We start from the raw sequence: 48,662 nt of genomic DNA on the forward strand, positions 1-48,662 counted from the left end.
GCGATGTCGATCCCAATGCGCGTAAGCTTCATGAGTGGACTCCTCCTCACTGTGACTGGTTGTCTCGCAACTCCAGTCTGGCACTCTTAGATGCCGAGGGTGGGGAGGAGTCCATCCCATTGCTTTCGACTGCGACTTCAGCCGGTCGTTGCAACACATTGCTGGAATCGTCTGGCGGTTCTGAAGAAAAGTAACTCGAGCCCTTTTTCTAGAAAAATGGGGGATGCAATGATCGGATACGTGCTTGCTTCGCTGCTGGTTGCATCAGGCGGGAGCCAATGTAATTGGTCGTCAATTGCAGCGGTGCTTGATGCCCGAGCCGAAGCAGACCAGGCAGCTCGCAATGTGCTTGTGCGCGATTCTCATGATGCAGGGGCAATAGACCTCGCACTCCAGATCGATCTGGAGAACCGGCAGTGGTTTCGGCCGGTTTTGCAAGCCTGCGGCTGGCCGGAAGTCAGCGTGGTTGGCAAACAGTCCGCCATGTCTGCATGGCTGATCGCCCAACATGCCGACATGGATCCGGATTTTCAGCTATTTGCTGCCAGATTGATGAAGGTAGCCGTACTACGGCACCAGGCGGACGGTGAGCTTCTGGCGCTGCTGGTCGACAGGAATGCGCGCATGCAGAAGCAGCCTCAAACATATGGCATGCAGTATCGCCTGGATGATGGCGTTATTCGATTCTTGCCGATCAAGGATCCTGCCCATCTCGACGACGGCCGGAAAGAAATCGGGCTCAAGCCGTTCGCCTGCTACTTTGATGAAGTGAAAAGCAAGAACCAGGGTGAAGTTCAATGGCCGGACGGCGTGCCCCGCAGCGCGAGTCCGTGCAAGGCATGAGCGCGGGGACGTAAATGAAAAAGAGGGCGGACGAGGTACGTGCGGATTCCGAGCGGAATGCGGCGCGAGGCTGGCTGACGATAAGGTCCGCTTCCGACCCGAAGCGCACAGGCCTGAAGATTGGGGTGCGATAGGGGCGGACTTTTGAAAGGGGGATTAGTGCGCGAGACCATCGAGGATGCAGTAGGAGCGACCGCCAGATTCATATTCAAGGTGATCATCTGGGACTTCGTGCTTTTCCAACTGGGTCGCGCCGTGATGATGATAGCCGCGATGGGGCGTTATCCAACACGCAAGGGTTGCGAACAATTTCGCCGCCGAATCCAATGGGTGGGTATCGCCACGCTTGTCGTCCTGTGGTTGGCGATTGCAGCGTTCAACAATCTGCGTCACTAGGTATTCTCTTTAGGTTAGCTTTCGATCCATGGCGGACATTCAGCGAACCATCAAGAAGGACGGTCATGAGTCGACGGATTCCCGCGGTATGCATGCTCTTAGTGTCAGCTCTGACTATAGGTCCCGCCTTCGCAGGACCTCCCGGATGCGGTCTGCCGGAATTATCCAACTCAGGTGAACTGCAGCGGTTCTTGAGTCTTCGAGCTGTTGAAGTAGTCAAGCTGGCGGCGGGCACGGGCGAGGGGCTTGCGGCATGGGTGGACCCCTCCGCGAGTTTCAACCTTGGTACAGGCGATGTAGGCCGCTCGATGGGAACGGGAGTCGATGGTGCCCGGACGCTTGCGCACGCGATGCAGGCGGACAGCTATCGCTTTCTTGGCTGGGATTACATGAACATGCCGGCGGACCCTTGCTCAAGGCAGAAGGTTGAAGTTGAGTTCGTTGACAGCCAAGCAAAAATTGTGTCCCGAGTGGAATTCACGTTTGAAGCGGGTCGCGTGGTGAACGCCGAGGGCTGGCTGAGGTCGTTCGAGACCGGTCGGTTATAGGGCCGGGTGCAGCCGGGTCGTTGATGCTCGCTTTCGATCCCAAGCGGACATCCGACGGGAAGATTTTCATCAGGTAGCGGTTGCCTTGTATGCAGAAGTCGGGCTATCTCATTATTGGCTGTGTCGCCATTTCGATCGTGGCGTTCTGGTCGTCCGTGAGCAATTTCCGGGCGCGCCCCACGGATTTGGTCGAAGTGCGTGGTGCCATCACGGGCAAACGGTGCGTGGAAGGAAGGCACGGAAACATAGCCGTCGTTGAACTGGAGGTCGCAGGGTCGACGGAGGTGTATCCCTATCCCGACATTCTTCCCCGCGCACGGGAACTGTGCGAAAGAATGAACGTAGGTACCGATGTTGAGTTGCGCTACTCAAGGCCGGGACGCCCCGAAATTTGGAGCGTCGCCATCGAAGGGAAGTCATTCATCGACGCTCAGGAAGCCGAATCGGCGCGGCGTTCGAACGGTTGGTGGGGACTGGCCGTGGGCATGTTTTTGCTGTTGGGCGGTTTGGTGACCTGGAGCCGCTACGGGTTTGACCGGCGCTTCTGAGAGCCACTTACCTCACCCCAGCTGCGATCTTCTTGCTGGCAGTGATGGCATGTTCGCTTTCGACCCACAGCCGGCGCTTGGGTAGGCGGACGTTGCATCGCACGCCGATGTTTGAAGCGCGTATCAACTCCAGCGACTTCGAGTACCGGCATCCGCGACATTGGCTGGTGGGTGATCAGGGAAAACTCCGACAGGCGGTGTTGCTGGCTTTTGTTACCGTCCGCTGGTCGCCCGTCATTTCGCAGGTGACCTCGGCAGCCATGCCGAGTAGCGCGGGTCGAGTGAGTAGACGCTCAAACGACCCGCTGACCATCACCAACTAATTCGGAGTTGATCATGGCTGTCCACGATCATACGGGACGCGTTCGTCCGTCCATTCCCTTCGATGGAACCCTCACTCACGTTTCCGGCAGCTCGCGCCCAGCGGGCTTGGTCGTTCGTCATCGACCATGTCGGTGCAAGCCGACGGCCGCAGTCGGCTACGCCTAAATCCCGGCATCCCCGTCGAAGGGCTTGAGAGCAAGCCCGGCGTGAGTCGTTCCCGCGTTTGGTGGTCGTTTCCACGACGCATCGGCCTGTCGGTCGGTGCGCCGTCCTAAGCGATCGCCTACATCAGTTCCCGGCGTGTGCCGACACGGATGCCTGTAGGGCTTGATCCGTCATTGGGCCGTGCCTGACAGGAAAGGAAGCCTTATGAGCAAGATTCATATCGATCCGCTGATGGACTTTGATCCGTCCATGCGTTTGCAGTGTCCCGGCAAGGTGCTGTTGACCGAGCATCTCCGGCCTCGGGCCATCCCGCTTGCACGGCTGGCGCGTCGCACCGGCATCTCATTGACGACGTTGCGGCAGATCACGCTCGGACAGCGGCGCATCAATGCGGAGCATGCGTTGCGTCTTTCCTGTGTGTTCGACCCCACGCCGGTCTACTGGCTGGTGATGCAGGCGCGCTATGACCTGGCGATGGCATCGCGTGCATGGCCGGCAGGGTGGGTCCGCGGCCATCCCGCCGTTCACGCTACGCGGCTTGAGCCATCTGAAGCGACGTGACACGATCGTCCAGGTGACCAACCGAACTGCCGACGAATCGTATCTAGGTGATCTCGTGCGATTGCGCCGCGTGCGCGACCGCATGGACCGCGAGTATGCGCAACCACTGGACGTGGAGGCGTTGGCGCGTGGCGCGGGCATGTCGGCGGGGCATCTAAGCCGGCAGTTTCGCGCCGCCTACGGTGAATCGCCGTATGCGTATCTGATGACGCGCCGCATCGAACGCGCGATGGCGTTGCTGCGCAGCGGCGAGCTCAGCGTCACCGAGGTGTGCTTCGAGGTGGGTTGTTCATCGCTGGGCACGTTCAGCACGCGCTTCGCCGAACTGGTCGGCATGCCGCCCAGCGTCTACAAGGCCCAGCAGTCGCAGGCGACCGTGGGCATCCCGTCCTGCGTGGCGAGGCAGGTCACGCGGCCGATCAGGAATCGAGAAGCGCCAGTCGGGGAGCCGGAACTAGACTGATCGCCATGGACCCCACCACCCACTGAGAGAGCAACCGCCATGGACATCAGCATTCATTCCAGCTTCCTGCCGCAGAACGATCCGGAAGCCGCCATCGCGTTCTATCGCGACACGCTCGGCTTCGAAGTGCGCAACGACGTCGGCTACGGCGGCAAGCGCTGGATCACGATCGGACCGGCAGGCCAGGGCGGCCCTTCCATCGTCCTGTATCCGCCCGAAGCCAGCCCGGGTATCACCGACGACGAGCGCCGCACCATCGCCGAGATGATGGCCAAGGGCACCTTCGGCATCGTCCTGCTGGCGACACACGACCTCGCCGGCACCTTCGAACGCCTGCAGGCGCGCGATGCGGATATCGTGCAGGAACCCACCGACCAGCCTTACGGCGTGCGCGACTGTGCCGTGCGTGACCCCGCCGGCAACATGATCCGCATCCAGCAGCTGCGCTGAACGGCTCGATCCATCAAGGGACGATGAACATGGCCACGAAGAAGGGCACGCGCACGGACGCGGGCAAGCCGAAGCATTCATCGGCCCACCATGGCGCCGACAGCCATGAGGTGATCCGCGTGCATGGCGCGCGGGTCAACAACCTCAAGGATGTCAGCGTCGATATCCCCAAGCGCCGGTTGACCGTGTTCACCGGCGTGTCCGGATCCGGCAAGAGCTCGCTGGTGTTCGACACCATTGCCGCCGAATCGCAGCGGCTGATCAACGAGACCTACAGCGCCTTCGTGCAGGGCTTCATGCCGACGCTGGCGCGGCCCGAGGTCGACGTGCTGCAGGGGCTGACCACGGCGATCATCGTCGACCAGCAGCGCATGGGCGGCGACGTGCGCTCCACCGTCGGCACCGCCACCGACGCCAACGCGATGCTGCGCATCCTGTTCAGCCGGCTGGGCAAGCCGCATATCGGCTCGCCCAACGCGTTTGCCTTCAACGTTCCGTCGGTGCACGCGGTCGGAGCGCTGACTGTCGAGCGCGGCAACAAGAAGACCGTGAAGAAGACCTTCTCCCGCACCGGCGGCATGTGTCCGCGTTGCGAGGGCAGGGGATCGGTCACCGACATCGACCTCACCCAGGTCTACGACGAGAGCAAGTCGCTCAACGAGGGCGCGCTGATTCTTCCCGGCTACAGCATGGACGGCTGGTTCGGGCGCATCTTCACCGGCTGCGGCTACTTCGACCCGGACAAGCCGATCCGCAAGTACACCAAGAAGGAACTGCACGACCTGCTCTACAAGGAGCCGACCCGGATCAAGGTCGACGGCGTCAACCTCACCTACGAGGGCGTGATTTCGCGGATGCAGAAGTCGATGCTCGGCAAGGACGTCGACGCGCTGCAGCCGCACGTGCGCGCGTTCGTGGAACGGGCGATGACCTTCACCACCTGCCCCGACTGCGGCGGCACGCGGCTCAGCGAGGCGGCACGCTCGTCCAAGATCAAGGGCATCAACATCGCCGATGCCTGCGCGATGCAGATCACCGACCTCGCCGACTGGGTGCGCGGGCTCAAGATGCCGGCCGTGGCGCCGCTGCTCGCCACGCTGTTGCAGACGCTCGATTCGTTCGTGGAGATCGGCCTGGGCTATCTCTCGCTGGACCGTTCCTCCGGCACGCTGTCGGGCGGCGAGGGGCAGCGCGTGAAGATGATCCGTCACCTCGGATCATCGCTCACCGACATCACCTATGTGTTCGACGAGCCGACCACCGGCCTGCACCCGCACGATATCCAGCGCATGAACGAGCTGCTGCTGCGACTGCGTGACAAGGGCAACACGGTGCTGGTGGTGGAGCACAAGCCGGAGACGATCGTGATCGGCGATCACGTGGTCGATCTTGGCCCCGGTGCCGGCGCGGCGGGCGGCAACATCTGTTTCGAAGGCACGGTGGCGCGGCTGCGCAGCAGCGGCACCGTGACCGGTCGCCATCTCGATGACCGCGCGTCGCTGAAGAAGTCGCTGCGCAAGCCATCGGGTGCGTTGAAGGTGCGTGGTGCCAACACCCACAACCTCCAGAACGTCGACGTGGACATTCCGCTCGGTGAACTGGTGGTGATCACCGGCGTGGCGGGCTCGGGCAAGAGTTCGCTGATCCACGGCTCGGTGGCCGGCCGCGATGGCGTGGTGGCGGTGGACCAGACGCCGATACGCGGTTCGCGGCGCAGCAACCCTGCCACTTACACTGATCTGCTCGAACCGATCCGCAAGGCCTTTGCGAAGGCCAACAACGTGAAGCCCGCGCTGTTCAGCGCCAACTCCGAGGGTGCGTGCCCGGCCTGCAACGGCGCGGGTGTCATCTATACGGACCTGGCGATGATGGCCGGTGTCGCGACGCCCTGCGAGGAATGCGAGGGCAAGCGCTTCCAGCCCGACGTGCTCAAGTACAAGTTTGGCGGCAAGGACATCAGCGAAGTGCTCGCGATGTCGGTGAGCGAGGCGCTGGCGTTCTTCGGCAGTGGCAAGTCACACACGCCTGCGGCACAGGCCATCCTCGAGCGGCTGTCAGACGTGGGTCTCGGCTATCTGAGCCTGGGCCAGCCGCTCACCACGCTGTCCGGCGGCGAACGCCAGCGACTCAAGCTGGCCACGTACATGGGCGAGAAGGGCGGCATCGTCGTCCTCGACGAACCGACAGCCGGCCTGCATCTCGCCGATGTCGCGCAGTTGCTCGGCCTGCTGGACCGGCTCGTCGATGCGGGCAAGTCGGTGATCGTGATCGAGCATCACCAGGCAGTGATGGCGCATGCCGACTGGATCATCGACCTCGGTCCCGGCGCCGGTCATGACGGTGGGCGCATCGTGTTCGAGGGCACGCCCGCCGATCTGGTCGCTGGTCGCTCCACGCTTACCGGCAAGCACCTCGCGACATACGTGGGTGCACGCGCGAAGAAGTGACCGCTGGAGGGTCTGCGCTCAGGCCTTCTTGAGGAAGCACACCTTCAGCACGAGACCCTTGATCTTGTCGGAGTTGCCTTCGATGTGTTCCGCATCACCGTCCACCAGGCGGATGTTGCGGATCACGGTGCCCTGCTTGAGCGGGATGGAGGAGCCCTTGACCTTGAGGTCCTTGATCACCACCACCGAGTCGCCGCTGTTGAGCACATTGCCGTTGACGTCGCGCACGACGAGTTCCGCATCGTCCGAGGACGCGGCCACCTGCGTCCATTCATGGCTGCAGTCCGGGCAGATGTAGTGATCGCCGTCCGGATAGGTGTTTTCCATGCCGCAGAGCGGGCAAGCGGGAATCTGGGACATGGGCATGGCGCATCCATCGGGTTCTGAAGAGGGGAAATTATAAGGACCCGACGGGAATTTCGTTTTCGCGTGGGTGTTCGTTGATGTCGCAGTGCGGAGCGGCGATTTCCGACAACGGCAGCAGGCGCGAATCTTCCAGCGCCGCCACGCGATGCCCCATGCCCGCGAGATAGTCCTGGTGGTTGGCGAAGGCCAGGAACGATTCGACGCTGTGCTGCCGCACCAGCATCACCAGGTCCCAGCGTTCGTCGGTTGGTCCGATCAGGAAGTCGCCGCCGTTTCCAAGGAAGCTCACGTCGCCACCGGATTCACGCAGGTAGGGCAGAGTGTGCTCGATGTAACGCTGGAAGGCGGCCGCACCCGTGATCGGCACCGGCGGCGCGAGTTCCGGATGGGCCGCGTAGTCGGCCGTATCGCGGAAGCGCAGCAGGTTGAGCATCACGACGGGGCCCTGCAGCTGGCGCATCACGAAGGCGCGGCCGGATGCCTGGGTCGGCTCGAGATAGCGGGTGGGTTCGGGGTGGGTCATCGCTTGGGTTCTCCGGATCAGCGTCTGGGTTGCTCGCGCCAAACCCTTGGGACGGCCAAATATATCCGGGTAATAAATGGAGAGGCAATAAAATCCGGGCAAAATAAGAACACTCGCGCATTGCACCAAGCCGAAGCATTGTCCATGATGGTGCAATGACCGACAGGACCGACCGTAGCTGGGCGGAGCCGCTGACCACCGGGGTGGCCTTGGCGGATGCGCAGCTACGCCTGCGTTGGATCAACCCGTCGCTGGCGGAGTTGCTGGATATCGGGCCGCGCAGTGCGGTGGGTCAGTCGCTGGCAGTGTTGCTGCACCAGCCGGAGTGGATGGCGTTGGCGAAGCGCGCCCTGCTCGAACCGTCGGCCTTGCAGCTGCGCGGTATCGACGTGCCTTCGGCACGTGGCGACGCCGGCCGCATGGATGTATCGATGCAGCCGCTGCCAAGTGGTGAGCTGCTGCTGGAAGTCCACGCACTCGCGCCACCGGTCGTTGCCGATACGCCGCTGTCGGCGACGCTGCGTGGCTTCGCCCACGAAGTGAAGAATCCACTCGCGGGTTTGCGCGGCGCGGCGCAGTTGCTGCAGCGTCGCGTCGACGACGAGCAGTTGCGTTCGCTGGCCGGCCTCGTGATCGCGGAAGCCGACCGCCTTGCCACGCTGGCCAATCGCCTGCTGCGCAACGACGGCGTGGCTTCGCGGCCGCAACCGGTGAATATCCACGAGTTGCTGGAACGGTTGGGCGAGTTGTTGCGCGCCGAGCCCTCCGCCCCCGTGATCCGGCACGACTACGACCCCAGCCTGCCCGACGTCCTGGGCGATGCCGACCGCCTGTTGCAGCTGCTGCTGAACCTTGCGCGCAATGCGCTGGAGGCGGGTGCGCACACACTGGTGCTGCGTACCCGCGCCGAGCCCGCCCCGCGGCTGGGTGACCGCGTGGCACGCATGGCCTTGCGTGTGGATGTGATCGACGACGGTCCGGGTGTGCCGTCTTCGCTGCGCGATACCTTGTTCGAACCGCTGGTATCCGGCCGCAGCGATGGCAGCGGCCTGGGCCTGGCGCTGGCCCGCGAGATCGCACGCGAGCACGGTGGCGAATTGCGTTACACGAGCCGTCCCGGGGAGACGGCGTTCTCCCTCTATCTGCCGATGGGGCACGCCCATGACTGAGCCACGTTCGGAAATCTGGATTGCCGACGACGATCGCGGCGTGCGTTTCGTGCTCGCCGAAGCCCTGCGCGACGCTGGTTTGCTGGTGCGCGAATTCGGGAGCGGCGAGGACGTGCGCGCTGCGCTGCGCGATGCGCGCCCTGCATTGTTGCTCACCGACGTACGCATGCCGGGCGAGGGCGGGCTGGCGCTGGTGGCGACGCTGAAGGCGCAGGACATCGGGCCGGTGATCGTGATGAGTGCGTTCACCGATGTGGCGACCACCGCCGCGGCATATCGCGCGGGTGCGGTGGACTACCTCGCCAAGCCGTTCGACCTGGATCAGGCCGTAGCCGCGGTGCAACGCGCGCTCGCCGATGTACCGATTGCCCAGGCGCCGGCACCGGAGCCGACCACCACGCATGCGCTGCTTGGCGAAAGTCCGGCGATGCGCGAGGTGTTCCGCTTGATCGGGCGTGTAGCGGCGAGCGATCTCAACGTGCTGATCACCGGTGAAACCGGCACCGGCAAGGAGCTGGTGGCACGTGCGCTGCACGATGAAAGCGCGCGTCGCGACAAGGCCTTCGTCGCACTGAACACGGCGGCCATTCCCAGCGAGCTGCTGGAGAGCGAATTGTTTGGCCACGAAGCGGGTGCGTTCACCGGCGCCACGCGTCGCCATGCGGGCCGCTTTGAACAGGCCGAAGGTGGCACGCTGTTTCTCGACGAAATCGGCGACATGCCGCTCGCCCTGCAGACGCGCCTGCTGCGCGTGCTGGCCGGCGGCGAGTTCTATCGCGTCGGCGGACGCGAATTGATTCGTGGCAACGTGCGCATCATCGCCGCCACCCACCAGGATCTCGACACGCGTGTGGCGGCGGGCCAGTTCCGTGCCGACCTCAAGCATCGCCTGGATGTGGTGCGCATCGAGTTGCCGCCGTTGCGCGAGCGCCGCAGCGACATCACCCTGCTGGCGCAGCACTTCCTCGCCTCGGCGGCGAAGGAGCTGAAGCTGCCGCCGAAGCGCTTTTCGCGGGCGGCGCTCAAGGCCATCGCGCAGCGCGATTTCCCCGGCAACGTCCGCGAGCTGGAAAACCTCTGCCGACGACTCGCGGTGATTGCGCCGGGCGTGGAGATCCTTCCCGCCGACCTCGGCGCCACTACCAGTACTTCCACCGCCAGTGGCTGGACCGAGGCGCTGCGCGAGTGGGCCGTGCAGGCGCTGGCCGATGGCGAAGTGGATATCCACAACCGGGCTCGCGAAGCGCTGGACCAGACCCTGTTGCAGGTCGCGCTCGAGACCCATGAAGGTCATCGGCAGCATGCCGCAGCCGCGCTCGGCGTGGGACGCAACACGCTGACCCGAAAACTAGGGGCTTCGCGCACGCGACGCCCGTCCAAACCCTGAGTTCATACGATATGACGATCACCACCCGCCTCGCCGTTCGCTCCGACGTTTCCTCCATTGCGCAATGGAACGTCGCGATGGCCTGGGAAACCGAACACAAGGCATTGGACCCGGCCGTGCTCGAGCGCGGCGTCACCGCCGTGTTCGACGAGCCGCGCCGCGGTTTCTATCTCGTGGCCGAACGTGACGGCGATGCCGTGGGCTGCCTGCTGGTGACCTACGAATGGAGCGACTGGCGCGCGGGCGATTTCTGGTGGATCCAGAGTGTCTACGTGGTGGAGTCGGCGCGTCGCGAAGGCGTCTTCCGAGGGTTGTATGAAGCAGTGAAGCAGCGCGCGCAGGATGCCGGCGCCGTGGGCCTGCGCCTGTACGTGGAAACAGAGAACGAGCGCGCGCAGCGCACCTATGCCGGACTGGGCATGGAGCGCTGCCACTACTACATGTACGAAGCCGAATTCACCCGATAGCCCTCGTAGGAGCGCACCCAGTGCGCGATGGGCGTTGAGCGAAGCCGGTTATGCACTCGATCCCGATAGCTGCCCGTCCAGAGACACTCGGCTGCACCGCTCCGTAGGCTGATCGCGCACTGGGTGCGCTCCTACAGGGAGTGTTTCAGGCGGCGGTGAGTTGTCGTTCGAACTCGCTCGCTGGCATCGCCGGGCCGAACAGGAAGCCCTGCAGCAACGAACAACCCGCGCGACGCAGATGTTCGGCCTGCGCCGGAGTTTCCACGCCCTCGGCCACCACGATCATGTCCAGGCCGTGCGCCATCGTGATGATGGCGTCGGTGATGGCGGCATTGTCCGCATCGGCGGCGATGTCGCGCACGAAGGTGCGGTCGATCTTCAGCGCGTCGATGGGGAAATACTTGAGATAGGAAAGGCTGCAATAGCCGGTACCGAAATCGTCCAGCGCCATGCTGACGCCCAGGTCCTTGATGCGCTGCATGAGCGCGCGGCTCTGGTCGCCGGCGGACATCACCATGCGCTCGGTCAGCTCCAGCTCGATCAGCGACGGCGGTAGATCCGCCTCGGCCAGCGCGGCCTGCAGGGTCGCGTGGAAGTCCGGGTGCTGGAACTGCGGCGCGGACACGTTGACGGCCACCACGATCGGTCGCCCGGCCCGGTACCACTCGCCGGCCTGGCGGCAGGCTTCGCGCAACACCCATTCGCCGATGGGCACGATCAGGCCTGATTCCTCGGCGACCGGGATGAATTCGTCGGGGACGTAGACCTCGCGGCCATCGACCTGCCAGCGCAACAAGGCTTCGGCGCCCACGATGCTGTCGTCGCGGGCGTCGACCTTGGGTTGGTAGTAGAGCTGGAGGTCGCCGCGACGCAGTGCCTTGCGCAGCTCCTGCTCGATGCGCAGGCGCGCGGCGGGGCGTTCGCTCATCGAGGGCGTGAAGAAGCGATAACCGTTGCGCCCGTGCACCTTCACTTCATAGGCGGCAATGTCGGCGTTGCGCAGCATCGTCTCGGCATCCGACGCGTCGTCGGGATACACGCTGATGCCGACGCTGAAGCCGATGTTGAACTCGGCCATGCGACTGGCCGACGAGGCCTGCCACGTGCGCATCAGCTTCTCGCAGAGCTGGCTGGCGCCGGTGCGGCCGTCCACATGCGACAGCAGCACCACGAATTCGTCGCCGCCGACGCGGCTCACGGTGTCCTCGTTGCGCAGGTGCTCGCGCAGGTGCGCCGCGAACGCGCGCAGCAGGTCGTCGCCGGCGGCGTGGCCCAGGGTGTCGTTGATGAGCTTGAAGTGGTCGAGATCGATATGCAGCAGCGCCGCCTGGTCGTGGCGGCGCACGGTGGCGACCAGCACCTGCTCCAGGCGCGACTGCAACAGGCTGCGATTGGGCAGGCCGGTGAGCGTGTCGTGCTGTGCCAGGTGCGCCATCTTCAGCGCGAGCGCGCGCGTTTCGCTGACGTCGTGGAATACCAGTACGCCGCCGATCACGCTGCCGGCGTGATCGTGGATGGAGGCGGCCGAATCCTCGATCGGCGTCTCGAAGCCGTTGCGGTGCAGCAGCACCGCGTTGCCCTTCAACTCGACGATGGCGTCGCGCGCGATCGCGTCCAGCAGCGGGTTGTGCAGCGGCTGGCGCGTGCGGCTGTCCATCAGGCGGAACACTTCGCTCATGGGCCTGCCGACGGCTTCGGCATGGCTCCAGCCGGTCATCGCCTCGGCGATGGGGTTGAGCGAGGTGATGCGGTGGTTCAGGTCGGTGGTGATCACTGCGTCGCCGATCGAGCGCAGCGTCACCTCGGCCAGTTCGCGTTCGCGGAACAGCGCCTCCTCGTAGGCTTTGCGCTGGCTGATATCCATGATCTGCGCAATCGCCTGGAAGGGCTCGCCCCCCACGCCGCGCACCACCGAGACGCTCAGCAGCACGTGGACCGAACGGCCATCGCGATGGATGTAGCGTTTTTCCAGCTGATAGGTCTCGCGGTCGCCCTCGCGCAGCGAGCGCGACAGCTCGCGGGAGGTGGCAAGGTCGTCGGGATGCGTCAGGTCGATGAGGGACATCGACAGCAGTTCCTGCTCGTCGTAGCCCAGCATCTGGCACAGTGCATCGTTGACCCGCAGCATGAAGCCCCCCGGCGTGACCAGGGCCATGCCGATCGGCGCGTGCTGGAACGCGCCGTTCATGCGCTGCTCGCTTTCACGCAAGCGGGTTTCGAGCGCGTGTCGCTCGGTGATATCGACGAACACGGTGAAGACGCCGCGCACCTGGCCGTCGTCATCGAAGTCGGGTTGGAAATTGCCGTGTACGTAGCGGCGGGCCGGTTCGGCGAACAACTCGCCCTCGTAGACGGCCGCCTCGCCCGCCAGCGCCTGGTCGAGGCAGGCGCCGGCCTGGCGCAGGCTCCAGGCGTCCATGACTTCGTCCACCGTGCGACCCACGATGCGCTTCGGATCGAGCTTGACCCAGCTGCCGTGTGCGGCGCTGGCAAAGCGGAAGCGTCGCTGGCGGTCGATATAGGTGATGAGCGCGGGCGCACCCTGCAGCACGTGAGCGGGCCACTGGCCCTCTCCACCGGCTGGGACGAACTCGCGATCGGATGGTTGCACTGCGTGTCGCCCGCCGGCGCTCCCCTGCGCCCGTCGCAGCATCATGCGCCAAGTGAGGACAGATGTGCAGATGGCGCGAAGCGTTTGCGATGAACGGCCGTCGCCGGGGCGACGGCCGGACGGACGGGTCAGTGCAGCAGTTCGGAAGGCGCGCCGAGCAGGCCGTCGTCGTCGAGCAGGATGCGGCCCAGTGCGTGCAGGTCGGGGGCAATACCGTATTGATCCGCCAGGGTGGCCGCCAACGGTCCCAATGCCCTGGGGTGCAGCGGATAACCATGGGCGAGCACGCGGGCGCGACCACCTTCGCCGCGCTGGGCCACGGTCACTGCAATCACGCCCAGGCCGGGAGCCTCGTGCGCATACAGCGCGGGTGCGTCATAACCCGCATCGGCTGTGTCCCGTGCTTCCACCAGATAGCCACTGGTGGGTGCGGTTCCCGACAGCACCAGCGGCAGGTGATGGGCATCGAGCAGAGCCGCGTACTGGCGCAATTCAAAAACGATGCCGGCGAGGTCGTGGGCGCGTTGCACGCGATCGTCGCCCTGCGCACGCAGCCACTCGGTAGGCGACTGCGCCTCCACCGCACCATCGTGGTAACGCAGCGCCAGGCCGCGCGCGCTCAGCGTGGTCTCGTCGCGATAGGGCGTGAGCAGCGCGGCTTCCAGCAGGGTCCACAGCGGCGCGAGGTTCACGTGCTCGTACTGCACACAGGTCAGTGCAAGCAGGTCGTTGCGGCTGAGGTAGCGGGCATGTTCCAGGCGCACGCCGAGCGTGCGCATCAGCCAGTCGGACGTGCGCTCGCCGGCTTCGCCGCGACCGACCAGTTCCACTTCGAGCTTCTCGGACAGAGTCTCGGCCAACGCTTCCGGTGCGAGCAGCGAGATCGGCAGCAGGCGCATCGGGCCATCCGCGAAAGCCGCTTCCGGTTCCAGCGGCTGAGCGGGCATGTGGCCTTCATGGGTACCGAAGGCCACCACGTTCTCCAGATGGCCTCGCGGCACGCGGCGCGCCAGCTCATCCAGCGTGCCCCACACCGGGAAGCCCGGGCGCAGCAGTTCCACCGCGTCGAACAACGCACCGGCCAGGGCGAGGCGCGCCTCGTCCACCTGCGGCACCAGCGTATGGAGGTCGGCGGCCACCAGGGCTGCGAGTTCCGCGGCTTCGTCGCGGCTCAGCGTGCGGTGGGAGGGCGTGTCGCCGGCCGACAATTCCAGGGCCAGGACCACGGGCAGGGCGACGAGCGTTTGTGCTTCCACGGATGACAAACCCGAACAGCGAAAGAACCGAATTCTAGCATTCGGGACTTTTGGGCTTCCGCGGGGCGGCAGGGCGGGTTAGCCTTGACGACTCGGCTTTTCTGGATCTGGTCCACCATGGAAAACACGCTCAAGCGCGTCGGTGTGATTGGCGGCGTACGCATTCCTTTCTGCCGCAACAACACCGCTTACGCCGATGTCGGCAATTTCGGCATGTCGGTGAAGGTGCTTGGGTCGCTGGTGGAACGCTACGGGCTGCACGGCCAGGAGCTGGGCGAAGTGGCCATGGGTGCGGTGATCAAGCACTCCTCCGAATGGAACCTGGCCCGCGAAGCCGTGTTGTCCTCGGGCCTGGCCCCGACCACGCCGGCCATCACCACGGCACGCGCCTGCGGCACCTCGCTGGACAACGCCATCATCGTCGCCAACAAGATCGCCACCGGGCAGATCGAGGCGGGCATCGCCGGCGGTTCGGACACCACCAGCGACGTGCCGATCGTGCTCGGCGAGCGGCTACGCAAGCGCCTGCTCGCGGTCAATCGTGGCAAGACCTGGCAGGACAAGCTGCGCGCCGCCACCCAGGGTTTCTCGTTCCGGGAATTCAAGCCGGCGTTCCCGGGCGTGGCCGAGCCGCGCACGGGCATGTCGATGGGCGATCATTGCGAGAAGATGGCCAAGGAGTGGCATATCAACCGCCAGTCCCAGGATCAGCTCGCGCTGGACAGCCATCACAAGCTGGCCGCGGCGTATGACGCGGGTTTCTTCGAGGACCTGGTGGTGTCGTTCCGCGGTTTGAAACGCGACGGTTTCCTGCGTCCCGATTCGACCATGGAGAAGCTGGGCTCGCTCAAGCCGGCCTTCGACAAGAGCTCCGGCCACGGCACGCTCACCGCGGGCAATTCCACCGGCTTATCCGATGGCGCAGCGGCGGTGTTGCTGGGCACGGAGGAATGGGCGGCCAAACGTGGGCTCACCGTGCAGGCGTGGTTCCGCGATGCCGAAGTGGCCGCGGTCGACTTTGTGCACGGCGAGGGCCTGCTGATGGCGCCGACCGTGGCGGTGCCGCGCATGCTGGCGCGCAACGGCCTCACCCTGCAGGACTTCGACTTCTACGAAATCCACGAAGCCTTCGCCGCGCAGGTGCTGTGCACGCTGCGCGCGTGGGAAAGCGCGGACTACTGCAAGAACCGCCTGGGCCTCGACCAGCCGCTCGGCGCGATCGATCCGGCCAAGCTCAACGTGCATGGTTCCAGCCTCGCGGTGGGCCATCCGTTCGCAGCCACCGGCGCGCGCATCGTCGCCACGCTGGCGAAGATGCTGGAACAGAAGGGTTCGGGCCGTGGCCTGATCTCCATCTGCACGGCCGGCGGCATGGGCGTCACCGCCATCCTCGAGCGCTGAGCGCTTCCGCGCGATCCCTCCTGTTTGCATGTTGCGATTGCGCACCACCACCGGCCTCAGTCTGCTCGCCCTGATGGTGGGCATCGCGGGCACGGCCTGGTTGAGCACGTTCACCGATCAGTGGAAGGGTCCTGCAGGCGTGGTGGTCACCAACGTCGACAAGGTGCGCACCGTGTTGCGCCGCCACTCGCGCCCCGCGCATTCGACAGCACCACCCATGCATGAATCGGCAACCGCCATGGCCGCCGTACCGCGCGCGGAAGCCGCACCGGCATTGCCCTCGCTGACACCCATCGACATGCCGTCGTTGCCCGGTTCCTTGTTCGGGCACGCAGCCTCGGGCCAGGGGCGCGTGGTGCTGCGGCTGACGGTGGATGGCGAAGGCCACGCGGAGTCCGCCTCGGTGGCGCAATCCAGCGGCAATGCTGAATTGGACGATCGCGCGGTGCGCATGGCGCTGGGCTGGCGCTTTGCTGTGCCGTCGGATCACCCGTCGGGTCTCACTGGTCAATTGGTGATGCGCTTCGACCAGTAGAGCGCGCACGCTCCCTCTGTAATGTAGGAGCGCACCCTGTGCGCGATCGCCTTTCGCCTCGGACTTTATGTTCGTCATTCCTGCGAACGCAGGAATCCAGTGACTTTGGCCTTCGGTAGCTGCGCTATCGCCAGAGTGCCGCTTACGACGCAAAGCTAGTCCCTGTGGGACGCAGCGGGCGTTTCGATCTCCTGCCGGGGAAGCGCAGCTAGTCCCGTGGGAAGCTCGAGTCACTTTTCTTTTGCTGGCCCACGCACGCGCTCTTTGCGTGCGAACGGCGAAGCCGGCCCGAAGGGCGGAGGGCGAATGCCCGGAGTCAAAGTCCCACGGGATTAGCTTCGCGTCAAAAGTAACCCAAAGAAAACGACCTTCAGAGCCAGAGCTGGCAGCGGGACGAAGGGAAAAGCTATTGGGGGTTCCGGAGCCCTGATTGCGACCGCCTCCACCTACAGCGCGCGGCTACACCGCAACGCGCCAATGCGTTGAGGACTTAAAGCCGCGCCCGCTTCGCTCCCTCTCCCCGCCGGGGAGAGGGCTGGGGTGAGGGGTCAATCTTGCGAGAACTCCCAAAGCTACCCAACACAGGCTTTAAGCCCTCAACGCCACGGCGCGTTGCGGTGTAGCGGCGCCCTTCGAGGTAGCACGTCCCTGATTCGGCTTGCCCCGGCCTTCCGACGCTTATATCCCCATAACGCTATGAGCCTTGGCTCTTAAGGCCATTTTCTTTGGGTTACTTTTCTTTGACTCCGGGCATTCGCCCTCCGCCCTTCGGGCCGGCTTCGCCGTTCGCACGCAAAGAACGCGTGCGTGGGCCAGCAAAAGAAAAGTGACTCGAGCTTCCCACAGGGACTAGCTGCGCGTCGCCGGCAGGGGATCGAAACGCCCGCCGCGTCCCACAGGGACTAGCTTTGCGTCGTAAGCGGCACTCTGGCAGTGGCGCGGCTACCGGAGGCCAAGGCCCGCTCTCGTAAAGACGACAATTATGAAAACCGAGGCGTAAGGCGATCGCGCACTGGGTGCGCTCCTACAAAAAAGTGAAACGTAAGCGCGAGATCAGAAAACATAGGCGCCAGATCAGAGAATCCCCTTCACCCCAGATCCAAACGCCGTAATCAACCGCGTATAGATCAACTTCGACGAGATCGCCACGTCCGGGAAATCACCCACCGGCGTGTAGCAGCTGGCAAACGCCGGATCACTGGGCCGCATCGGCGTGCAGCCCGCCTTGAGGTCGTAGCTGGTCGCGTAGCGATACGGCCACAGGTCGAATACCGGCAGGCTGGCCGATACATCGCCGATGGCCATGCTGAGGCTGTTCTGCTCACGCGGAGCGATCACCCACGCATTCTCCGGCTGCGTGTCGCGTAGGATGCTGTCGCGCAGCTCGCTGGCGAAGCGCGCGTCGTACACGATCACGCCGGCCTCGGTGTTGTAGTGGTCCGAGCGCGGATCGAAGTTGTGCGAACCCACCATCGCGAAGTCGTCGTCCACCACGATGGACTTCGCATGCAGGCCGAAACGCTTGCCGGAGGTGGTCAGCGGCGCGGGGCGGTTGCGGCGAGCGTCGCCGTGGCTGCCCAGCAGGCCGCGCTCGGTACCGATGCGGCGGCGCGCCTTCGTGCCGTCCCGCGTGGTCTCCGACGGACCTTCATCGGCGGCGGCTTCCTCGTTGTCTTCGGCCGGCCCGGCGGCATGCGGCTTCAGTTCGTAAATCTCGAAGCCGTAATCCTTGAGGTAGTGCTTGCGGTGCTTGTACGAGATCGCATACACCGCGAACGCATCGGTGGAGGCCAGCGAGTTGGTCGACACGATGATGCGTGGCGGCGACGGGTTCTGCCGCAAGCCGGCGAAGATCGCCTGCGCGCGTTCGCTCAACACGAGATACGGCGTCTGCAGTATTACTTCGTGTTGCGCGGCGCCGATCATGCGCATCACGTGTGCGGTGAATTCCTGGGCGCTGTGCTTGTCCGGTTGCGTGGTCTTGGCGGGCAGGTCGCTGAAGTAGTCCACGCGGCCGGTGCGCAGGGTCTGGCTGACCAGGGCCTCTTCCAGCCACTCCGGATCTTCCGCTTCGGACTGCACGCGCGCCACGCGTTGCGGGTGTGCGTAATGGGGGGCGGGCCAGGGTTTGGAGCCCTGCATGACGAGGATGTCGTGGTTCACGTCGCGAAGGTGAGTCAGCGGCGTGGCGCGCTTGTGGCGCCAGAACGTCTCGAAGCTGGTGGCCATGGCGGTCGCCGCCGGGCCGCCCACCATCACGTCGCGGTCCACGTAGTCGAACTCGTCGTCCCAGTCGAAATAGCGGTCCTGGTAATTGCGCCCGCCCGTGATGCCGATGGCGTCGTCCACCAGCAGCAGCTTGTTGTGCATGCGCTGGTTGAAGTGGTGGAAGCAGCACACGATGCTGGCGCCGAACTCCACCGCCGAGGTCTGCGCTGCGTGGAAGGTGGGGTTGTACAGGCGCACTTCGAGATCGGCGTGCACGTTGGCGAGACGCTGCAGCAGCGCGGCGTCGTTGAAGGAGAACAGCTGGTCCGCAAGGATGCGTACCTTCACGCCGCGCTGAGCGGCCTTGATCAGCTCATCCAGCACCAGCTGACCGGCATCGTCCTGGTCCCAGATGTAGGTCTGCACGTCGATGGAGCGCTGCGCCGCTCGGATCAGGTTGAGCCGCGCCACCATCGCCGCTTCGCTGTCGTTGAGCAGGGTGACCACGTTTACCGGCGTCGCCTCGGTGGAATCGGCCAGCGCCTGGCGGGCGGCGGCAAGCAGTGGCGAATCGATGCCGCAGTGGTCGATGCGCTCGCAGTCCAGCTCGCGGTGGACGTCGGCGGCGACCACGGCGTCCGCGCGGTGGATGCGCGACGGCGACACGCTGCATCCCGGCAGGACCAGGATCGCAGCGAGCAGAGCGGCAAGGGCGATCCAGCGCGGGTGCATGCAGCGATGATACGTGGGGCGGTCAGCGGCTGATGTAATCAAGGCTGATCGACATGCCCAGTTCGACCTTGTCCGACAGCGCGGCGCGGTGTCCGGTCATCCCGAAATCGCTGCGCTGGATGGTGCCGCGCACCGCGATCACGCATTCGCGGGGAGCGTTGGGCGTGCAGCTCGAGGGCAGCAATTCGAAATGGGCGGGTTGCGTGACGCCGCGCAGGGTCAGCGTGCCGTCGAGGTCGCCACCCTTCTCCAGCATGTCCAGCGCGACCGGCTCGGACACGAAGTGGATGGTGGGATAGCGCTCAACGTCGAAGAACTCCGGTGCCAGCACCCAGCGACGGATGCGCTCCGAGCCCATCTGGATGCTGTCGACGGTGATGCTCGCATCGACCACGGCGCTGTCGTGCAATGCACTCAGCGTGACGTCGCCGTTGATCTGCTGGAAGCGCCCGCTGATCTGGCTCAGCCAGAACAGACGTACGCCGAAGTCGGCGTAGGAGCGCGTGGAGTCGATGCGGTAATCAGCAGCCTGGGCTGGCAGGGTGGCCAGCAGAAGCAAGGCCAGCCCGCCGATGAATCGCCGCATCAGGGAGACCAGAAGGCGTCCAGGCGGGCGTTGCCGGGTTCCAGCGATCCGTTGAGGTGCAGTACCGCCAGGCCCGCCGGCGGCATGCCGCGGAACTCGTCCGAGCGACCCTCGACCAGCAGTGCCACCAGCCGTTCGATACCTGGGTTGTGGCCTACCAGGATCACCGTGCCGGCGTCGCCGTGCTGATCCAGCAGGGCCAGCAGTTCGCCCGGCGTCGCCTCGTAGATGTCCTCGGCCAGCACCGGTTCCGGCGCGTGCTTCATCGAGGCCAGTGCCAGCGAGGCGGTGTTGACGGTGCGCTCGGACGGGGAGCACAGCACCCGGTCGGGCTTTACTCCGTGCGAGGCCAGCCATTTGCCCGCGGCACGGGCCTCCTGCTCGCCACGCCCACTCAGGCGCCGGCCCCGGTCGTCGCCACCGGAAGACGCCGGCTGGGCTTCGGCATGTCGCAAAAGGATCAGTTCGTGCATGTGCAGGGCTCCAAAATCGGGCCGCGCCGGCGCGGCCGCGCGGTTCAGTGCTGGCGCTTGATCCAGCGCAGGAGGTGTTTCCAGTCCTCCTGGTGGCTTCGGACGTTTTCCGAAGCGTAGTCAAAGATACCCTTGCCAAGTGCGGCCAGCAGCACATACGCCTGACTGTCTCTCAACTGCGCCACGATAGGGAACGGCGCCTGTTCCGCCAATCGCGTCATCGCGTCCTGGCTTGCATGGGTCCAGGGCTTCAGGCGGTTGCCCACCAGGCCCACGGGTAGCTTGCCACGCTTGATGCGACTGATCTGTTTCAGGTGCTCGAGAAAGTCGAACGTCGCGTCGAGGTCGAAGGTTGACGGCAACACGGGTACCAGCACCACGTCGGCCTTTTCCAGGTAGGGCTCGAGATCGCGCTCCTGCGAACCGGCGGGCGTGTCGATCAGCACCCGTTGGGTATCGGAAGGAAGCTTTTCGAGGGATTTGCGGCCGCCTTCGATGGCCAGCACGCCAGGCACGTTGTCGGGTCGGTTGGCCGCCCAGCGAAACCCGGACTTCTGCCGGTCGGCATCGACGATGGCCGTGTGCTTGCCGTCCTGCGCCCAATGGGAAGCCAGCTGGGTCACCAGCGTGCTCTTGCCGCAACCGCCTTTGCTGCTTGCTACCAGAACCGTCAGCATGATGCTGCACCTGTGTCCAAGCTTGGCCCAAGCCTACACGAAGGCCGGGGCGGTTAGGGCAACACTGGACACGTATTGCCCTTAGCAAGCACCGAGATCACGCTTGCGGCTTCGACGGCTCCCAGTCAGCGGGCGCATCGACGTTGATGTTGTAGTCGTGCAGCGCGGTGAGCATCAGGCTCATCTCGGTGCCGCCCGATCGCGCCAGCGACAACAGATGCTGGGCGAGCGCGGTGTCGCCCTGGGCGCGGGCCGACAGCTGGGAGAAGTTCTGTACCTGCCACACCAGGTTGCGCCGGGCGCGCCGGGCGTCGTCCTGCTGGCTCTGGTCGTCGGACAGCGTTTCGCGCAGATGCAGCCCCAGCGAGCGACCCAACGGGCTCGAACCCCATTCCAGCAGCTTGGCCAGCTTGAGGCAGTCGTCCTTCATGCCGGCGTTGTCCTTGTTGGCCTCGCACAGGCGCGAGGTGGCCTGCAGGCCCGGCTGCGGCTGCGTTTCGGCGAGCCCGAACACCATCATCACCTGCACGCCCACCGCGCCTGTGGGCGACAGCGGGTTGATCACCGCCGGGGGCGGCGGCAACAGGGTCACGGTGGTGGCCAGCGCCTTGAGGCTGATGCCGGTGTAGTCGTCATAGACCTTCGCCGAGGCGGCCTTGCCCAGGTCTTCGCGGGCGGCGTCCAGTTTGTCGTTGCGCACGTCCTGGCCCAGCTTGAGCAGCCACACCGCCGCATTGTCCGGGGCCTGCGTCACCAGCTGCTCCAGCGCTTCGGGGTTGGGGCAGGCGTCGGCCTTGGCGTCGCAGTCGCTCAGTCGCACCCAGTTGATCTCGGGGCCGGCGCCCGGTGCCGAGGTGGCACGTCCGATCAGGGTATGGAAGCTGTTGAACTCGGGCAGGTCGGTCAGCGGGCGGGCCAGCAGGGCGCCGCCGAGCAGCGGGACCGGCATGGCCTGGGGCGCGATGACGCTGACCAGGTCCTTCTGGAAGGCCAGCAGGGCCTGGCGGCGCGCGGCGACCTGCTGGTCGTTGGCGACAGCCGACTTGGGCTTTGCCGGGGGCGGGGCGGCGAACGCCGGGCCGGTCAATGGGGCCAAAACGAGTCCGAGCACGAGCAGGTGCCGTCCAAGCATCGGTGTCTTCCCTACAGAACGAAGCGGCCAGCATACCGATGAAGCATTAAGCTCGCCTGATCCACGGGACGGAGCGGCCGGGAGAACGGTGCTGGGCTTGCTAGCATGGCCGCTTCGCGACGCCCCGGGATGGTCCGCCCCATCCTGCGCAACAGGAGACCTGCAGTGAACGACATTTCCTTTTTGGCCGACGGTCGGGCGGCTCCCTGGTTCGTGGGCTGGGGCACCCTGGCCCTGATCAATGCCGGCCTGGCCCAGGGCAAGAACCGCAGTGGCCTGGTGTGGTTCCTGCTGTCGCTGGTGTTCGGCCCCTTCGCCACGCTGGCGCTGGTGCTGCTGCCCAAGATGCGACAGACCCTGTTCTGACCGCCCGCCTCTTTCTGTAGGAGCGCACCCAGTGCGCGATAAGCCTACAAAGCAACGACGCCGGATTCCCATCGCTGGGAATCCGGCGTCGTATGCAACCAGCGCCTGCGATCGCGCACTGGGTGCGCTCCTGCAGGCGGCGAATGTCGGGCTTATTCGCCCAAGGCTTCGCGCATGAATTCCGGCTGGGCCAGCGCGCCCTTGTGCACGTCGGCGTTGTAGTAGCGGGTCGGGAAGTTCTTGCTGATCGCGCCGCGCTCGCGGAAGCCGGCCAGGTCGCCACCCTTGCGCACCATGGTGCAGCTCCACCACCCGGTCGGGTAGCACGGCTGCGGGAACGGCAGCGTCTTCACCGCGCTGAAGCCGGCGGTACGCATGGCCGAACGCATGGACTTGATCAGCTCCAGGTGCGCGATCGGCGATTCCGACTGCTGCACCAGGATGCCGCCATGGCGCAGGGCCTTGTAGCAACTGGCGTAGAAGGCCGCGTTGAACAGGCCTTCGGCCGGGCCGACCGGGTCGGTCGAGTCGACGATGATCAGGTCCACGGACTCCGGCTCGGCCTCGGCCATGTACTTGATGCCGTCGATGAACAGCAGCTCGGCGCGCGGGTCGTTGTTGGCGTCGCACAGCTCCGGGAAATACTGCTCGGCCAGGCGGGTCACGCGCTCGTCGATCTCCACCTGCACCGCGTGCTCCACTTCCTCGTGCTTGAGCACTTCACGCAGCGTGCCGCAGTCGCCGCCGCCGATGATCACGACGCGCTTGGCGCGCGCATGGGTGAACAGCGCCGGGTGGGTCATCATCTCGTGATAGAGGAAGTTGTCGCGGCTGGTCAGCATCACGCAGCCGTCGATCACCATCAGGTTGCCCCAATCGGTGGTCTGGTAGATCTCGATGGTCTGGAACGGCGTTTTCTCGGCGTGCAGCAGCTTCTCAACGCGGTAGCCGATGGAGGAGCCGGAGGCCTGGTGGGCTTCGGTGAACCAGCTGGGGTGCTGCGACATGGGGGCGTTCCTGACGATCGATGGGTTCAAAGAGCGGGAATTGTAGCCGAACCGGCGCCATCTTCCCGTTTTCCTTAGGGAACGCCGCCGGCACATTGTCACAAGACGCCGTTACAATAGCCGTCCGGACCGCCGCGCTTAGCCGCCAGCGGACCGTCAGGTCAGTCCGGCCCCGCGGCGTGCGAGGCTTCCGGCCGGCTGACTTTGTTTCGTCAAGGCTCGCCGCTGCGACGACATGTAAAGGGTGTGTCACGCCCGTTATTCAAGGAACCCTCCATGTCGAAGCACTGGAACATCGACGCTGCCCGCCATACCTATGCCGTCCCGCACTGGGGCGACGGCTACGTCGACGTGAACGCGGCCGGCCATATCGTGATGCGCCCCAAGGGCGCCACCGGCCCGGCGCTGTCGCTGCCGACCATCGTGGACCGCGCCCGCGCCGAAGGCTTGCGCCTGCCCTTGCTGGTGCGCTTTCCGGACATCCTCGCCGATCGCCTCAAGCGCCTGCAGCAGGCGTTCGCCAAGGCCATTGGCGAGTGGAGCTATGCGGGCGGCTATACCGCCGTCTATCCGATCAAGGTGAACCAGCAGCGCGGCGTCGCCGGTGAGCTGGTGGCCGCGGGTGAGCATGGTTTCGGCCTCGAGGCCGGCTCCAAGCCCGAACTGATGGCCGTGCTGGCGATGGCTCGCCCGGGCAGCATCGTGATCTGCAATGGCTACAAGGACCGCGAATACATTCGTCTCGCGCTGATCGGCCGCAAGCTTGGCCTGCGCGTGCACATCGTGATCGAGAAGCTGTCCGAGCTTGATCATGTGTTTTCCGAAGCCAAGGCGCTGAACGTCGAGCCGCTGCTCGGCGTGCGCGTGCGCCTGGCCTCGATCGGCGCCGGCAAGTGGCAGAACACCGGTGGCGACAAGGGCAAGTTCGGCCTCTCGCCCAGCCAGGTGCTCACCCTGGTGGAACGACTGGAGCAGGCGGGCCTGAAGCACACGCTGAAGCTGCAACACTTCCACATGGGCTCGCAGATCTCCAACGTGCGCGACATCGCCAACGGCATGCGCGAAGCCACGCGTTACTTCGTGGAACTGAAGCGCATGGGCGTGCCGCTGGACATCGTCGACGTCGGCGGTGGCCTGGGCGTGGACTACGAAGGCTCGCGCTCGCGCAGCCACAACTCGATCAACTACTCGATCGAGCAGTACGCCTCGACCATCGTGCAGTCGCTGGCCGAGGCCGTCGCCGAGGAAAACCTGCCCGCACCGCACATCATCACCGAGGCCGGCCGCGCGATGACCGCGCACCACGCTGTCATGGTGGTGAACGTGACGGAAGTGGAACCGGTGCCCGACGGCAACATCCCGGCGCCGCATGAACACGAACCGGCCGTGCTGCGTCGCCTGCGCGAAACCTGGGCCGAGCTCGACCAGCGTCCGGCGCTGGAGCTGTTCCACGAGGCCCAGCATCACGCGGCCGAAGGCCAGGCGCTGTACGCGCTGGGCCAGCTCAACCTGGAAGACCGCGCGCGCCTGGACGACATGTACTACGCGATCGCCAACGCGGTGCGCACGCGCCTGCTTCCGGCCGAGCGCTCGCATCGCCAGGCGCTGGACGAGCTGGACGAGAAGCTGGTGGACAAGTACTTCGTCAACTTCTCGGTGTTCGAGTCGGTGCCGGACATCTGGGCGATCGACCAGATCTTCCCGATCGCACCGATCGCGCGCCTGGACGAGGAGCCGACCCGCCGTGGCGTGATCGTCGACCTCACCTGCGACTCCGACGGCCGCATCGACGACTACGTCGACGCCGAGGGTGTGGACGTGAGCCTGCCGCTGCACGCGCTGAAGGAGGACGAGAGCTATCGCCTCGGCATCTTCATGGTCGGCGCGTACCAGGAAACCCTGGGCGACATCCACAACCTGTTCGGCGACACCGACGCGGTGAACGTGCGCGTGGACGGAGATTCGTATGTTTTCGCGCACAAGCGCCGCGGCGACACCACGGACCTGATGCTCGACTACGTCGGCTACGACCTCGAAGTCCTGCGTCGCAGCTACCGCGATCGCATCGCGGCGGCCGGCGTGGAAGGCGAGGCGGCGGAGCAGCTGTTCGTCACGTTGAACGAAGGACTGACTGGCTATACGTACCTGTCAGAAGGCGCGCACTGAGGTTCTTTGCTCGTCATTCCGGCGCAGGCCGGAATCCAGTAGCAGGATGGTTCGGTTTTCGCCCAAGCCCATCATCAACGTCGCGAAAACCTGCCGCCATGACCACTGGATTCCGGCCTGCGCCGGAATGACGACATAGGAAAGGTTTCTCTCAAGCTCTCCATTCGTCGCATGGATGCGTCCATACAAGCTATGCCAGCCTGTTCGTCCCCACGGACAGGCAGCGCAGCCCACAACCTGATTCCGTTTCTGCTTTCCCCGTTCCCCATCGACAGGAGTGGTTATGGCAAGTCTCGACGGCAAGGTGGCACTCATCACAGGCGCGGCCAGCGGCCTGGGCAAGGCAATCGCCGAGCTTTATGCAAAGAACGGTGCGGCGGTGGCCATCGCCGACATCAACCAGCAGGCGGCTGATGCAGCCGCGGCCGAGATAAACGCAGCGGGTGGCAAAGCCATCGGCGTTGCGATGGACGTGACCGACGAAGCGGCCGTGGATGCGGGCACCGACAAGGTGGTCGCCGAGTTCGGTCACCTCGATATCCTGATTTCCAACGCCGGCATCCAGATCATCAATCCGATCGACCAGTTCTCGTACGCGGACTGGAAGAAGATGCTGGCCATCCATCTCGACGGCGGCTTCCTCACCACGCGCGCCGCGCTCAAGCACATGTACAAGGGCGATCGCGGTGGCATCGTGATCTATATGGGCTCGGTGCATTCGCACGAAGCGTCCAAGCTCAAGTCCGCCTATGTCGCTGCCAAGCATGGCCTGCTGGGCCTGGCGCGCACGCTGGCGAAGGAAGGCGCCGCGCACAACGTGCGTTCGCACGTGATCTGCCCGGGCTTCGTGCGCACGCCGCTGGTGGAGAAGCAGATTCCCGAGCAGGCCAAGGAACTGAAGATCACCGAAGACGAAGTGATCAAGAACGTGATGCTCAAGGACACGGTGGACGGCGTATTCACCACGGTGGACGACATTGCGCAGACCGCGCTCTATCTCGCGATGTTCCCATCGGCGGCGCTCACCGGCCAGTCCATCGTGGTGAGCCACGGCTGGTACATGCAGTAAGCGCGCATGGACGTTGCCAAGCACATGCCTGCACCGGACGCCTTCGCCAAGGCGATCACGCGCGACTACCGCACGCTTGCCCTCGTGTTGCAGGGTGGCGGCGCGCTCGGTGCGTACCAGGCTGGCGTGTTCGAGGCGTTGGATAATGCCGGCATCCAGCCGAACTGGATCGCCGGCATTTCCATCGGCGCACTCAACGCGGCGGTGATCGCCGGCAATCCACCCAAGCGTCGCGTGGAACGGCTGCGCGAGTTCTGGCAGACCATCTGCCGTCCGCCACTGCTGCCGACCTGGCCCACGCCACCGCTCGATCCGAGTGCGTGGGAACTGCCGTGGTTGAATGGCCTCAGTGGCTGGTCGGCGTTGCGCGCGCTGATGGAAGGGCAGCCGGGGTTCTTCGTGCCACGGCCTTTTCCGCTGCTGCCGTGGCGCGCCTCGCCGACCACGGCCAGCTGGTACGACACCTCACCGCTTAAGGAAACGCTGGAGCGTCTGGTCGACTTCGACCGCATCAATCACAAGACCGCGATGCGCGTGTCGGTGGGTGCGGTGAACATCCGCACCGGCAACTTCGCCTATTTCGACAACACCGAAGGCGAGCTGCGCGTGGAGCATTTCATGGCGTCCGGGTCGCTGCCGCCGGGCTTTCCGGCGACGGAGATCGACGGTGAGTTCTACTGGGACGGCGGCATGGTCTCCAACACGCCGCTGTACAAGGTGCTGTCCGATGCATCGTGCCGCGACGCGCTGATCTTCCAGGTCGACCTGTGGAGTGCGCGTGGCGAGGTGCCGCGCGATCTCGCCGAGGTGACGACACGGGCCAAGGACATCCAGTATTCCAGCCGCACGCGACTGATCACCGAATTCATGGGCATGCGCCAGAAGCAGCAGCGCGTGCTGCAGGACCTGATGGCGCTGGTGCCGGAAGACAAACGACGCGATCCTGCCTATCGTCGCGCCGAGATCTATGCCGGCGGCTCGCTGGTCAACCTGTTCCACCTGATTTACCGCAACAAGCCGTACGAAGGGCATTACAAGGACTACGAGTTCAGCTTCGGCAGCATGCAGCAGCACTGGCACAGTGGCATGGAGGACATGCAGTGCACGCTGGGCGAACCGCAGTGGTTCGTGCGCCCCGATGCCGAACACCCCTTCGTTACCCACGACGTACATTGTGAAGATTGATCCACCAGGAACCTCCATGACACTCAAGGCAGCATTCATCGGACTCGGCGCCATGGGCACGCCGATGGCCGGCCATCTCAAAGCCCACGGCCTGCTCCATGCCGTCTCCAGCCGCACGCAGGCCAATGCCGATGCGGTGGCGAAAGAACTCGGCGTCGCGTCGCCCTCGCTGGCGGACATCGCCGCCCAGTGCGACGTGATCGCGTTGTGCGTCACCGCCGATGCGGACGTGCTTGGCCTGGTCGATGCGCTCGTGCCGCATCTGAAGCCGGGCACCATCGTGATCGACCATTCCACCGTCGCACCCGACACCGCCAAGCAGGCCGCGGCCAGGCTGGCGGCGGTTCGCGTGCACTTCCTCGACGCGCCGGTATCCGGCGGCGTGGAAGGCGCGAAGAACGGCAAGCTCTCGGTGATGGTGGGTGGCGATGCTGCCGTCCTCGAACGCGCGCGCCCGGTACTGGAAGCCTATGCGCTGCGAGTTACGCACCTGGGTGACGTCGGTGCCGGCCAGGCCACCAAGGCGGTGAACCAGGTGCTGGTCGCCGGCATTGCGCAGGGTGTGTGCGAAGGCCTCGCCCTGGGTGAAGCGCTGGGACTCGATCCTGAGCGCCTGCTGCCGACGCTGGGCGCTGGCGCCGCTGGCAACTGGTTCCTGGAGAAGCGCGGCAACACTATGCTGCGCGACGAGTTCAGCGTCGGCTTCAAGCTCGGCCTGCTGCACAAGGACCTGGGCATCGTGCGTCGCATTGCCGAGGGAGCGGGCGTCAACCGCAGCGTGATCGAGCGCTCGCTGGCCGACTATGCGGAGCTGATGAGCCAGGGCTATGGCGACGATGACATCTCGGCGTTGATCCGGCTGAAGCGCAAGGGTTGATCGATCGCCGATGTTCCCCTGTAGGAGCGCACCCAGTGCGCGATCGCGGGCTGCGGGTCCGGTCCCGATTCGTGATTGACGCGGATTGAGACAGGCAGCGTCACCGCTTCGTTGGCTTTTCGCGCACTGGGTGCGCTCCTACAGGAGCGGCGATGGCACAAAAAAGGCCGCGATATACGCGGCCTTTTCTTTAGTTCGATAAAGCGAAGGCTTACCGGCCTTCCTTCAGCGCAATCGCATTGATGCCGGCCGATGCCAGGCGCTGCTTGGCCGATTCCAGCTCGGTGGCCGAATGGAACGGGCCCAGGCGTACGCGGTTGTAGGTCTGGCCGTTGACGTTGACCGGGGCCACGTTGGCGACGAAACCCTGCATGGCCAGCTTGGCCTTCAGCGTTTCCGCATCGGATGCGCTCGGGAACGCGCCCACCTGCAGCAGGTAACCGCTGCCAGCGGAGGCGGTGTTGGCGGTCGGTGCCGCTGCCGGCGCGGCATGCACCGCCGATTCCGGTGCGGGCGTGATCGCTTCCGACACGGCTGCCGGGGCCGGCTTCGCTGCGGCCTGCTGTTGTTGCTGGGCCGCGGCTGCCTGCGCCGCCTGCTGGGCAGCCTGCTGCTTCTGCTGCTGCTCGGCCTTCGCCTGGGCGCTGATCACGGCATCGGGAATGCGTACTTCCTTCTCCGACAGCACCGAGTAGAAGTCGTACTGCGGCTTCTTCGGCGCGGGCGCGGTGTCGGTCGCCGAGGTGGACTCGTTGGCGGCCGCACCGGCATCGCTGCCGCGCTGCGCGGTGGCCTGGGCGTTGGGCTGCGGGCCTTCCGCGCTGTGCGGAGCCATGGGCAGGTGTCCGCGCATGCCGAACATCAGCAGGGCGCCGACCAGGATGCCGATGACGGCCCAGCCCCAACCCGGCATGCCGCCGCTGTTGTTGCGGACGGCCTGTCGGCCTTTGCCCTTGCGTGCTGCCATTTACATGCTCTCCGGGGCGCTGAGGCCCAGCAAATCAAGACCGTTCTTCAGAACCTGGCGCGTCGCCACGATAAGCGACAATCGCGCGTCGCGCAGGTCGGCATCGTCCACCAGGAACTGATGCGAGTTGTAGTAGGTGTGGAACGCATTCGCCAACTCGCGCAGCCAGGTGGCGACCAGGTGCGGCTCAAGGTTCGCTGCCGCGGTCTCAACCAGCTCGGGATACTTGGAAAGCTCGGTCAACAGGATCTGCTCGTGCTCGTTGTCCAGGCGCGCCAGGTGGCCCAGCCCATTGTGCAGATCGAAGGTGAACCCTTTCTCGCCAGCCTGGCGCAGCACGCTGCAGACGCGGGCATGGGCGTACTGGATGTAGTAGACCGGGTTGTCGTTGCTCTGCGAGCGGGCCAGGTCGATGTCGAACACCAGCTGCGAATCGGCCTTGCGGGCGATCAGGAAGTAGCGGGTGGCATCTCGACCGACTTCGTCGATGAGGTCGCGCAGGGTCACATAGCTGCCGGCACGCTTGGAGATCTTCACTTCCTCGCCGCCGCGCATCACCGTCACCATCTGGTGCAGCACGTATTCCGGCCAGCCCTTGGGGATGCCGCAATCGAGCGCCTGCAGGCCGGCCTTCACGCGGGCCAGGCTGCCGTGGTGGTCCGAACCCAGCTCGGTGATGGCGCGCACATAGCCGCGCTGCCACTTGCTGCGGTGGTAGGCCACGTCCGGCACGAAGTAGGTGTAGGTGCCGTCGGACTTGCGCATCACGCGGTCCTTGTCGTCACCGTAATCGGTGGAGCGCAGCCACAGCGCGCCGCCTTCCTCGTAGGTGTGGCCGTGGGCGACCAGCTCGCGCACGGTCTCGTCCACCTTGCCGTCGGTGTACAGCGAGGATTCCAGGAAATAGGTATCGAAGCGGACGCCGAAGGCCTGCAGGTCCAGGTTCTGCTCGCGGCGCAGGCTGGCCACCGCGAAGTGGCGGATGGCCTCGATGTCGTCGGCATTCTTCGCGCCGGTGACGATGTCACCGTCCGCTTCCACCGATTCACCGGCCATGTAGGCACGCGCCACGTCGGCGATGTAGTCGCCGCGGTAGCCGTCTTCCGGCCAGCCTTCAGCGCCAGGGGCCAGGCCGCGCGCACGCGCCTGCACCGAGATGGCGAGGTTGTTGATCTGCACGCCGGCGTCGTTGTAGTAGAACTCGCGCTTGACGCCCCAGCCGGTGGCGTCGAGCAGGCGGCTCAGGCAGTCACCGATCGCCGCAGCGCGGCCGTGGCCCACGTGCAGCGGGCCGGTCGGGTTGGCCGAGACGTATTCCACGCCTGCGGTCACGCCCTTGCCGCTCTGGCTACGGCCGTAGGCATCGCCCTCGGCCATGATGCGGCGCACTTCGTCGTGGTAAGCCGCTGGCGCCAGGAAGAAGTTGATGAAACCCGGGCCGGCGATTTCGACCTTGCCCACCAGGGTGTTGGCGGGCAGGGCGGCCACCAGCTTGTCGGCCAGCTCGCGCGGCTTGGCGCGGGCCGGCTTGGCCAGCAGCATGGCCGCGTTGGCGGCGAAGTCGCCGTGGTCGCGGTTGCGCGCGCGCTCGATCACGAAGTTCGGCACCTCGAGGTCGGCGGGCAGGGAGGAATCGTTCTGCAGGGTACGAATGGCCTGCAGCAGCAGTTCGCGCAGCTGTTCTTTCACGGCGATGGTCTGGCGACGATGGAACCCCCAATCCTATCAGACCGGCGGCTGCCAAGCCGGTTCGCCGCAGGCTTTTCGGCGTGCTGCGTTGCGGGGGAGAAATCTGTGGATAACTCTGTGGGGAATCTCTGGCACGGATCGAGGCTGCAGGCGAATTTCCGGGCTGAAATGCAGATGCAAAGAAAAATATCGTTCTGTATCAGATAATTAAAGTGCATACCTGAGGTCATTGACAGCAATAGGATGGAAAGTGGCGTCTCAGACCGAATGTGCATAAGTCACGAGGCAAGGCGCGGAGCCGCCCGGGGACATCGACGCAAGTTTCACGTCATGCCGCTGTCATGCGGCACTGCCACACTCTCTTCCGTCCCCCCGGCACCTCCCCGCTGGACGGGACGGGAGACTGCCGTGCTCCTACTCTCCCCACAAAACGGCCAAACGGCGCGGACCTCCCCCCGCGCCGTTGTTCTTTTCGACGTTCACCGGCTCAGATCAGCCCGAGTGCCGCCATCGACACCGGCGCACCGCCGCCGATCACCAGATGATCGAGCACCCGTACACCCACCAGTTGCAGGGCGTCGCGCAGTTCGCGGGTGATGGCCCGGTCCGCCTGGCTGGGCTCGGCGATGCCCGAGGGGTGGTTGTGCGCAAAGATCACCGCCGAGGCGTTGTGCCGGAGGCACGCGCGAACCACTTCGCGTGGATGCACGCTGGCGCCGTCGATGGTGCCGCGGAACAGCTCCTCAAAGGCCAGCACGCGATGGCGGTTGTCGAGAAACAGGCAGCCGAAGACTTCGTAGGGTAGGTGGCGCAGCTGGGCGCTGAGGTAGTCGCCGCTGTCGCGCGGGTTGCCGAGGGTGGGGCGATCGGCGAGTTGTTCGGCCAGCGAACGCCGGGCAAGTTCCAGCGCAGCGATCAGGCGGGCGCGTTTGGCGGGGCCGATGCCGCGCAGGCGCAGCGCGGCATTCTGTGGATCGGCAAGCAGTGCGCCCAGCGTGCCGCCGGTCGCCAGCAATTCCCGGCCCAGGGCGATGGCGTCCTTGCCCGGCAAGCCGCTGCCCAGCAGCACGGCGATCAGCTCCGCGTCCGACAACGCGCCGCAGCCTCGTGCCAGCAGCTTTTCGCGGGGACGTTCCAGTTCGGGCCATTCGCGAATGCTCATGTCCCGCAGGCTGACGGTGCGCCGGATCGCCGCCCATCGGGCTGCCGCGTCAAACCTCGTCAGGCATGGCGCCGGGAGGCGGTGGGTGGCCGCTCGCTCAACCGCTGGCGGGGAGCCGCGCGGCGAACTCCGCCGAAATCCAGTCGATGAACACGCGTACCCGCGGTGAAAGCTGGCGGCTCTGCGGATAAAGCACGTACACCGGCGACGGGGAGGGTGGATGGCCCGCCAGTACCTCGACCAGGCGACCCTGGGCCAGATCCTCCTGTACCCGGTAACGCGGCACCTGGATCAATCCCAGCCCCAACCGCGCGAGAGATACATACATCTCCGCCCCCGCGACGCTGACCGCCTGAGGCAATGCCCTCTGCTGCAGCGTGTTGCCGACCTGGAACTCCAGCGGAATCACACTGCCCGATGCCGAGGACACGAAACCGATCATGGCGTGCTGTTGCAGGTCGTCCGGCGAAACCGGCACGCCATGGTGCTCCAGATAGGCGGGACTGGCGTAGGTGCCTTCCTCCAGCAGGGCGATCTGCCGGCCGATCATGCTGCTGTCGGTGGGCTTGCCCACGCGCAGCACGCAGTCGACGCCCTCGCGCACCAGGTCGACATAACGGTCGCCCTCGCCGATGCGCAGTTGGATGTCCGGGTAGCGTTCGAGGAAACCGGGCAGACCCGGCAGCATGAAATGACGGGCCAGCGTGCCATGCACGTCCACACGCAGCAGTCCTGCGGGTTTGGCGCCGGTGAAGGCGGCCTCCGCCTCCTCGATTTCGGCGAGGATCGCCAGGCAGCGCTGGTGGTAGGCCTCGCCGTCCAGCGTCGGGCGCACCTGCCGCGTGGTGCGTTCCAACAGGCGCACGCCCAGGCGTGCCTCCAGCTTCTTCACCACCTCGGTGACGGTGGAACGGGGCAGTTCCAGATCCTGCGCGGCCATCGTGAAGCTGCGGCGCTCCACGATGCGGGCGAACAGGCGCATGGCGTCGACCTTGTCCACGGTATTGTTCCTGTTATCCGAATAATGTAGGCGTATTTCAGCAGATTATCCGTGAAGAGCAAAAGACCATCCTTTGCACACACCGGCACCCGGCCGGCTCCCCCCAGAGGATGCTTCCCATGTCTGCCAACACTTCCAAGGTCGCCATCATCACCGGCGCTTCCCGCGGCATCGGTGCCGCCGTCGCCGAGCGCCTCGCCCGCGATGGCTTTACGGTCGTCATCAACTACGCCGGCGACGCCGCCTCCGCCGAGACGCTGGCGCGCAAGATCGAGGCGACCGGCGGCCACGCGCTGACCGCCCAGGCCGATGTCGCCGATCCGGTCGCCGTGCGGCGCATGTTCGATGCCGCTGAAACCGCCTTCGGCGGCGTCGACGTCCTGGTCAACAATGCCGGCGTCATGCAACTGGCGCCGTTGGCCGCCACGGATGACGAACTGTTCGACCGCACCATCGCCATCAACCTGAAGGGCAGCTTCAACGCCATGCGCGAGGCCGGCAAGCGGTTGCGCAGCGGCGGGCGCATCATCAATTTCTCCACCAGCATCGTCGGCACGCTGCTGCCTACGTACGGCGTCTACGCGGCCACCAAGGCGGGCGTGGAAGCGATGACGCACATCCTGTCGAAGGAACTGCGCGGCCGTTCGATCACGGTGAACGCCGTGGCGCCGGGTCCGACGGCCACCGACCTGTTCCTCAAGGACAAGACGCCGGAGCTGATCGACCACCTGGCGAAGATGGCGCCGCTTGAGCGCCTGGGTCAGCCCGAGGACATCGCGAATGTCGTGTCCTTCCTCGCCGGCCCCGATGGCGGCTGGGTCAACGGCCAGGTGCTGCGCGCCAACGGCGGCCTGGTCTGAGTCGACCAACCCCTTTCTACTTGTTTGGAGCGCTTCGTCGCGAGCGGCGAAGCCTCTGGGAGATTCCCATGAAGAGCATCATCGTGATTACCGGCGCGTCGAGCGGCTTTGGCCTGATGACGGCGCGCGCCCTCGCCCATGCGGGCCACACGGTCTACGCAGGCATGCGTGAAACCGCGGGACGCAACGCGCCTCGCGTCACCGAGGTTCGGCAGTACGCGAGCGAGCAGGGTGTCGACCTGCGGGCCATCGAGATGGACGTCGCTTCGCAAGCGTCGGTGGATGCCGCCATCGCGCAGATCATCGCGAACCATGGCCGGCTCGATGTAGTGGTGCACAACGCGGGCCACATGTCCTACGGGCCGGCCGAAGCGTTTACGCCAGAACAGGTCGCCGCGCTTTACGACATCAACGTGCTGAGCACGCAGCGCGTGAATCGCGCGGCGTTGCCCCGGCTGCGCAAACAGGGACGCGGACTGGTGGTGTGGGTGTCGTCCAGCAGCACGCGCGGCGGCACGCCGCCGTACCTTGCACCGTACTTCGCCGCCAAGGCAGGCATGGACGCCTTGGCGGTCAGTTATGCCGGCGAGCTGGCGCGCTGGGGCATCGAGACCTCGATCGTGGTGCCTGGTGCCTTCACCCAGGGCACCCATCACTTCGCCCATGCCGGTACGCCGGCCGATGGCGTGGTGGCGAAAGCGTATGCAGCAGGCCCAACGTCCGATCTCAGCGAGGTTGCCTTCAAGGGCCTGGCCGCCTTGGAGCCGGTCGATGCGGATCCCCAGGCGGTAGCCGATGCCATTGTCGCGGTGGTCGACATGCCCTTCGGCAAGCGCCCGTTCCGCGTGCACGTCGACCCTTCGCAGGATGGGGCCGAGATCGTCAACGGTGTGGCCGATCGCGTGCGGGCGGAGCTGCTAAGGCGCATCGGGCTGGAAGACATCCTCCATCCCCGCGTGGTGGCTTGATGACTTAGCCCCTCTCCCGTCGGCGACCCGAAGGTAGTCCCTGTGGGAGAGAGGGGTTGGGGAGAGGGTGCGGGGCTTGCGCAATCTTTCATGGTTCGCTCCGTCCGCACCCTCATCCGGCTACCGCCAACTTCTCCCACTGGGAGAAGGGTTTGATGTGCGGGTCCGCGCCCTGTCACCGAGCCGGCCTGACGATTCCGGTAAGCTACCCGCCATAACGTTTGTCAGGCCCACACCATGAGTCTTGCCCAACGCCGCATCCTGCTGGGCGTATCCGGTGGCATTGCTGCCTACAAGTCCTGCGAACTGGTCCGGCGCCTGCGCGACCTCGGTGCCGAGGTGCGCGTGGTGATGACCGAAGGCGCGACGCATTTCGTCAGCGCGACCACCTTCCAGGCACTGTCCGGCCAGCCGGTGCGCACGAGCCTGTGGGACGCGGAAGCCGAAGCGGCGATGGGCCATATCGAACTGGCGCGCTGGGCCGAACGCATATTGATCGCTCCGGCCAGCGCCGACCTCATTGCGCGACTTGCCCATGGTTTCGCCAACGACCTGCTCACCACCGTGTGTCTCGCCAGCGCCGCGCCGCTCCATGTCGCGCCGGCGATGAACCAGCAGATGTGGGCGCATCCGGCCGTGCAGGCCAACGTCGACACCCTGCGCCAGCGCGGTGTACACCTGCTCGGCCCCGCCTCCGGCGACCAGGCCTGTGGTGACATCGGCTCGGGCCGCATGCTGGAACCGATGGAGCTGCGCGAAGCGATCGTCGCCTCGTTCGGCAGCCCGCTGCTGCGCGGGCGCAAGGTGGTGGTGAGCGCGGGCCCGACCTACGAAGACATCGACCCCGTGCGTTTCATCGGCAACCGCAGTTCGGGTCGCATGGGTTTCGCCGTGGCCGAGGCCGCAGCACAGGCTGGCGCCGAGGTGACCCTGGTGGCCGGACCGGTCAGCCTCGCCACGCCACCGGGTGTGGCGCGTCGCGTCGACGTACGCAGCGCCATCCAGATGCGCGACGCCGTGGTGGCTGCCACCGCAGGTGCCGACATCTATATCGGCGCTGCCGCCGTGGGCGACTATCGTCCGGCCGAGGTGGCCGATCACAAGATCAAGAAGCGCGACGGCGCCGCCCTGGAATTGAGCCTGGCCGAAAATCCGGACATCCTCGGCACCCTGGCTGCGCAAACCGTGCGCCCCTTCTTGGTCGGATTCGCCGCGGAAACGCATGATGTGGAGCGATACGCCCGCGACAAGCTCGCGCGCAAAGGATTGGACATGATTGCCGCCAACCTGGTTGGCGGCGGCCTCGGTTTCGAAGCCGCCGACAATGCACTCACGCTTTATGGCCCGGAAGGCGCCATCGAATTGCCGCGCGCCTCCAAGACGGAGCTGGCGCGCCAACTGGTCGCGAAGATCGCCGAGCGTTACGTGGCGGTGCGCGGATGATCGAAGTCGAGCTGAAGATCCTCGATCCGCGCCTGGGCGACACTATCGAACTTCCGCAGCCGGCTACCGCCGGCAGTGCTGGCATGGATCTGCGCGCCGCCATCGAGGCGCCGCTGACCCTGCAGCCGGGCGAAAGCGCACTGGTGCCCAGCGGCATGGCCATTCATATCGGCGATCCAGGCTGGTGCGCGCTGATCGTGCCGCGCTCTGGCCTGGGCCATAAGCACGGCTTGGTGATGGGCAACCTGGTGGGCGTGATCGATGCCGATTACCAGGGCCCGTTGATGATCTCGTGCTGGAACCGTGGCAACCAGCCCTACACCATCGCAATCGGTGACCGCATCGCCCAGCTGCTGCTGGTGCCAGTGGCGCAGGCGCGATTGAAAGTGGTACAGGAATTCGCGCCATCGCAGAGGGGCGAAGGCGGTTTTGGTTCGACCGGAGTCAAATAGTCCCGCGCCACGGCGCGCGACCCGACAACCTGTGTGGGGGCAGGGCATGGCGAAATTCATCAGCTTGGGCGGACGACCGCTGGCTGGAACCATTGAGTGGCGACGCCTGCTGCCGCTGGCGGCGGGTACCTTGCTGCTGCTGCTTGGCCTTGGCTGCCTGTGGCAGACCTGGTTGATCGCCGATGAAAACAGCGCCATCGACCGCGTGCATGCCGCCCAGAAGAAGGCGGTCGACGCCGTCGCGGCCGAGATCGCCGGTGAACGCGGTCGCATCGAAGCGGCGGTAAAGGCCTCCGATCCTGCCAGCCTGATGACTGATCCGGTCCAGGGCGCCACCACCTTGCGCCAGCTGGTTCCCCAGGCGCTGGCGATAGAGCTCTACAGCGGCAGCCTGGACGAAGTGCTGCACGCCAATTACCGCCAGTTCGGCTACGGCAAGGCCGCGCAGCTCATGGCCGCGCAGAGCGCCGACAACAGGCCGTTGGCGCAGACCCTGCCGGAAAAGAATGGCCGCCTGCTTGGCCTGGTCGTGCCGGTAGGCCGGCCCGAGCATCCACAGGGTTGGGTTTGGGCAGCCATGCCCTTTGCCCCCGTACAGGAGCAGTTCCAGTCCGTATCGCCAGCCGGCGGACGCCTGGAACTGCGCCAGGGCGACGATCGTGGCGACCTCCGGCTGCTGGCGAACGGCAACTCCAGTGCGGAGCGCGAAGCGACGGGCGTGCCTGTTCCTGAAACGACCCTCAGCGTGGTGGCGGCACTGCCGCGTGCGTACATCGTGCTGCCGCGGGTCTGGCCGCTGACCGCGCTGCTGGGACTGCTGTGCCTGGGCGGCGGCCTGTACCTGTTGTGGAAGCGCAATCAACTGGGCGCCAGCCGCGTGGTTGAAACCAACGAACCGTTGTTCGCGGATTTGCTCGAGATTCCCCCTGAGCCCGAGAAGCCCAGCCCGCAGGCCGCGCGCCTTGCCGCGATCAAGGCAGCCGCTCCCGCAGCTCCGGCGACTATCGACCCGACGATCTTCCGCACCTACGACGTGCGCGGCGTGGTCGGCAAATCGCTGACGACCGACGTGGCACGCCTGTTGGGTCAGTCCATCGGTACGCTGATGCGCGAGAAGGGTCTGGTGGAAATCGTGGTCGGCCGGGATGGCCGACTGTCGGGGCCCGATCTGGTGACGGCGCTGTCCGACGGGCTGCGCACGACCGGCATCGACGTGATCGACCTGGGCGCCGTCCCTACACCGGTGGTCTATTTCGCCGCCTACCGCTTCAACACGGGCTGCGGCGTGGCTGTCACCGGGAGCCACAACCCGCCGGAATACAACGGCTTCAAGATCGTCATCGGTGGCGAGACCCTTTCCGAAGGCGCCATCCAGGATCTCTACCAGCGCATCGCGTCCGACCAGCTGTCACGTGGCGACAAGGGCAACCTGCGCCACGTCGATGTCATCCCCGACTATGTTGAGCGCATCACCTCCGATGTACAGGCGGAGCGTCGTCTCAAGGTGGTGGTCGACAGCGGCAACGGCATTGCCGGCGCGGTGGCACCGCAGGTGCTGGAGGGCATCGGCTGCGAAGTGATCCCGCTGTATTGCGACGTGGATGGCAACTTCCCGAACCATCACCCCGATCCTTCCGATCCGCACAATCTGGAAGATCTTATCTTTGCAGTGAAGCAGACCGGTGCCGACCTCGGCATCGCCTTCGACGGCGACGGCGATCGCCTCGGCGTGGTGACGAAGGATGGCGAGATCATCTTCCCGGATCGCACGCTGATGCTGTTCGCGCGCGACGTGCTGTCGCGCCAGCCGGGCGCCACGGTCATCTACGACGTGAAGTGCACGGGGCACCTCAAGGGTGTGATTCTCGACGCAGGCGGCAGCCCGCTGATGTGGCGCACGGGCCACTCGCTGATGAAGGCGAAGATGCGCGACACGGGCGCGGAACTGGCCGGCGAGATGAGCGGCCACTTCTTCTTCAAGGAACGCTGGTACGGCTTTGACGACGGCATTTATGCCGCTGCGCGCCTGATGGAGATCCTGGCCGGTGACCTGGAGGAGCGTACGCCGGAGGAGATCTTCGCCACCTGCCCGAAGGGCGTGTCCACGCCCGAACTGAAGGTGGAGATGCGCGAAGGCGAGCACTATCGCTTCATGGATGCGTTCCGCCAGAAGGCGAAGTTCGGCGAAGCCACGCTTACCACCATCGACGGCGTGCGCGCCGACTGGTCGGACGGCTGGGGCCTCGTACGCCCGTCGAACACGACGCCTGTGCTGGTGCTGCGTTTCGATGCAGACAACGAGGTGGCGCTCAAACGCATCCAGGAGCTGTTCCGCTCGCAGCTGCTGGCGATCGATCCTTCGCTCAAGCTACCGTTCTGAAAGCAAAAGGCCTCGGGGATACCGAGGCCTTTGCGATTCGGGCGTGTCGTCCGTTGGGCCGAAGGCGCGGACAGCGGCTTACTGCCCCCTACGTTCCTTTTCCTTGGCCGCCTTCACGTCGCGATAGTGCTGCAGATCGTCGACGTTCTTCTTCTCCGCCACGTCGCGCGCCGTCAATTCCCGCTCCAGCGTGTCTCGCTGGTGGGTCACCACATCGCGCTGCTTGGCAATGCTGTCGTTGAGGAACTTCGGTACCGGCTGCTTGGCACGCTCCAGGTCACCGGCGCGCGTGAGCAGGTCGGTCAGCGTCTTTTCCTGGCTACGCAGGTTGATGCGGGTGGTGCTGATCTGCTGGTCCAGGTTGTCCAGGCTCTGCTTCAGCGAGGTCGCATAACCTTCCTCGGTGGGATAGGCGGCCAGCATCTGCGAGTCGACGCGGTCGCGCTCCTGCGCGACCTTCTGCCTGGCGGCCTGCTCATCCGCGGCCTTCTGCGCGGCGGCCCGTTCCCCCGGGCTGAGCTGGCGGTCGACGTGCTGCACCACCAGGCCACGGTCGTTGACCAGGTCGTAACCGTACTTCAGGGCATCGGACGTCAGGCTGTCGCTGTAGTGCGGCAGCCCCGAGGCGTCCTTCCATCGGTAACGATAGCTGCTGGACGATGCCTTCTGTGCCGGCGTGCTTGCAGCCTTCTGAGCCTGCACTTGCGGGCCGGCGGTCAGCGCGAGGATCGCGATGACGAATAATGTTCTACGCATGGAATTCCCCCTTGAGGGCGGAAGTATATCCAGCCGCATGGCGAGACCATGACGTTGCCACGGCCTCGCTGTCTCCAATGTGACCGGAGTCGCTGGCTGCCGGGGATTTCAGGCGTTCACACCGTACTGCTGGCGGTAGGCCACCAGCTTGGCGTGTTCGCCGGCGAGATCGGGGCGCTCGCCCGCATAGGACAGCACATCGCCCAGGCTGGTGATGGCGATGACGGGGATACCGAACTCGGCGGTCACTTCCTGAGCTGCAGACAGCGCACCCTGGCCACGCTCCTGGCGATCGAGTGCGATCAGCACGCCGGCGGGCGTGGCGCCCTGGGCACGGATCAGCGCCAGCGACTCGCGCACGGCAGTGCCCGCGGTCATCACGTCGTCCACGATCAGCACGCGGCCCTGCAGAGGAGCGCCCACCAGCACGCCACCTTCGCCGTGATCCTTGGCTTCCTTGCGGTTGTAGGCCCATGGCAGGTCGCGACCGTGCTGATCCGCCAGCGCGATGGCCGTGGCGGCCGCCAGCGCGATGCCCTTGTAGGCAGGACCGAACAGCATGTCGATCTCGATGCCCGAATTCACCACGGCGGCGGCATAGGCGCGGCCCAGCTGCGCCAGCGCGGCGCCGGAGTCGATGCGGCCCATGTTGAAGAAGTACGGACTTTGCCGACCGGACTTCAGCGTGAAGTCGCCAAAGCGCAGCACGTCGCGCTGGAGGGTGAGTTCGATGAAGTCGCGCTGGTAGTCGTGCACGGGAAGGTTCTCTTGATCGGATTCAACGGGGCAGGGCGCACACCATCAGGTGCTGCGGCCCGGAACGGCCGCCATGGTACAGCCCACCGGTCTCCCGGAAGCCGTAGCGTCGATACAGGGCGATGGCTGCCGTGTTGCGGACGTTCACGGTAAGCGCCACGTCGAGCGCGGCCGGATGCCGCCGGGCGAGGTCGCGCATGGCAGCATCGAGCGCCAGCGCGCCCAGGCCGCGACCTTGCCAGCGGGCATCGATGAAGAACGAGCGTAGCCCCAGCGTGGCGCGTTCGAAGTCCATCCCGGCGATGCTGCGAGCGCTCCGTTCCACGCGATAGAAGCCGATAGCTTCTGCACCGCAGAGGATGGCCATCGGTTCGGAGCCTTCGCAGGCATCCGCATCGGCCAGTGAGTCGGCGATGCGGCCGACGTAGGCGTGCTGCGCCTCATCCACGTCCAGCGTGAGCAGTGCGGGGCGAAGGGCGGTGTCCGCGGGCAAGACGCGGATATCGGGATGGACGGACATGGTTGTTATGATGGCCCATCACCGGGAGCGACGCATGCGCATCATCAGTCTCAATGCCAACGGCATCCGCTCGGCCGCCACCAAGGGCGTGTTCGAGTGGCTGCGCCAACAGAAGGCCGACGTAGTCTGCCTGCAGGAAACCAAGGCGCAGGAAGACCAGCTCAGCGACCCCATGTTCCGGCCAGACGGTCACCATTGCTTCTATCGCGATGCCACCAGCAAGAAGGGCTACAGCGGCGTGGCGATCTACGCCAAGCGCGAGCCGGACAAGGTGCTCACCGAACTGGGCTGGGATGAGTTCGACAACGAGGGTCGCTACATCGAGGCACGCTTCGGCAACCTCAGCGTGGTGTCGCTGTACGTGCCGTCGGGATCGTCGGGCGACGAGCGCCAGCAGTTCAAGTTCAAGGTGATGGACTGGATCTCGCCGATCTTCGCCAAATGGAAGAAGAGCGGTCGCGACTACGTGCTCTGTGGCGACTGGAACATCGTGCGCAGCGAGCTCGACATCAAGAACTGGCGTTCCAACCAGAAGAACTCCGGCTGCCTGCCCGAGGAGCGTAGCTGGCTCAACGACCTGGTCGACAAGCACGGCTGGGTCGACAGCTACCGCACGCTCAACCCCGAGGGCCAGGACTACACCTGGTGGTCCAACCGCGGCAACGCGCGCGCCAACGACGTGGGTTGGCGCATCGACTACCAGATCGTCACCCCCGGCCTGGAGAAACGCCTCAAGCGGTGCTCGATCTACCGCGACGAGCGCTTCTCCGACCATGCCCCGTTCACGGTCGACTATGCCGACTGAGGCGAAGCCGGCTGCCAAGCCGGCCAAGGTGTCGGTGTGGCACGCCTTCACGCAGCCGGCTGCGTGGACGATGTTCCTGCTCGGTTTTTCCTCGGGCCTGCCGTTTCTGCTGGTGGCCGGCACCTTGGCCTACTGGCTGAAGGAAAAGGGCATCGAGCTCAAAGACATCACCATGATCGCCAGCGCGGGCATGACCTACGCCTTCAAGTTCCTGTGGGCGCCGCTGCTCGATCATTGGCGCCTGCCGGGCTTCTGCCGACTGGGTCAGCGCCGCGGGTGGCTGTTGTTCGCGCAACTTGGCGTCGTGGTCGGCCTGGCGGGGATGGCCTTGCTGACGCCGGACCAGCTGGGGCCATTCATTGTCGCGACGTTGGTGGTGGCCTTCTTCGGCGCCACGCAGGACATCGCGGTCGACGCCTATCGCATCGAGATCGCGCCCGTATCCGAGCAAGGCGCCCTGGTGGCGACCTATGCGCTGGGCTATCGCATCGCGCTGATCGTGGCGGGCGCACTGGCGCTGATTCTGGCCGACCACATGTCCTGGTCGACGGTGTACATCCTGCTTGCGGTGGCGATGATCGTGCCCATCGCGACCACGCTGGCGGCTTCCGAGCCGCAGGTGCAGCGCCATACGCCGCGCAGCTGGAGCGATGCGATGCGCGAAGGCGTGCTCGATCCTTTCGCCGACTTCTTTCGCCGCTACGGCTGGCAGCTGGCCTGCGTGACTCTGTTGTTCATCCTGCTGTTCAAGATTCCCGAGCAGGCGACCATCGGCGGCGTGATGAGCCCGTTCTATCGCGACATGGGTTTCAGCAAGACCGAAATCGGCACCGTCACCAAGATCTACGGCACCTGGGTCGGCATCCTGGGCGCCTTCGTCGGCGGCGCCGCGGTGGCGCGCTGGGGCGCGTGGCGCACGCTGGGAACCGGCATGGTGCTGATTGGCATCACCAACCTGTTGTTCCTGTGGCTGATCGGCCATCCGGGCAACCTGCTGGTACTGACCCTGGTGATCTCCGGCGACAATTTCGCGCAAGGCCTGTTCGGTCCGCCCACCGTGGCCTTCCTGTCCTCGCTGGTGAATCGCCAGCACACAGCCACGCAATACGCCCTGTTGAGCTCGCTGGTGAACCTGCCTGGCAAGGTGCTCGGATTCTTTGCCGGCGGCATTGCGGCCGCCACGGGTTACGCCAGCTTCTTCGTGCTCACCGTGGTCTCGGTGCTTCCGGCGACGTTGCTGTTCCTGTTTCTCTGGCGGCGCTTCAGCGACGACAAGCCGTCCGTCGAGGCAGCCCGAAGTAGCTGAATTCTTGCGAACGAATCGGCCAACTGGTCGGTACCCTCCGGCATTGCCCTGTGCCAAGATGATTCGCACAGGGGGCTTATGACTGTGGAAGGGGGAGTCCGTGCCGGACCTCGTCATACGCCATATCGACAGTCTCATGGCCGAGCGCATCAAGGCGCTGGCCAAGGAGCGGCAGTGGTCGATCAATGATGTGGTGCTGCATGCACTGCGTCACGGCCTCGGCATGGCCGCGACCAACTTGTTCGCGGAAACCATGCTCGACCCGGGTGAACTCACCATGCTGGCAGGCCAGTGGGATGCCGGCGAAAAGGCGGCGTTCCAGGAGGCCGTGCAGGCGCTCTCGCGCACGAAGCCGACGCAGCTTGCGCCGTCCAATCGCCTGCTCGACGACGAGAGTTAACGCGGCGCCGGATATACCGCGCCAAGCACGCGCGGACCGCGCGCACCGGTGACTGCGGGCAAGTTGCCGGGCAATCCGAGCAGTCGCTGGCGTGCCAGCCACGCGAAGGCGGTCGCTTCCAGGTAATCGGGATCGATGCCGTATTCGGCCGTGGTCGTCACCTTGCAAAGCGCGAGCAGTTCGCCGAGGCGACGCATCAGCAGGCCGTTATGGACACCGCCGCCGCAGGCCAGCACATCGATGGCATCCGGTGCATGGCGATTGATGGCGTCGGTCACGCTGCGGGCGGAAAGCTCCAATAGCGTCGCCTGCACGTCGGCCGCGGCCAGCGAAGCCACGCATTCATGGGATTCCAGCCAGGCCAAGTGGAAATGTTCGCGCCCGGTGCTCTTGGGCGCGGGCAGGGCGAAGTACGGATCGGCAAGCAGGGCGGCCAGCAGTGTTTCGTCGACCCGGCCCGATGCCGCGAACGCGCCGCCGGCATCGTAAGCCGTGCCGCGATGGCGCAGGCACCACGCATCCATCAGGCCATTGGCTGGGCCGGTATCGAAGCCGAGCACACGACCCTTCGCCTCCAGCACCGTGATATTGGCGATGCCTCCGAGATTGAGCACGACGCGCGTTTGCCCGGGATGAGCCAGCAGCATGGCGTGCACCGCCGGCAGCAGTGGCGCACCCTGGCCACCCGCCGCGACATCGGCGCGACGGAAGTCGGCGACCACATCCACGCCGCAGCGCTCCGCGATCACCGAGGGATCGCCGACCTGCAGGGTGAACGGATGGTCGCCGGCAGGGCGATGGCGCAGCGTCTGCCCATGCGAGCCAAGCGCGCGCACCGCAGTCGCGTGTTGCGTGTTGCGTGCAAGCAAGCTTTGCGCGGCATCGGCGAAGCATTGGCCGATGGCCACGTCGAGGCGGCCGTAGGCATCAAGATCGAGTCGGGTTTCATCCTGCGCCACAGCGAGGATGCGCGCACGCAACTCCTCCGGCCACGGATGCGTCAACGCATCGATCAGCTGGGGTTTGTCGTTCTCGAAACGCACCAGCGCGGCATCGATGCCGTCGGCGCTGGTGCCCGAGATCAGGCCGAGATAAAGCGCCGAGGCGTCGTCCACGAGTGATCAGTCGTCAGTACGGGTATTGCCGCTGGCGCGTGCCAGCTTGATGTTGGCGTCCAGCGTCTTCAGGCGGGCCAGCTGCGGCTGCACCACCTGCGACTTGAACCGGGCCAGCTGCACGGCCGGCAGCGGCTCGGGCTTGGGCAGGGTCACCGTCTGCGGATCGCGCTGCACGTCGTTGACGCGGAATTCGTAATGCAGGTGCGGGCCGGTGGCGAGGCCGGTCATGCCGACGAAACCGATCACCTGGCCCTGGCTCACATGCTGGCCCACCTTTTCATTGGCGAACTTCGACATGTGGCCATAGGCAGTGCTGATCGAGCCGTTGTGCTGCACGATCACGAAGTTGCCGTAACCGTTCATCCAGCCCTTGAACTTGATCACGCCGTCGCCGGCCGCATGAATCGGCGTGCCAGTCGGTGCGGCGTAATCCACGCCCTTGTGCGCGCGCATCAGGCCCAGCACCGGGTGCATGCGTGCGGCGCTGAACTGCGAAGAGATGCGCGTGAAGTCCACCGGAATGCGCAGGAACGACTTCTGGATCGGGCGGCCGTCCTCGCTGAACCAGCCGTAGCTGCCGTCATCCTTCTTGAAGCGGTAGGCGGTGTAGCGCTGGCCCTGGTTGACGAACTCCGCCGCCACGATGTCGCCTTCGCGCAGGTACGAACCATCGCGATAAACGTCGTCATAGATGACGGTGAAGCTGTCGCCCTCGCGCAGGTCCTGCACGAAGTCGATGTCGTATTTGAAGAGATCGGCGAGCTTGAGCACCATCTGGTTGGTCATGCCGGCCTTCGAGGCGGCGGCGAACAACGAGCTGTCGATGGTGCCGTGGGCCACGTGTTCGCGGCGATCCACCTCGCGCGCCTGCGCGGTCACGGTGGCCTTGTCGCCTTCGAAGCGCATGGTGGTGCGGTTCGCTTCGTCCTTGTCGAAACGGATGCCCTTGAGGCTGCCGTCGCTGTCGAGCAGGAAGTCGAACTCCTGGCCCGGGCTGATGTGGTGCAGCGACTTCGCGTCGCCCGACTGATCCACCACGTGCTGCACGTCGCTGAGGCTCAGGCCCTGGCTCTGGAACAGGTTGGACAGCGTCTGGCCCGGCTGCACCTGCACGATGTGCCAGTCCTCGACGTCGGGTGTGCGTGCGATCTCGGGCGCCGCCTTGGGTAGCGCCAACGGCAATACGGCATGCGCGGTGGATACACTGTCCGGGCGCATCGCACTGGCCCACGCAGGAATAAGGAAGCCGGAAACCGCCGTGATCAGCAGCGCCGTGCCGGCGAGCATCCACCGCTCGCGGTGCCAGCGGATCGGTTCCGCCTCACCGTGGGAACCGAAAGACCAATGGGCACAACGCTCATAAAAGTGAGAGTGGCGACGCTGCGCCTTTCGACGCATGGCCAATTTGCGCGCTGAACGCGCGGTCGTGTTTCTCTCACCCATGCCCGGTGTACCCCAGGTACCAAAATTCTAATTGGCGCGTACCATAACGGCCTTGTGTAAAGAGCGTCAACGCCTTTTCCATCAATGGGTTGCGATAATTTTTTGGTTAACGCACACTTAACGGAACAGGCCGTGAAACCGTGATTTACGCCGCAGTCCAGACAACGAAAATTTGAGGAATACATGAACGAGCTTGAGCAGGCGCTGACCACCATCGCGCGCGGCGCCGACGAAATCATCAAGCAGGAAGAGCTGGCCGCACGCCTGAAACTCGGTCGTCCGCTGCGCATCAAGGCGGGTTTCGACCCGACCGCGCCCGACCTGCATCTGGGCCATACGGTGCTGCTCAACAAGATGAGGCAGTTCCAGGACCTGGGGCACCAGGTGATTTTCCTGATCGGTGACTTCACCGGCATGATCGGCGACCCAACCGGCAAGAACGTCACGCGCAAGCCGCTCAGCCGCGAGGATGTGCTGGCCAACGCCGAGACCTACGCCGAGCAGGTCTATAAGGTGCTGGACAAGGAGCGCACCGAGCTGCGCTTCAATTCCGAGTGGTTCGGCCAGATGAGCGCCGCCGACATGATCAAGCTCGCCGCCCAGCACACCGTGGCGCGCATGCTCGAGCGCGACGACTTCTCCAAGCGTTTCGCCGGCCAGCAGCCGATCGCCATCCACGAATTCCTCTATCCGCTGGTGCAGGGCTATGACTCGGTGGCGCTCAAGTGCGACGTCGAGCTGGGCGGCACCGACCAGAAGTTCAACCTGCTGATGGGCCGCGCCCTGCAGGAACACCACGGTCAGCCGCCGCAGATCGTGCTCACCATGCCGCTGCTCGAGGGCCTGGATGGCGTCAACAAGATGTCCAAGTCGCTGGGCAACTACATAGGTATCAACGAGCCGGCCATCGACATCGTCACCAAGACGCTGAAGATCGGCGACGACCTCATGTGGCGCTGGTTCGAGCTGCTCAGCTTCGAAACCTCGCTGGAGGACATCGCCCGCATGAAGCAGGAAGTGGCCAGCGGTGCCCTGAATCCCCGCGACGCCAAGCTCAAGCTGGCCCGCGAGCTGGCCACCCGTTTCCATGATGCCGCTGCCGCCGACCAGGCGATCGCCGGCTGGCATGCCGTGGTGCGTGGCGAAGGCGATACCAGCCTGTTGCCGCTGACTGAAATTGCGGTGCCTGCAGAAGGCCTGCGCTTGCCTGCACTACTTACTGCAGCAGGCCTCACGCCGAGCAACGCGGAAGCGAATCGCAAGCTCAAGGAACGCGCCGTGCGTATCGATGCAGAAGTCGTCGAAGATGCGCAACGCGTGTTTTCCCCTGGTTTTGAAGGGGTTTTGCAGATCGGCAAGCGCAACTTCGCTCGCGTGTTGTTGACGCTTGCATGAGTTGATCGCGACGACGCAACGTCGTCGCGATGCTCTGATCAACTAAGTTTCGCGTGAGAACAACGTCTTACGCGAAACATCAAAAATAATTTCAAAAATTGCTTGTCAAAGGTGGGAGGCCTACCTATTATTCGCCTCCCGCCGCTGGCATCGCCCTCCGGACGGCAACAACGACAGCAAAAATTCTTCGCTGAAGGTGTTGACGGACAGGAAAAACGATGTAAGATGAGCGGCTCACTCGGAACGAAATGTTCTGAAGCGGAAACGGAAACGGTCCGCAAGTGATTGAGATCTTTGACAGTGT

Annotated in this window: 48 protein-coding genes; 28 read left to right on the plus strand and 20 right to left on the minus strand. The window is 65.2% G+C overall.

Features of this window, described 5'->3' with window-relative positions; translation table 11 throughout:
* From EPB08_RS21190 to EPB08_RS20585, 9 genes are all read left to right on the plus strand, one after another.
* Positions 1 to 194, plus strand: a 194-nt coding sequence (locus EPB08_RS21190) for a hypothetical protein (protein ID WP_205746432.1), incomplete at its 5' end; no start/stop codon positions are given.
* Between the two features lie 34 nt (positions 195 to 228).
* Entirely contained in the window at positions 229 to 843 is a 615-nt protein-coding gene (locus tag EPB08_RS20550; RefSeq protein WP_130621002.1) for a DUF6624 domain-containing protein, read from the plus strand.
* 159 nt (positions 844 to 1,002) lie between these two features.
* Positions 1,003 to 1,239, plus strand: coding sequence for a hypothetical protein (locus EPB08_RS20555; RefSeq protein WP_130621003.1), 237 nt, complete (start codon positions 1,003 to 1,005; stop codon positions 1,237 to 1,239).
* Between the two features lie 65 nt (positions 1,240 to 1,304).
* The gene (locus EPB08_RS20560; protein WP_130621004.1) at positions 1,305 to 1,787 is read left to right on the plus strand and encodes a hypothetical protein; all 483 of its coding nucleotides are present in this window, start codon (positions 1,305 to 1,307) and stop codon (positions 1,785 to 1,787) included.
* 89 nt (positions 1,788 to 1,876) lie between these two features.
* The gene (locus EPB08_RS20565) at positions 1,877 to 2,335 is read left to right on the plus strand and encodes a hypothetical protein (protein WP_130621005.1); all 459 of its coding nucleotides are present in this window, start codon (positions 1,877 to 1,879) and stop codon (positions 2,333 to 2,335) included.
* Positions 2,336 to 3,028: 693 nt separating this feature from the next.
* Positions 3,029 to 3,385 carry a HigA family addiction module antitoxin gene (locus tag EPB08_RS20570; protein ID WP_130621006.1) on the plus strand — a complete coding sequence of 119 codons (357 nt, stop codon included), beginning with the start codon at positions 3,029 to 3,031 and terminating at the stop codon, positions 3,383 to 3,385.
* Positions 3,386 to 3,440: 55 nt separating this feature from the next.
* Positions 3,441 to 3,848 carry a helix-turn-helix transcriptional regulator gene (locus tag EPB08_RS20575; RefSeq protein ID WP_229238442.1) on the plus strand — a complete coding sequence of 136 codons (408 nt, stop codon included), beginning with the start codon at positions 3,441 to 3,443 and terminating at the stop codon, positions 3,846 to 3,848.
* A gap of 39 nt (positions 3,849 to 3,887) precedes the next feature.
* Positions 3,888 to 4,298, plus strand: coding sequence for a VOC family protein (locus EPB08_RS20580; protein WP_130621008.1), 411 nt, complete (start codon positions 3,888 to 3,890; stop codon positions 4,296 to 4,298).
* A 29-nt stretch (positions 4,299 to 4,327) separates the two neighbouring features.
* On the plus strand, positions 4,328 to 6,745 hold the full coding sequence (locus tag EPB08_RS20585) for an ATP-binding cassette domain-containing protein (RefSeq protein ID WP_205746434.1): 2,418 nt from the start codon (positions 4,328 to 4,330) through the stop codon (positions 6,743 to 6,745).
* An 18-nt stretch (positions 6,746 to 6,763) separates the two neighbouring features.
* On the opposite strand, the gene EPB08_RS20590 is transcribed toward EPB08_RS20585, so the two are convergent.
* Positions 6,764 to 7,105, minus strand: a complete 342-nt coding sequence (locus EPB08_RS20590; RefSeq protein WP_130621010.1) for a zinc ribbon domain-containing protein YjdM — start codon at positions 7,103 to 7,105, stop codon at positions 6,764 to 6,766.
* Between the two features lie 37 nt (positions 7,106 to 7,142).
* Entirely contained in the window at positions 7,143 to 7,634 is a 492-nt protein-coding gene (locus EPB08_RS20595) for a DUF1330 domain-containing protein (RefSeq protein ID WP_130621011.1), read from the minus strand.
* A gap of 155 nt (positions 7,635 to 7,789) precedes the next feature.
* On the opposite strand from EPB08_RS20595, the gene EPB08_RS20600 reads away from it, so the two are divergent.
* Genes EPB08_RS20600 through EPB08_RS20610 form a run of 3 tightly spaced genes read left to right on the plus strand, consistent with a single transcriptional unit; the run spans position 7,790 to position 10,657 of the window.
* Positions 7,790 to 8,803, plus strand: a complete 1,014-nt coding sequence (locus tag EPB08_RS20600; protein WP_130621012.1) for a two-component system sensor histidine kinase NtrB — start codon at positions 7,790 to 7,792, stop codon at positions 8,801 to 8,803.
* On the plus strand, positions 8,796 to 10,190 hold the full coding sequence (ntrC, locus tag EPB08_RS20605) for a nitrogen regulation protein NR(I) (protein ID WP_130621013.1): 1,395 nt from the start codon (positions 8,796 to 8,798) through the stop codon (positions 10,188 to 10,190). Before EPB08_RS20600 ends, ntrC begins: the two co-directional genes overlap by 8 nt.
* Before the next feature lie 11 nt (positions 10,191 to 10,201).
* Positions 10,202 to 10,657, plus strand: a complete 456-nt coding sequence (locus EPB08_RS20610; protein WP_130621014.1) for a GNAT family N-acetyltransferase — start codon at positions 10,202 to 10,204, stop codon at positions 10,655 to 10,657.
* Between the two features lie 145 nt (positions 10,658 to 10,802).
* Here the strand turns inward: EPB08_RS20610 and EPB08_RS20615 are convergent, their stop codons facing one another.
* Positions 10,803 to 13,268 carry a sensor domain-containing protein gene (locus tag EPB08_RS20615; RefSeq protein WP_205746435.1) on the minus strand — a complete coding sequence of 822 codons (2,466 nt, stop codon included), beginning with the start codon at positions 13,266 to 13,268 and terminating at the stop codon, positions 10,803 to 10,805.
* Between the two features lie 128 nt (positions 13,269 to 13,396).
* The gene (locus EPB08_RS20620; RefSeq protein ID WP_130621015.1) at positions 13,397 to 14,524 is read right to left on the minus strand and encodes a hypothetical protein; all 1,128 of its coding nucleotides are present in this window, start codon (positions 14,522 to 14,524) and stop codon (positions 13,397 to 13,399) included.
* A 117-nt stretch (positions 14,525 to 14,641) separates the two neighbouring features.
* Between EPB08_RS20620 and EPB08_RS20625 the strand changes: the two genes are divergently transcribed.
* Together EPB08_RS20625 and EPB08_RS20630 are read left to right on the plus strand one after the other, a co-directional pair.
* Positions 14,642 to 15,925, plus strand: coding sequence for an acetyl-CoA C-acetyltransferase (locus EPB08_RS20625; protein WP_130621047.1), 1,284 nt, complete (start codon positions 14,642 to 14,644; stop codon positions 15,923 to 15,925).
* A gap of 28 nt (positions 15,926 to 15,953) precedes the next feature.
* Entirely contained in the window at positions 15,954 to 16,460 is a 507-nt protein-coding gene (locus tag EPB08_RS20630) for an energy transducer TonB (protein ID WP_130621016.1), read from the plus strand.
* A 1,074-nt stretch (positions 16,461 to 17,534) separates the two neighbouring features.
* On the opposite strand, the gene EPB08_RS20635 is transcribed toward EPB08_RS20630, so the two are convergent.
* The 5 genes from EPB08_RS20635 to EPB08_RS20655 all read right to left on the minus strand — a co-directional run bounded on the left by EPB08_RS20635 (position 17,535) and on the right by EPB08_RS20655 (position 22,268).
* Entirely contained in the window at positions 17,535 to 19,400 is a 1,866-nt protein-coding gene (locus EPB08_RS20635) for a phospholipase D-like domain-containing protein (RefSeq protein ID WP_130621017.1), read from the minus strand.
* A 22-nt stretch (positions 19,401 to 19,422) separates the two neighbouring features.
* Complete coding sequence (locus tag EPB08_RS20640; RefSeq protein WP_130621018.1) at positions 19,423 to 19,986, minus strand: YceI family protein; 564 nt, start codon at positions 19,984 to 19,986, stop codon at positions 19,423 to 19,425.
* Positions 19,986 to 20,459 (minus strand): SixA phosphatase family protein, encoded by a 474-nt coding sequence (locus EPB08_RS20645; RefSeq protein WP_130621019.1) that lies wholly within the window; start codon positions 20,457 to 20,459, stop codon positions 19,986 to 19,988. The genes EPB08_RS20640 and EPB08_RS20645 overlap by 1 nt, the downstream gene beginning before the upstream one ends.
* Positions 20,460 to 20,503: 44 nt before the next feature.
* Positions 20,504 to 21,136 (minus strand): ParA family protein, encoded by a 633-nt coding sequence (locus EPB08_RS20650; RefSeq protein WP_130621020.1) that lies wholly within the window; start codon positions 21,134 to 21,136, stop codon positions 20,504 to 20,506.
* Positions 21,137 to 21,233: 97 nt separating this feature from the next.
* Positions 21,234 to 22,268 (minus strand): hypothetical protein, encoded by a 1,035-nt coding sequence (locus EPB08_RS20655; RefSeq protein ID WP_130621021.1) that lies wholly within the window; start codon positions 22,266 to 22,268, stop codon positions 21,234 to 21,236.
* A 165-nt stretch (positions 22,269 to 22,433) separates the two neighbouring features.
* Here EPB08_RS20655 and EPB08_RS20660 point away from each other — a divergent pair, with 165 nt between their 5' ends.
* The gene (locus tag EPB08_RS20660; protein ID WP_130621022.1) at positions 22,434 to 22,634 is read left to right on the plus strand and encodes an antitermination protein NusB; all 201 of its coding nucleotides are present in this window, start codon (positions 22,434 to 22,436) and stop codon (positions 22,632 to 22,634) included.
* A 152-nt stretch (positions 22,635 to 22,786) separates the two neighbouring features.
* Here the strand turns inward: EPB08_RS20660 and speE are convergent, their stop codons facing one another.
* Positions 22,787 to 23,641 carry a polyamine aminopropyltransferase gene (speE, locus tag EPB08_RS20665; RefSeq protein ID WP_130621023.1) on the minus strand — a complete coding sequence of 285 codons (855 nt, stop codon included), beginning with the start codon at positions 23,639 to 23,641 and terminating at the stop codon, positions 22,787 to 22,789.
* Between the two features lie 276 nt (positions 23,642 to 23,917).
* On the opposite strand from speE, the gene speA reads away from it, so the two are divergent.
* Positions 23,918 to 25,807, plus strand: coding sequence for a biosynthetic arginine decarboxylase (gene speA, locus EPB08_RS20670; protein WP_130621024.1), 1,890 nt, complete (start codon positions 23,918 to 23,920; stop codon positions 25,805 to 25,807).
* On the opposite strand, the gene EPB08_RS20675 is transcribed toward speA, so the two are convergent.
* On the minus strand, positions 25,790 to 25,996 hold the full coding sequence (locus tag EPB08_RS20675; RefSeq protein WP_130621025.1) for a hypothetical protein: 207 nt from the start codon (positions 25,994 to 25,996) through the stop codon (positions 25,790 to 25,792). The two genes, speA and EPB08_RS20675, sit on opposite strands and share 18 nt — an antisense overlap.
* Before the next feature lie 94 nt (positions 25,997 to 26,090).
* Here EPB08_RS20675 and EPB08_RS20680 point away from each other — a divergent pair, with 94 nt between their 5' ends.
* The 3 genes from EPB08_RS20680 to EPB08_RS20690 are packed head-to-tail and all read left to right on the plus strand — an operon-like array spanning position 26,091 to position 28,938.
* Positions 26,091 to 26,876 carry a 3-hydroxybutyrate dehydrogenase gene (locus tag EPB08_RS20680; protein WP_130621026.1) on the plus strand — a complete coding sequence of 262 codons (786 nt, stop codon included), beginning with the start codon at positions 26,091 to 26,093 and terminating at the stop codon, positions 26,874 to 26,876.
* A 6-nt stretch (positions 26,877 to 26,882) separates the two neighbouring features.
* Positions 26,883 to 28,061, plus strand: a complete 1,179-nt coding sequence (locus EPB08_RS20685; protein ID WP_130621027.1) for a DUF3734 domain-containing protein — start codon at positions 26,883 to 26,885, stop codon at positions 28,059 to 28,061.
* 16 nt (positions 28,062 to 28,077) lie between these two features.
* The gene (locus tag EPB08_RS20690) at positions 28,078 to 28,938 is read left to right on the plus strand and encodes an NAD(P)-dependent oxidoreductase (RefSeq protein ID WP_130621028.1); all 861 of its coding nucleotides are present in this window, start codon (positions 28,078 to 28,080) and stop codon (positions 28,936 to 28,938) included.
* A gap of 211 nt (positions 28,939 to 29,149) precedes the next feature.
* Here EPB08_RS20690 and EPB08_RS20695 read toward each other — a convergent pair whose 3' ends face one another.
* From EPB08_RS20695 to EPB08_RS20710, 4 genes are all read right to left on the minus strand, one after another.
* On the minus strand, positions 29,150 to 29,905 hold the full coding sequence (locus EPB08_RS20695) for an SPOR domain-containing protein (protein WP_130621029.1): 756 nt from the start codon (positions 29,903 to 29,905) through the stop codon (positions 29,150 to 29,152).
* The gene (gene argS, locus EPB08_RS20700) at positions 29,906 to 31,594 is read right to left on the minus strand and encodes an arginine--tRNA ligase (protein ID WP_130621030.1); all 1,689 of its coding nucleotides are present in this window, start codon (positions 31,592 to 31,594) and stop codon (positions 29,906 to 29,908) included. It lies immediately after the preceding gene.
* Positions 31,595 to 32,081: 487 nt separating this feature from the next.
* Entirely contained in the window at positions 32,082 to 32,756 is a 675-nt protein-coding gene (radC, locus tag EPB08_RS20705; protein ID WP_130621031.1) for a RadC family protein, read from the minus strand.
* 97 nt (positions 32,757 to 32,853) lie between these two features.
* Complete coding sequence (locus tag EPB08_RS20710) at positions 32,854 to 33,756, minus strand: LysR family transcriptional regulator (RefSeq protein WP_130621032.1); 903 nt, start codon at positions 33,754 to 33,756, stop codon at positions 32,854 to 32,856.
* 119 nt (positions 33,757 to 33,875) lie between these two features.
* On the opposite strand from EPB08_RS20710, the gene EPB08_RS20715 reads away from it, so the two are divergent.
* The 5 genes from EPB08_RS20715 (at position 33,876) to EPB08_RS20735 (ending at position 39,859) form a co-directional block, all read left to right on the plus strand.
* Positions 33,876 to 34,616: an SDR family oxidoreductase gene (locus EPB08_RS20715; protein WP_130621033.1), complete on the plus strand. Its 741-nt coding sequence runs from the start codon at positions 33,876 to 33,878 to the stop codon at positions 34,614 to 34,616.
* A 68-nt stretch (positions 34,617 to 34,684) separates the two neighbouring features.
* Positions 34,685 to 35,584: an SDR family oxidoreductase gene (locus EPB08_RS20720; RefSeq protein ID WP_130621034.1), complete on the plus strand. Its 900-nt coding sequence runs from the start codon at positions 34,685 to 34,687 to the stop codon at positions 35,582 to 35,584.
* A 237-nt stretch (positions 35,585 to 35,821) separates the two neighbouring features.
* On the plus strand, positions 35,822 to 37,027 hold the full coding sequence (gene coaBC / locus EPB08_RS20725) for a bifunctional phosphopantothenoylcysteine decarboxylase/phosphopantothenate--cysteine ligase CoaBC (protein WP_130621035.1): 1,206 nt from the start codon (positions 35,822 to 35,824) through the stop codon (positions 37,025 to 37,027).
* The gene (gene dut / locus EPB08_RS20730; RefSeq protein WP_130621036.1) at positions 37,024 to 37,479 is read left to right on the plus strand and encodes a dUTP diphosphatase; all 456 of its coding nucleotides are present in this window, start codon (positions 37,024 to 37,026) and stop codon (positions 37,477 to 37,479) included. Before coaBC ends, dut begins: the two co-directional genes overlap by 4 nt.
* Before the next feature lie 46 nt (positions 37,480 to 37,525).
* On the plus strand, positions 37,526 to 39,859 hold the full coding sequence (locus EPB08_RS20735) for a phosphomannomutase/phosphoglucomutase (RefSeq protein WP_130621037.1): 2,334 nt from the start codon (positions 37,526 to 37,528) through the stop codon (positions 39,857 to 39,859).
* Between the two features lie 78 nt (positions 39,860 to 39,937).
* Here the strand turns inward: EPB08_RS20735 and EPB08_RS20740 are convergent, their stop codons facing one another.
* The 3 genes from EPB08_RS20740 to EPB08_RS20750 all read right to left on the minus strand — a co-directional run bounded on the left by EPB08_RS20740 (position 39,938) and on the right by EPB08_RS20750 (position 41,891).
* Positions 39,938 to 40,615 carry a DUF4124 domain-containing protein gene (locus EPB08_RS20740; RefSeq protein ID WP_130621038.1) on the minus strand — a complete coding sequence of 226 codons (678 nt, stop codon included), beginning with the start codon at positions 40,613 to 40,615 and terminating at the stop codon, positions 39,938 to 39,940.
* Between the two features lie 108 nt (positions 40,616 to 40,723).
* Positions 40,724 to 41,371, minus strand: coding sequence for an orotate phosphoribosyltransferase (gene pyrE / locus EPB08_RS20745; protein WP_130621039.1), 648 nt, complete (start codon positions 41,369 to 41,371; stop codon positions 40,724 to 40,726).
* A 22-nt stretch (positions 41,372 to 41,393) separates the two neighbouring features.
* Entirely contained in the window at positions 41,394 to 41,891 is a 498-nt protein-coding gene (locus tag EPB08_RS20750) for a GNAT family N-acetyltransferase (RefSeq protein ID WP_130621040.1), read from the minus strand.
* A gap of 34 nt (positions 41,892 to 41,925) precedes the next feature.
* Here EPB08_RS20750 and EPB08_RS20755 point away from each other — a divergent pair, with 34 nt between their 5' ends.
* The 3 genes from EPB08_RS20755 (at position 41,926) to EPB08_RS20765 (ending at position 44,402) form a co-directional block, all read left to right on the plus strand.
* A complete protein-coding gene (locus tag EPB08_RS20755; RefSeq protein WP_130621041.1) occupies positions 41,926 to 42,696 on the plus strand; it encodes an exodeoxyribonuclease III in 771 nt (256 codons plus the stop codon).
* Positions 42,686 to 44,002 (plus strand): AmpG family muropeptide MFS transporter, encoded by a 1,317-nt coding sequence (locus EPB08_RS20760; RefSeq protein WP_229238443.1) that lies wholly within the window; start codon positions 42,686 to 42,688, stop codon positions 44,000 to 44,002. The genes EPB08_RS20755 and EPB08_RS20760 overlap by 11 nt, the downstream gene beginning before the upstream one ends.
* 100 nt (positions 44,003 to 44,102) lie before the next feature.
* Positions 44,103 to 44,402, plus strand: coding sequence for a hypothetical protein (locus EPB08_RS20765; RefSeq protein ID WP_130621042.1), 300 nt, complete (start codon positions 44,103 to 44,105; stop codon positions 44,400 to 44,402).
* Here the strand turns inward: EPB08_RS20765 and EPB08_RS20770 are convergent.
* Together EPB08_RS20770 and EPB08_RS20775 are read right to left on the minus strand one after the other, a co-directional pair.
* Positions 44,399 to 45,517 carry an anhydro-N-acetylmuramic acid kinase gene (locus EPB08_RS20770; protein WP_130621043.1) on the minus strand — a complete coding sequence of 373 codons (1,119 nt, stop codon included), beginning with the start codon at positions 45,515 to 45,517 and terminating at the stop codon, positions 44,399 to 44,401. The genes EPB08_RS20765 and EPB08_RS20770 overlap by 4 nt on opposite strands.
* A gap of 6 nt (positions 45,518 to 45,523) precedes the next feature.
* Positions 45,524 to 46,963, minus strand: coding sequence for an OapA family protein (locus EPB08_RS20775; protein WP_130621044.1), 1,440 nt, complete (start codon positions 46,961 to 46,963; stop codon positions 45,524 to 45,526).
* Between the two features lie 183 nt (positions 46,964 to 47,146).
* Between EPB08_RS20775 and tyrS the strand changes: the two genes are divergently transcribed.
* Positions 47,147 to 48,358: a tyrosine--tRNA ligase gene (gene tyrS, locus EPB08_RS20780; RefSeq protein ID WP_130621045.1), complete on the plus strand. Its 1,212-nt coding sequence runs from the start codon at positions 47,147 to 47,149 to the stop codon at positions 48,356 to 48,358.
* The last annotated feature ends 304 nt before the right edge of the window (positions 48,359 to 48,662 follow it).

Source organism: Dyella amyloliquefaciens, from assembly GCF_004296575.1.
In the GTDB taxonomy this organism is placed as follows: Bacteria; Pseudomonadota; Gammaproteobacteria; order Xanthomonadales; family Rhodanobacteraceae; genus Dyella; species Dyella amyloliquefaciens.

Coding starts and splice junctions, on each gene's coding strand:
- EPB08_RS20550 (WP_130621002.1), top strand. CDS start 229: ATGATCGGATACGTGCTTGCTTCGCTGCTGGTTGCATCAGGCGGGAGC.
- EPB08_RS20560 (WP_130621004.1), top strand. CDS start 1,305: ATGAGTCGACGGATTCCCGCGGTATGCATGCTCTTAGTGTCAGCTCTG.
- EPB08_RS20565 (WP_130621005.1), top strand. CDS start 1,877: ATGCAGAAGTCGGGCTATCTCATTATTGGCTGTGTCGCCATTTCGATC.
- EPB08_RS20570 (WP_130621006.1), top strand. CDS start 3,029: ATGAGCAAGATTCATATCGATCCGCTGATGGACTTTGATCCGTCCATG.
- EPB08_RS20580 (WP_130621008.1), top strand. CDS start 3,888: ATGGACATCAGCATTCATTCCAGCTTCCTGCCGCAGAACGATCCGGAA.
- EPB08_RS20585 (WP_205746434.1), top strand. CDS start 4,328: ATGGCCACGAAGAAGGGCACGCGCACGGACGCGGGCAAGCCGAAGCAT.
- EPB08_RS20590 (WP_130621010.1), bottom strand. CDS start 7,105: ATGTCCCAGATTCCCGCTTGCCCGCTCTGCGGCATGGAAAACACCTAT.
- EPB08_RS20595 (WP_130621011.1), bottom strand. CDS start 7,634: ATGACCCACCCCGAACCCACCCGCTATCTCGAGCCGACCCAGGCATCC.
- EPB08_RS20600 (WP_130621012.1), top strand. CDS start 7,790: ATGACCGACAGGACCGACCGTAGCTGGGCGGAGCCGCTGACCACCGGG.
- ntrC (WP_130621013.1), top strand. CDS start 8,796: ATGACTGAGCCACGTTCGGAAATCTGGATTGCCGACGACGATCGCGGC.
- EPB08_RS20610 (WP_130621014.1), top strand. CDS start 10,202: ATGACGATCACCACCCGCCTCGCCGTTCGCTCCGACGTTTCCTCCATT.
- EPB08_RS20625 (WP_130621047.1), top strand. CDS start 14,642: ATGGAAAACACGCTCAAGCGCGTCGGTGTGATTGGCGGCGTACGCATT.
- EPB08_RS20630 (WP_130621016.1), top strand. CDS start 15,954: ATGTTGCGATTGCGCACCACCACCGGCCTCAGTCTGCTCGCCCTGATG.
- EPB08_RS20635 (WP_130621017.1), bottom strand. CDS start 19,400: ATGCACCCGCGCTGGATCGCCCTTGCCGCTCTGCTCGCTGCGATCCTG.
- EPB08_RS20640 (WP_130621018.1), bottom strand. CDS start 19,986: ATGCGGCGATTCATCGGCGGGCTGGCCTTGCTTCTGCTGGCCACCCTG.
- EPB08_RS20645 (WP_130621019.1), bottom strand. CDS start 20,459: ATGCACGAACTGATCCTTTTGCGACATGCCGAAGCCCAGCCGGCGTCT.
- EPB08_RS20650 (WP_130621020.1), bottom strand. CDS start 21,136: ATGCTGACGGTTCTGGTAGCAAGCAGCAAAGGCGGTTGCGGCAAGAGC.
- EPB08_RS20655 (WP_130621021.1), bottom strand. CDS start 22,268: ATGCTTGGACGGCACCTGCTCGTGCTCGGACTCGTTTTGGCCCCATTG.
- speE (WP_130621023.1), bottom strand. CDS start 23,641: ATGTCGCAGCACCCCAGCTGGTTCACCGAAGCCCACCAGGCCTCCGGC.
- speA (WP_130621024.1), top strand. CDS start 23,918: ATGTCGAAGCACTGGAACATCGACGCTGCCCGCCATACCTATGCCGTC.
- EPB08_RS20680 (WP_130621026.1), top strand. CDS start 26,091: ATGGCAAGTCTCGACGGCAAGGTGGCACTCATCACAGGCGCGGCCAGC.
- EPB08_RS20685 (WP_130621027.1), top strand. CDS start 26,883: ATGGACGTTGCCAAGCACATGCCTGCACCGGACGCCTTCGCCAAGGCG.
- EPB08_RS20690 (WP_130621028.1), top strand. CDS start 28,078: ATGACACTCAAGGCAGCATTCATCGGACTCGGCGCCATGGGCACGCCG.
- EPB08_RS20695 (WP_130621029.1), bottom strand. CDS start 29,905: ATGGCAGCACGCAAGGGCAAAGGCCGACAGGCCGTCCGCAACAACAGC.
- radC (WP_130621031.1), bottom strand. CDS start 32,756: ATGAGCATTCGCGAATGGCCCGAACTGGAACGTCCCCGCGAAAAGCTG.
- EPB08_RS20715 (WP_130621033.1), top strand. CDS start 33,876: ATGTCTGCCAACACTTCCAAGGTCGCCATCATCACCGGCGCTTCCCGC.
- EPB08_RS20720 (WP_130621034.1), top strand. CDS start 34,685: ATGAAGAGCATCATCGTGATTACCGGCGCGTCGAGCGGCTTTGGCCTG.
- coaBC (WP_130621035.1), top strand. CDS start 35,822: ATGAGTCTTGCCCAACGCCGCATCCTGCTGGGCGTATCCGGTGGCATT.
- dut (WP_130621036.1), top strand. CDS start 37,024: ATGATCGAAGTCGAGCTGAAGATCCTCGATCCGCGCCTGGGCGACACT.
- EPB08_RS20735 (WP_130621037.1), top strand. CDS start 37,526: ATGGCGAAATTCATCAGCTTGGGCGGACGACCGCTGGCTGGAACCATT.
- EPB08_RS20740 (WP_130621038.1), bottom strand. CDS start 40,615: ATGCGTAGAACATTATTCGTCATCGCGATCCTCGCGCTGACCGCCGGC.
- EPB08_RS20750 (WP_130621040.1), bottom strand. CDS start 41,891: ATGTCCGTCCATCCCGATATCCGCGTCTTGCCCGCGGACACCGCCCTT.
- EPB08_RS20755 (WP_130621041.1), top strand. CDS start 41,926: ATGCGCATCATCAGTCTCAATGCCAACGGCATCCGCTCGGCCGCCACC.
- EPB08_RS20760 (WP_229238443.1), top strand. CDS start 42,686: ATGCCGACTGAGGCGAAGCCGGCTGCCAAGCCGGCCAAGGTGTCGGTG.
- EPB08_RS20775 (WP_130621044.1), bottom strand. CDS start 46,963: ATGGGTGAGAGAAACACGACCGCGCGTTCAGCGCGCAAATTGGCCATG.
- tyrS (WP_130621045.1), top strand. CDS start 47,147: ATGAACGAGCTTGAGCAGGCGCTGACCACCATCGCGCGCGGCGCCGAC.